We start from the raw sequence: 55,836 nt of genomic DNA on the forward strand, positions 1-55,836 counted from the left end.
CGCCAGGAAGAGCAGGACGCGTTTCATGTTTTATGTGAGGAAGTGATCAATGCCATGTTGAAAACGGAGGGCGCGCATCGCTAGCACGCGCGCGCGTGCTGGAGATTAACGACAGGAAAGCCGGGAGCTACAACGAGGGCGCACGAGGTGCAACCGCGCGCGCGGAGCAGACTCAGGCGCTGGGAGGGCGCTGCTGAAGTGGGAGGTCGGGGTCCGGCATGGCGCCCGCGCGGTGCGTGGGTGCGCCACTGCAGGCAAGCCCCGCAGTAAAACGCAGGGGCGAGGCCGGCAACAGGGATTCGGCGAGGTCGGCGCCGGGCTGCGAAGGATCTTTTGCGTCGCCGGCATCAACGGCATCAACGGCATCAACGGCACCCGGAGCGCCGCTGGCATCGATGGCGGCGGCATGATCCACATCGGCAGCCGTGGCGAAAGCGGCCTGGTCTTGTGCCACCTGGGGCGCCGTGCTGCACGCGTCCGCCAGCACCGCGTTGCCCACTGCGCACGCGCGTGCGCCTGCCCAGCTTTGGAAGGGCATAACGGCAAGCATCAGGAGCAGCAGCAGGAAGCGGATTGCGCGCACAAAAAAATCGAAGTCGGGATTGCGTGTCAGCGGGTTCGACACGAAATCGCGCAAAGAATTCTACAGGATGCCGCGCCGCGGCATGTTATGGCGAGAGAAGCACTTGACGGCGCACAGCCGAGGATCCTCCGCGCGGCGCGCGTGCCCCACCACGCTGCCTCCTCGAACACCGACACGCCAGACAGGTCCGCATGGGCGAACAGGATGCGGCCGTCGGCGGCGCGCAGGGCAGCGGCACCGGCGTTGCCCAGGAAGCCCGTGCGCGGCGAGGCCATGGCGTGCCCGCGCACGGTGATCTCCACCGCATCCGCGTGGCGCCAGAAGGCGCGGCCGTAGACCGTGCGCAGATCGGTGGTGGCGTAGTCCATCAGTTCGGCGGGGCTGGCCCCGGCCAGCCAGCGGCGGGTGTCGGCGAGCGAGCGCAGTGCGCTACCGGCATCGGTGCCGGTAGCGGCCGCAGCGTCGAGCGGGCAATACGCCGTGAAGACCGTGGCCGCCGGCCTGGCCTGCCGGATCAGCTGATGGGTGCTGACCACATAACCCAGCCCGCGTCCGCCGTGCACCACGTTGTCCCACGCCAGCGGCACGCCGGGCGCTTCCGGCGGGAAGCCACGCAGGCGGAAGCTGGACACCATCCACGACGCGGTGGGCGGCAGGTGGCGCGCCGGGTCGAAACCGAATTCGCGCAGCGGCGCCACGCGGGCAGCCACATGCAGGGGCATGGCGCAGATCACGCGCCGCGCGCGGATGCGGTACCGCTTGGGCGGCCCGGCGCCGACGCCATCCGGCCACCAGGCGCATAGCACCGACACTTCACGGCCTTGCTCCTGCACTTGCAGCGCCATGCCGGGGCGGCGCCAGGGCGGGGCGCCAGGCTTGACGCCGCGATGCGCATCGATCCGCGCCGAGAGCCGCGTCACCAGCGCATGCAATCCATCCGGCCAGGTCAGCACCGCGCCATCGGCCGCATCGCGCGCATGGCCCGCGCGGCTGGCGAAGTAATACAGCCCCGCCCACGCCGAGATCAGGTCGTGCCCCGCGCCGTAGTCGTCGCGGCAGCAGTAGTCGACATAGGTGTGCAGCGTCGGCGCGGTAAAGCCCTCGGCCAGCATCCACTGCCGCATGCTTTGCTGGTCAAGCCCGGTCCAGGCCGGGTCTTGCGAGGCCAGCGCCAGCGGGATGGCAAAGGCCTTGCGGCCGTCGCTGCCGCGCGCGCTCTTGAGTTGCTCGACGCGCGCGAGAAAGCGCGTGTGCTGCGCCGCCACTTCGTCCGGCGCGGCGTCGCTGGGCAGCAGGCCGTCGTGCCATTTGCCCTCGAAGAACAGGCGCTCGTCCGGCGCATGCACCAGCGCGCGCTCGTCGAACTCGGGCCGCGCGGCAAACGGGTCGCGCCGGATCACGCCGGTGTCGGCCAGCATCTCGCGGATATGCGTGGATTCGGGCGAGGGCAGCGGCAGATAGTGCGCGCCGCGCGGGAAAGCCAGGTCGCCGCCGAAGCTTCCGGCCGCCGCGTTGCCGCCGAACTCCGGCCCGTCCACCAGCAGGAAGTCCGTGAGGCCGCCACGCGCCAGTTGCCACGCGGCGCTGAGCCCGGCCACGCCGCCGCCCAGGATGGCAACATCGGTGACGATCTCGTCCTGCGCGGCAACGGCCGACGGCCAGCTGGCGGCATCGCGCAGCGCGTGGCCCTCGGCCATGCCGGGGCGCAGCACGACGGGCATGGGCTCGCGCAGGCCGACGCCGGCCAGGAAGCGATTGGCATCGTCGCCCAGGCGATCGCAGCCGGACAGCAAGCCCAGGCCGGCCGCGCCGGCGCCGGCGCCGGCGATCAGGAAGCGGCGGCGATCCATGCCGGCTCCGATTGCGGGAGGTACCGATGGTGCGGGTGATGCGGGTGATGTGGATCAGCGGATGACATTGCGCCAGTCCTGCTCGAAATCATGCACCAGCGACTGCTCGTTGAGCCGGTTCGCGCGCGCCTCGCGCGGCGCCATGTCGGCGGGGAAGCGGAACATCAGCGCGGTGCTGTCGGCGTCGAGGAACTTGAGCGGCACGGTGTAGCGCGTGGGCGGCGTGTAGTCGCCGCGCTTGCCCGCGAGGATGAAGCCCCATTCGCCGAAGGACGGCACGTAGGCATGGTAGGGCCAGGTATGCAGGCCGGCCTCGCGCAGCGTGGCGTCGATATCCCAGAACGAGCGCGGCGCAAAGTACGGCGAGGTGGACTGCACCACCGCATAGCCTTTCTCGGCGAGATGGTGCGACATCAGCTTGTACATCGGCACCGAGTACAACTTGCCGAGACCGAAGTTGGACGGGTCGGGCAGGTCGACGATGATGGCGTCGAACATCTCGTTGTGCTGCTCCATCCATTGCGCGGCGTCGGCGTTGACCACCTGCACGCGCGCATCCTTGAGCGAGCCCTGGTTGAGCGCCACCAATGGCTCGCTGCGCGAGAACAGCGTGGTCATGGCCGGGTCGAGGTCGACCAGCGTGACGTGCTCGATATTCTTGTGCTTGAGGATCTCGCGCACCGCCAGCCCGTCGCCGCCGCCGATCACCAGCACGCGGCGTGCCCACGGCAGCGCCTGCAGCACCGGATGCACCAGCGCCTCGTGGTAGCGGTGTTCGTCGCGCGAGGAGAACTGCAGGTTGCCGTTGATATAGAGGCGCATGTCGTCCTTCCAGCGCGTGATCACCAGGCGCTGGTACGGCGTGCTTTCGCTATGGATGATCTCGTCGCCGAACATGCCGCGCTCGGCCCAGTGGGTGAGCCGCCCGGAGGCCAGGAAGCCGCCCGCCAGCAGCACCAGCACCAGCGACGCGCGCAGCATGCGCGACATTACCGGCTTGAGCTCATCGCGGAAGATATGGATGGTGACCAGCGCCACGCCGGCATTGAGCATGCCGAACAAAAAGCCGGTGCGCGACAGCCCCAGGCGCGGCGCCAGCACCAGCGGGAACACCAGCGAGACAGCCAGCGCGCCAAGGTAGTCGAACGTCAGCACCCGGCTGACCAGTTCGCTAAAGGCGGTGCGGCGCGTGTTGAGCACCCGCATGACCAGCGGGATCTCCATGCCCACCAGCACGCCGAGCACGAACACCATGGCGTAGAGCGCGGTGCGAAAGGGCGCCGACAGCCAGGCGAACACCACGAACAGCAGCGCTGCCGAGATGCCGCCGAGCAGGCCGATCAGGATCTCGATATCGATGAAGCGCGCCAGCACGTCCTCGTCCTTCACATAGCGCGACAGCCAGGAGCCCACGCCCATGGCGAACAGGTAGCAGCCGATGATGGAAGAAAACTGGAGGATGGAGTCGCCCAGCAGGTAGCTGGACAGGGCGCCGGCAATCAGCTCGTAGCCGAGCCCGCAGGACGCCACGATCAACACCGAAAGAACAAGGGTACGGTCGCGCATCAGGGTAGGAATCGGATAGGGAGCCGGGCAGGCAGGCGTGACGCTCAGGCGAGCCGCCGCGCGATGCGCGCTCGCCTGGCAGACCGCAAAAAGTTGTGATGAACCGAAATGGACAACGGATATACTTGGGCGCTAACTGCCAACAATGCTGATATCGCCAATATGGCTTCACGATTCACAGCTTGCTCACCGTTGCCGCAGCCCGGGACACCGTTGTAGAACCAGCCGGAGAACAACCAAGATGCAAGCCATCTACGCCTACGTGCTGCACCTGCTGGCCGGCCTCGCCCTGCTGGCGGTGTTCGTCGGAGTCTACACCAGGATCACGCCGTTTCGCGAGTTCTCGCTGATCCGCCAGGGCAACCTCGCGGCGGCGCTTTCGCTGTCGGGGGCGATGATCGGTTTTTGCTTTACGCTGTCGTCCAGCATCCAGCACAACGACACCTTCCTGATGTTCCTGGTGTGGTCGGTGGGGGCGATGCTGGTACAAGCTCTGGCCTATGCGGGCCTGGCGCGCGCGCTGCCCGACATGGACGCCGCGATCGAATCGAACAATATCGGCATGGGCGGCCTGATGGGCGCTATTTCAGTGACGGTCGGCCTGATCAATGCCGCCTGCCTGTCGTGACTTCGTGACTTCGTGACTTCCTGAACCTGCTGGAACATTGCTGAGAACCCTGGGGATTGCCATGAGCATCGGATCGTTCATCAAGAAGCAGTTTATCGACATCCTCCAATGGACGGAGGACACGGACGGCGTACTGGCCTGGCGCTATCCGATGGAGGATATGGAAATCCAGTACGGTGGCAGCCTGACCGTGCGCGAGTCACAGATGGCGGTGTTCGTCAACGAAGGCAAGATCGCCGACGTGTTCGGGCCCGGCATGCACAAGCTCACCACGCAAACGCTGCCGGTGCTGACCTACATGTGTACTTCTTCAGCACGCGCCTGCAGATCGGGCGCAAGTGGGGCACTGCCCAGCCGATCACCATCCGTGACGCCGATTTCGGCATGGTGCGGCTGCGCGCCTTTGGCCTGTACTCGTACAAGGTGGCCGACGCCGCCAAGTTCTATACCGAGATCAGCGGCACGCGCGCCGAGTACACCCGCGACGAGGTGGAAGAGCAACTGCGCAACCTGCTGATCGCCACCATGACCGCCACGCTGGGCGGCGCCTCGGTGCCCTTCCTGGACATGGCCGCCAACCAGGCGCTGATGTCGCAGACCATCCGCGACAAGCTGGCGCCCGAGTTCGAGCGCTATGGCGTGGCGCTGGACAACTTCGCGGTGACCAATGTGTCGTTGCCGGAAGAACTGCAAAAGGCCATCGACACCCGTATCTCCATGGGCATGATGGGCGATATGGCGAAGTTCACGCAGTACCAGGTCGCCACCTCGATCCCGCTGGCCGCGCAGAACGAGGGCGGCGTGGCCGGCCTTGGCGCCAGCCTGGCGGCCGGCGCGGTGATGGGCCAGGCCATGGCGGGCGGGCTTGGCGCCGCCGCGGGCGTCCAGCCTGCCGCGTCCGCCGCGGCAGCGGCGCCGGCTGCAGTGGCAGCGCCCGCCGACGATCCCGCCGCGCGCCTGCAAAAGCTCAAGGACCTGCTCGACAAGAGCCTGATCTCCCAGGCTGAGTTCGACACCGCCAAGGCCGAGATCCTCAAGAAACTGGTCGGCTGAGCGCACCCCTATCCCTTAAGCATGCAAGAAATCAACTGCCCAAGCTGCGGTGCGCCGGCGGCCTTCCGCTCGTCCGCCGCGGTGATGGTGGTGTGCGAGTTCTGCCACAGCACGCTGCTCAAGGACGCCGACACGGTCAAGGACATCGGCAAGATGTCCACCGTGCTGGAGGACTACACGCCGCTGCAGATCCACACCTCGGGCCAGTGGGACGGGCAGGGCTTCACCCTGGTCGGCCGCATCCAGCTGCGCTACGACTCCGGCCTGTGGAACGAGTGGTACCTGCTGTTCGACGATGGCAGCGACGGCTGGCTGGCGGATGCCTCCGGCCAGTACATGCTGACCCGGCGCGTCACCGCCGGGCAATCCGCCGCCCAGCTTAACGGCGTGGCGCTGCCGCGCTATGACCAGCTCACGCCCGGCACGCCCCTGTACTTCGACAAGCATCGCTACCTGGCCAGCGACGTGCGCAGCGCGCGCTGCACCGGCGGCCAGGGCGAACTGCCGTTCACGGTAGGCGCCGGATGGACCGCGCAGGTCGCGGACTTCCGCGACGAGGGCCGTTTCCTCACGCTCGACTACGCCGACGGCGATCCGCCCGCCATCTATACCGGCCAGGCGGTCACGCTCGACCAGCTCAAATGCCAGTTGCTGCGCGAGGCCGACCAGATCGCCGGCACCGCCGAGCGCTACCGCGGCAAGGCCGTGCCGCTGGCCTGCCCGGGCTGCGGCGGCCCGATCGCTTACCGCGCGGGCGTGGCCAGCTTCGTGGTCTGCCCGAGTTGCCATAGCGAGATCGACTGCTCCACTTCAACGGCGCTGGTGCTGGAAAAGCAGCGTGAGCTCGATGCGCTCAAGACCAGCCTGGCGCCGGGCGACATCGGCAACATCGACGGCAAGCCGTATACGGTGCTGGGCCTGATGCAGTGCACCGACAACGACGAGGAAGAAGCCTCGACCTGGGTCGAGTACCTGCTGTTCAACGAACAGCAGGGCCTGATGTGGCTGGTGGAGCAGGACAGCGGCTGGGACCGGGTCGAGGTGCTGGATACCTGGCCGCGCATGGTCTCCGGCACGGCCGCAAGCTACCAGGGCCAGACCTTCCAGCAAGGCTACGACTACGAGAGCGAGGTGCTGTACGCGGCCGGCACCTTCAACTGGCGCGTCAAGGTGGGCGACACCACGCGCCTGACCGAATTCGGCAAGCCGGCGCGCCGGCTCACGCGCGAGACCTCCGACACGGAGATCGTCTGGACGTTGTCCACCACCGTGGCACGCGCGCAGCTGGCGCAGTGGTTCAAGTCCAGCCCGGGGCTGGCCGAGGCCGCCCGCGCGCCGCAGGCAGCGCGCGCATCGGCCTCGGGCAATAGCGCCGACCTCGCCTTTTGCCGCAAGAGCGCCCAGGTCTACGCCATCCTCCTCGCCATCCTCAATGTCCCGGTGGCCCTCGTCACCGATCGGGGCTGGTTCACTATCGTCATCGGCTTCCTGCTGCTATGGGTGCCGATCTGGCTGGTCCAACGCTGGGCCGGAAAGGATTGAGTCAGCGTGCGCCTGCTTTATCTCGTCTACGGCATCATCGTGCTGTTCGGCACGACCTTCTTCAACATCGGCGAATCCACCGGCTCCGGCTCGTCCGGCTATGCGAGCTCGCGTGGCTGGAGCGGCGGCTCTTCCGGCTCCAGCGGCTGGTCCTCCGGCGGCGGCCACAAATGAGCAGGCGGCCATGAACGCGCCGGCCCTGCCTTGCCCGGCCGTGCTCGGCCATCACCTGCTTGCCGACCTGCAAGGCGTGGCGAGCGATCTGCTGGCCGATGCCGCCCTCGTCGAGCGCGTGCTCTACCAGGCGGCGCAGGCCGCCGGCGCCACCGTGGTCGACGCGCGCTTCCGTCATTTTGGCCCCGGGCTGGGCGTGACCGGGGTGCTGCTGCTCAAGGAATCGCACATCAGCATCCATACCTGGCCCGAGTACGGCTTTGCCGCCGTGGATGTGTTCATGTGTGGCGCAGCCCGGCCCGAACTGGCGGTGGAAGTCATGCGCGCGGCCTTCGCGCCGCGCACGCTCACGTTGCGCGACCAGGCGCGAGGCCCGGCGCCGGCCTGAGGGCGCGGCTGGCAAGGCTTGCCACGATGGTCTACACTACAATGTAACCCCGTAATTACTACAGGGTATTTTGCTGAAGTGAGAGCAAGGGTAAAGGTAGGGGCAAGAGTGACCTGGAGTCGGCATGCGTATCGGTGAGCTTGCAAAGCACAGCAGTTGCGACGTGGAGACCATCCGCTACTACGAGCGCGAAGGGCTGCTTGACGCGCCCCAGCGCGAGGAAAACGGCTATCGCCGCTACGGCGACGGCCATTTGCTGCAACTGAACTTCGTGCGGCACTGCCGCTCCCTTGGCATGAGCCTGTCCGACGTGCGCCGGCTGCGGGACTTCGAGCGCGATCCGACACTTGCCTGCGACGATATCAACAAGCTGCTGGATCGTCAGATCGAGCAGATCCACGCCCAGCGCATGGCGCTGGAGGCGCTGGAAGGGCAGTTGCGGGCACTTCGCCACACTTGCGACCAGCCCCATCCCGCCAGCGAATGCGGCATCCTGCAGAACCTGCAGCAGGCCGCCGCGGGCGCCGGTTGCGAATGCCACCCGCATCCGGCGGCCCACGGCTAAGGGTTGCGGCCCGCTGCCGGAAAGGTGCCGGCTATGCTACGATCCCTTTACCTGCCGCGCACCAAGCTGGTGAACAAGCAGCGGGTCAAGCCCGTAATGAAACCCTTGAGTGAGCCATTGCTCTCGCCAGTTTCGCCGCGTGGCGCGCTTTCCCGATTTTCCATTTCAAATTGCTGCCGCACCCAATGACGCCTTGCCGCCTGTCGCCGATTGCTGTCGAGCTCGCCCCTAACGGGCAGGCCGGCGCGACCGCGCGCGCAGTCCAGGCGCCGCGCGCACAAGCCAAACAGGCGATTGCCTGCCGCCGGATCAGCGTACCGCTTGATCCTGCCCGGTTCCCAGCCTGACGTTCCCCCCAACGCAGGCAGACGCTGAACCGGGCCGAGTCACTCCCTGTTCGCGGTTTTCCCGCCGGTACTGACCGCCGGTAACGGCCCACCTTATTTCATGACCTGGTTACGCCAGAAGCCGATCCCCGACGGATCGCTCCGGCCTGTTCCGGGTCGCCGCATCGCCACTTAGCGAGGATTCATCATGACGGCATCGTCCAAACAACAACCGACCCTTTACCTGACCGAGCTCGACGTGACCCGTCTGGAGCGCATCGCGGGCCGCGCCGGCGCCGCGCCGCTGGCCGAAATGCTCGACAGCATCCTCGAGCGCGCGGCCATCGTGCCGGCCGAGGCCATTCCCAAGGATGTGGTCACCATGAACTCCAGCCTGTTGTGTGCGCTGGAGGGTGAAGCCACGCCGCGCCGCTGGACCCTGGTCTATCCGGACACCGCCGATTTCGAGGAAGGCCGCTTGTCGGTACTGTCGCCGATTGGCCGTGTGCTGCTTGGCGCGCGTGCCGGGCAGACCGTGAGTTACCGCCTGCCGGATGGACGTGAGCAAAGCGTCACGGTGGTGGAGCTGTCTTACCAGCCCGAGGCCAACGGCCAGTACACTATCTAAGGCCAGGCCGAAAGCTTATTCGTCACTTTTAGGCGTTTTCAAGCGGCGCCAGGGCGTCAGCCGCGGCGCCCTGGCGCGCGCTAATCAGCACCGCCCGCGCCGCAAACCACTGGCTCGCCAAGCAAGCGCTTCACCGGCGGGGCCGCCTCTGGTAAGGGCTGGCGGGCCATCAGGCATCGCTTCGGCCACCTGCGGCGCGCCCTGGCACCTCCCCCCGCCACGCCATTCAACGGCCAATCCGCGCCGTTCGTCAGACTTTCCAGCGTTTCACGACTCGCAACGCACCATTCGTCGCAGTGGTATTTCTCCTTGCCCGCCCAGCCACTAATCTTCAGTCCGTGCTCGCAGCGCAACATAGATTTGCCGGGGCAGCTAGTAACCGAAATTAAAAACAAGAATTACACAATCAGTTGAAGGAGTCCCAAATGAATGCCAAACGCATCCTTGGCAGCGCTCTCGCCGTGCTGATGGTGGCCTCGTCGGCCGTCGCACTGGCGGCCCCCGCCAATAGCAAGGTCGGCAAGTTCGACGTCTACGCCGACGCGTTGCGCGCCGGCAAATTCGATACGTTCACCGATGGCGCCCGCCAAGGCAGGTACGATCCGTACACCGACGGCGCCAAGGCCGGCAAGTTCGATACGTTCACCGACGGCGCCCGCGGCGCTTTCCGTGGCGAGATCGCTGCCAGCTCGCTGGACAACTCGCGCACCGGCGACGGCTCGCTGTACGGCTACAGGGTCTGATGCCGACCCGGTGTTACCTGACGGCCACTTCGGTGGCCGCTTGGGTGGCACTTTTGTTTTCCCGTTTTATCTCCCACCTGCCCGGCTGACCTCCTCCTCCTTCTCTCTCCCGCCGGGTGGGTGATTTTTACCCGCCGCTCCCCGCACCCGCTGCCCTTCGTCTTTCCTCCGGCAGTTTCGCAACGCCCCCTCGATCATCCTGAATGCCACTTGCCGGCATGCGCCTTGTCATTCCCGTTCGCGTCCGGCACGCCTGCGCCCGATCCATGCATAGAGCAGCGGCACCGCCAGCGAGCCGATCACGGTGGCGCCCAGCATGCCGCCGAGCACACCGGTGCCGACTGCGCGCTGTGCGGCCGCGCCCGGGCCGGTGCTGATCGCCAGCGGCACCACGCCGAGGATAAAGGCCAGCGAGGTCATCACCACCGGCCGCAGGCGCTGGCGGGCCGCCTGGGCAGCAGCGTCCAGCAGGTCCATGCCGCCGCGGCGTAACTGCTCGGCGTACTCCACCACCAGGATGGCGTTCTTGGCCGCTAGCCCCATGATCACCACCGCGCCCACCTTGAAGTAGACGTCGTTCGGCATGCCGCGCAGCCAGATCGCCACCAGCGCGCCGACGAGGCCCGCCGGCACGATCAGCAGCACCGCCAGCGGCAGGGTCCAGTTTTCGTAGAGCGCTACCAGGCACAGGAAGATGAACAGCATCGACAGGGCAAACAGCCATGGCGCCTGCGCGCCGCTTTGCTGCTGCTCGAAGGCGCGTCCCGTCCAGCGCACGTCGTAGGCGCCGCCCAGGTCGCGCACCATGGCAGTGAGCCGTTCCATGGCCACACCCGTGCTACGGCCGGGCGCCACTTCGGCGTTGATGCGCACCGAGGTAAGCCCGTTGAACCGCTCCAGCGTGGCCTCGCCCTTGCCCCAGACCAGTTCGGCAAAGGCGCCCAGCGAGACCATGCCGCCTTGCGCATTGCGCACATGGACCCGGGACAGCTGGGCCGGGTCCATCCGGTAAGGCGCGTCCGCTTGCAGGATCACCCGGCGGATGCGGCCTTCACGCGCCACTTCGTCGATGTAGCGCGAGCCCAGCGTGGCCGACAGCGCATGGTGGATGGCCTCCGGCTCCACGCCGAAGCTGCGCGCGCGCTCGTAGTCGATGTGCAAGTCCAGCGCCGGCGCCGGCTGGGCGGTGGTGGCGCGCACCTCACCCAGCGACGGCTCATCCTTGGCGGCGGCAAGCAGCTTGTCGCGCGCGGCAAACAGCGCTTCGCGCCCGGTGCCGGGCTGCGCCACCAGCCGCATGTCGAGCCCGCCGGTGCTGCCCAGCTCGGGAAGGGCCGCGCCGTTATAGGCGTACAGCTGCGCCTGTCCGCGGCCAGGCCACGCTTCCAGCCCGGCCTGGAGCCTGGCCAGCACGGCGTCTGCGCGTTCTCCGGCACCGCGCTCGGACCAGTCCCGCAGCGCCAGGTACATGCTGGCGCGCTGCTCGCCGCTGCCGGAGTTGCTCCAGCCCAACACGGCAAAGGTCGAGCGCACCGGATACTTGCCTGCTTCCAGCCATTTCTCCAGCGCCGCCACGGTCGAGCGCGTCTGTTCCTGCGTGGCACCGGCGGGCAGCTCCATGTCGATCACCAGCTCGCCGGTGTCCTCCTCCGGCAGGAAGCCGGCGGGGATCTGCCACATCAGCACGCCGCCGGCCACCGCCAGCGCCAGGTAGGTGCCCAGCCAGCGCAGGCGGCGGCGCTGCAGCGCCAGCACCCAGCCGGCATAGCGCGCTGTGAACGCCGTGAAGCCGCGCTCGAACCAGGCCAGCGGGCCACGCTGCGGATGCGGCGCATGGCGCAGCAGGCTGGCGCACATGGCCGGCGCCAGCGACAGCGCAAAGAACAGCGAGAAGGCGATGGAGATCGCCAGCGTGATGGCGAAGTGCCGGTAGATCACGCCCACCGCGCTGCCCAGGAACGCCATCGGCACGAACACCGCGCACAGCACCAGCGTGACCGCCACCAGCGCGCCGGACACCTCCCGCATCGAGCGGGCCGCAGCTTCCACGGCGTCCACGCCATCCTCGCGCATGATGCGTTCGACGTTTTCCACGACCACGATGGCGTCGTCGACCAGGATGCCGATTGCCAGCACCACGCCGAACAGCGTGATCACGTTGAGCGACAGGCCGAGCGCGTACAGGCAGGCCACCGTGCCAAGCAGCGAGACCGGCACCACGATCACGGGGATCAGCGTGGCGCGCAGGTTGCCAAGGAACAGGTAGAGGATCAGGAAGACCAGCGCCGTGGCTTCGCCCAGCGTGGTCAGCACACGCCAGATCGAGCGCTCGACGAACAGCGCGCTATCGGACGAGATCTCGTAGCGCATGCCGGCGGGAAAGCTGCGCGCGGCATCGTCGAGCGCGGCGCGCACCGCGCGCGAGGTGGCCAGCACATTGGCGCCATCAGCCAGCTTGAGGCCGATCGAGGCTGCCACCTGGCCATCGTGGCGCGAGCTGTAGCGGTAGTCGCTGGCGCCCAGTTCCACCCGCGCCACATCGCGCAGCCGGACCAGCGAGGCGTCGCCGCCGGCGCGCACCACGATCTGGCCGAAGGCCTCCGGCTCGGCGAGCGGCCGAGGCGGGCGCACCAGCGCCTGGTAGGACTGGCCCGGCATCGCCGGCGCGCCGCCGAGCTGGCCCGGCGTGACGTCCCCGTTGCGCGCCCTGATGGCCTGCTCGACATCCGCCGCCGTGAGGCCGTAGGCGTTGAGCTTGTCGGGGTCGAACCAGATGCGCAGGGCGTACTCGGACCCATACGGCTCGGCCTTGCCGATGCCCGGCAGGCGGCGCAGCATCGGCAGCACCGAAGCGGCGGCAAAATCGCCGAGCGCGGTTTCATCGAGCTGGCTGTTATCCGACACCAGCGAGACATAGATGAAGGGGCTGCTGCCGGCCTGGTCCACAAAGATGCCGCCGCGGCGCACCGCCTCCGGCAGCAGCGGCTCGGCCTGCATGACGCGGTTGCGCACGTTGACCTGCGCCAGTTGCGCATCGGTGCCCTGGCGAAAGCCGAGCGTGATGGTGGCGGCGCCGCCCTCGCTGCTGGCATCCAGGTAGAGCAGGCCGGGAATGCCATGCATCTGCTGCTCTAGCACGGCGGTCACCGCATCTTCCACGGTGCGCGCCGACGCACCGGCATAGTCCGCGTAGACGATCACGGTGGGCGGCGCCACCGCCGGATACTGGGCGATGGGAATGCGGGTGAGGGCGATCAGGCCCGCCACCATGGTGAGGATGGCAATAACCCACGCGAACGCGGGCCGGCGAAGAAAAAAGGACGCCATGGCAAATTGAATTTTCTGGTGCCCGGGCGGCCGCTAGCCGCCCGGGCACGGTGGAACGGATCCGGCGCACAGGCAATGCGAAATGCGAAACACGAAACGCGAAACGCGAAACGCGAAAGACGCCGGCAGCGTGGCAGAACGCCGTGGGGGAAGTGGGTCTGGCCGTCGCTCTAGCGGGACGGTCGGGAGAAGCCGCGCAGCAGCGCCGCAAGCAGCACCTGCTGGCGATGCGCCAGCGGCTGCCAGTCCTCGCGCGGCAGGTGCTCGAACGTGATATCGAGCGCGGCCAGCCCGTGCACGGCAGTCCACAGCGCGTCGGTGACATCGCCGGGGTCGTGCAGGGCATCGATCAGCGCGGCAGCTTGCTGGTCATGCACGCACGCCAGCAGCACGGCGCTGACCGGGTCTTCCGGAAAACGCTCGCTCCAGCGCAGGTCGATCGCGCGCTCGGCGTCGGCCGGCAGGCCCATCATCATCATCAGGTGATAGCTGTGGCGGTTGGCCAGGGCCCATGCCACATAGGCATCGAGCACCGCCGGCAGCGCCATGGCGGGCGTGCCGGCGGCGGCGCGCGCGCCGGCCAGCGCAGCGGCCAGGCGTACCCAGTCCTGCGCGCACAGCTCGAACAGCAACGCGGTCTTGTCCTCGAAATGCCGGTAGATGGCGGCCGCGCTATAGCCGCAGCGCTCGCCGATGCGGCGCAGCGTGACGCCGCTGAAACCCGCCTCGGCAAACAACGCGCGGGCCGCATTGAAAAAGGCTTCGCGCACGCTTTCGCGCCGCAGCGCGGCACCGCTGGCGCGCGCGACGGGCGCGCCAGCACGTCCGGCAGCCGGCGTGACAGGTGCGCTCGCGGGTGCATTCACAGGTGCATTCGCGGGCAGGGCCGACAGGCTGGATTGCGTTGGGCGGGTGGCGGGCATGGCCGCGATTATAAACACCGCTCACTTCGTGAACAACGTTTACATGGCGAATTCAGCACAAACACCAGCCCCACGCGCGAGGGGCTTGCTGCCCAGTGCCCCGGCACGGCGCAGCCATGCCGGGGGATGGATCAGAGTTGCTTGGCCGCGAAGGTGTCGCACTTGCGGATATCGCCGCTGGCCAGGCCCTGGCGCAGCCAGCGCGTGCGCTGCTCGCTGGTGCCGTGGGTGAACGCCTCCGGCACGACATAGCCCTGGGCTTGCTTTTGCAGGCGGTCGTCGCCGATGGCGGCGGCGGCCTTGAGGCCTTGCTCGATATCGCCGGGTTCCAGCAACTGCTGGTTCATGCGCTGCGCGGTGGCGGCCCACACGCCGGCCAGGCAATCGGCCTGCAGTTCCACGCGCACCGACAACTGGTTGGCCTGCGCCTCGCCCATGCGGCGGCGCGCGGCGTCAACCTTGCCGGACACGCCGAGCAGGTTCTGCACGTGGTGGCCGATCTCGTGGGCAATCACGTAGGCCTGCGCAAAATCGCCACCGGCCCCGAAGCGCTGGCGCAACTCATCGTAGAAGGCCAGGTCGATATAGACCTTCTGGTCGCCCGGGCAATAGAACGGCCCCATGGCCGACTGGCCGGTGCCGCAGGCGGTGGGCGTTGCGCCGGAGAAGATCACGAGTGTGGGCGGCGCGTAGCGGCGGTTGAGGTCGCTCTCGAAAATATGCGACCAGGTGCGCTCGGTATTGCCGAGCACCTTGCGCACGAAGACCGTCATCTGGTCGGTGGCGGGGGGATGGCTGGGCACATGCTGTTGCTGCGGCGCCTGCTGCTGCGAGCCCTGCAGCACCGAGGCACCCTGCATGATCACGGAAGGATCGATGCCAAAGAAATAAGACGCCGCCAGCGCCACCAGGATGGTGCCGATGCCGAGCGTCTTGGGTCCCGCGCCGAAGCCGCCGAAACCGCCGGAGCCTTCACCCCGGCGGTCTTCTACATTCTGGCTTTCGGCTTCGTCGTCGAGACGCATGGTGGCTCCGCTTTACTGGTTGATCGCTGCGGCAAAAAGGTGGCCGCAGCGTGTCGATCAGTATAGCAACGGCAATGCCGCCAGCGCATGCGTGCGGTGTATCAGGCGGTAACCGCCGGCGCCGTGCTCGCAGCCGCTTGCCCTTGCGCCTTGCCCGCCTCCGCGCCGCCGATCTCCGCTACGCGCAGCAGGTTGGTGGTGCCGCCCTGGCCAAACGGCATGCCTGCCGCGATGGTGATCTGGTCGCCGGGTTCGGCATAGCCCTCCGCCAGCGCCGCGCGGGTTGCCGCATTCACCATTTCATCCACGCTTTGCACGTCCGGGCTGACGGTCGAATGCACGCCCCACGCAAGCGCCAGCCGCCGCGCGATTTCCAGGTTCGGCGTGATGCTGACGATGGGCGCGCACGGCCGCTCGCGCGCAGCGCGCAGCGCGGTGGAGCCCGACGAGGTGTAGGTGACGGTAGCCACCGCGCCGATGATCTGCGTGACCTCGCGCAGCGCCGCGCAGATCGCATCCTGGCGGGTGGACAGCGGCGCCTCATGCCCAGCATCCAGCAGCTTGCGGTACAGCGGATCGCGCTCCACCTCGGTGATGATGCGGTTCATGATGGCCACCGCCGGCACCGGGTGGCGGCCGTTGGCCGACTCGGCCGACAGCATGACCGCGTCGGCGCCGTCATAGATGGCGCTGGCCACATCGGACGCTTCAGCGCGCGTGGGCACCGGCGAATCGATCATCGATTCCAGCATCTGCGTGGCGATGACGATGGGTTTGCCATGCTGGCGGCAGATGCGCAAGATGCGCTTTTGCACACCGGGCACCCGCTCCGGCGGCAGTTCCACGCCCAGGTCGCCGCGCGCCACCATCACCGCGTCGGACACGCGCACGATCTCCTCGAGCTGCTGCAGCGCGGCGGGCTTCTCGATCTTGGACAGCACGCCGGCACGGGTGCCAATGATCTCGCGTGCTTCCACGATGTCGGCCGGGCGCTGCACGAAGGACAGCGCGATCCAGTCGGCGCCCAGCGCCAGCGCGAAGTCGAGGTCCTTGCGGTCCTTCTCGGTCAGGGCGGGGATCGGGATCACCGCGTCGGGCACGTTCACGCCCTTGCGGTCGGACAGCGTGCCGTGGTTGACCACGCGCGTGGCGATGCTGCCGCTGGTCACCGCTTCGATCCTCAATTGCACCTTGCCATCGTCGATCAGCAGCGACTGACCCGGCGCGGCCACGCGGAACAGCTCCGGATGCGGCAGGTGCACGCGGGTGGCGTCGCCCGGGCTGGGATCGCTGTCGAGCACGAAGGCGTCGCCGGCCTTGACCGCCACCTTGCCCGCGGCAAAGGTGCCGATGCGCAGCTTGGGCCCTTGCAGGTCGGCCAGCACGGCGATGGGGCGGCCGGTCTCGGCTTCGACCTGGCGCACGGCATCGTAGCGGCGCTTGTGGTCGTCGTGCGTGCCATGGCTGAAGTTCAGGCGGAATACATCCGCCCCGGCTTCGAACAACTGACGAATCACTTCAATGTCGGTGCTAGCCGGTCCGAGCGTGGCAACGATCTTGGCTTTGCGCTGGCGTCTCATTTTGTCTCCTCTTCCAATCTCGGGCGGCGCGCCCAGGGCGCGCCCTTGTTCAAACACGTGGCTTACACAATCAGGATGGCGCGGAAATCGTTCACGTTGGTACGGGTCGGGCCGGTGACGATGAGGTCGTCCAGGCCGGCGAAGAAACCGTAGCCGTCGTTGTTGCCCAGGTGCGCGCGCGCCGACAGTCCGCGTGCCGCGGCACGGGTCAGCGTATCGGGGGCGAGCAACGCACCGGCGTTGTCTTCGGAGCCATCGATGCCGTCGGTGTCGCAGGCAATGGCATGCACGCCCGGCAGGCCATCCAGCGCGACCGCGAGCGCCAGCAGGAATTCCGCATTGCGCCCGCCGCGGCCGCTGCCGCGCACGGTCACCGTGGTCTCGCCACCGGACAGGATCACGCAGGGCTTCCTGAACGGCTGGCCATGCTGCGCAACCTGGCGCGCGATGGCGGCATGCACTAGCGCCACATCGCGCGACTCGCCTTCGATGCTGTCGGACAGGATATGGGCTTCGAATCCGAGTTCGCGCGCACGCGCGGCCGCGGCCTCCAGCGATTGCTGCGCGGTGGCCAGCGTGACGCTGCGATGGCCGTCGAAGCGCGCATCGCCGGGCTTGGGCGTTTCACCCGCGCCGCTCTCCAGGTGGGCACGCACATTGGCGGGCACTTCGATGCCGTACTTGGCGATCACCGCCAGCGCGTCAGCACAGGTGGTAGCGTCGGGCAGGGTCGGGCCGCTGGCGATCAGCGTGGGATCGTCACCGGGAATATCGGAAATCAACAGGGTCTCGACGCGTGCGGGCGCACAGCGCAACGCCAGCCGGCCGCCCTTGAGCGCCGACAGGTGCTTGCGCACGCAATTCATCTCGCCGATATTGGCGCCGCTCTTGAGCAGCGCCTTGTTCACCGCCTGCTTGTCGGCAAGCGTAATGCCTTCGGCCGGGGCGGCCAGCAGCGCGGAGCCGCCGCCGGAGATCAGGCACAGCACCAGGTCGTCGGCGGTGAGGCCCTCGACCAGTGCCACCATGCGCTGCGCCGCGCGCTGGCCGGCTTCGTCGGGCACCGGGTGCGCGGCTTCCACCACCTCGATGCGGTTGCACGGCGCGCCGTGGCCGTAGCGCGTCACCACCAGCCCGGAAATCTCGCCTTGCCAGTGCGCCTCCACAGCCTGCGCCATCGCGGCGGCGGCCTTGCCGGCGCCGATCACCACCGTGCGGCCCTTGGGCGGCGTGGGCAGTTGCGGCGGCAGGCAATGGCTGGCGCTGACAGCGGCAACCGCGGTATCGAACAGGTCGCGCAGCAGGGCGCGCGGATCGGTGAGTCCGGCGGGGTGCTGGGGCGCCAGCAGGGTAGGGTGGGAATCGGTGGCGAGCATGACGGGATCCGGAAGTGCTGCGTTCCCGGCCGCGAGCGGCCGGGAGTGATGCTGGCCTGCCAAGGCAGGCCGTGATGGAGCTGCTGGCTTACTTGGCGCCGCCCTTGGCGATCTCATGGTTGGACATGATCTCGATGGCGCGGCACAGCGCCGAGTGATCCTGCTTGCCAAGGCCGTTGGCGGCGCAGGTGTTGAACAGCTCCTGCGCGGTGGCGGTGTTCGGCAGGGCCACGCCCAGCGCCTTGGCGCCTTGCAGCGCAAGGTTCAGGTCCTTCTGGTGCAGCTCGATGCGGAAGCCCGGCTCGAAGGTGCGCTTGACCATGCGTTCGCCGTGCACTTCCAGGATGCGCGAAGCCGCGAAGCCGCCCATCAGCGCCTGGCGCACGCGCGCCGGATCGGCGCCCGCCTTGGAGGCGAACAACAGCGCTTCGGACACGGCCTGGATGTTCAGCGCCACGATGATCTGGTTGGCCACCTTGGTGGTCTGGCCGTCGCCGTTGCCGCCGACCAGCGTCACGTTCTTGCCCAGCAGGTCGAACAGCGGCTTGACCTCGTCGAACGATTCTTGCGGGCCGCCGACCATGATGGTCAGCGAGGCGGCCTTCGCGCCCACTTCGCCGCCGGACACCGGTGCATCCAGGTAAGCCGCGCCGAGCTTGTTGACGCGCGCGGCGAAGTCCTTGGTGGCGATCGGCGAGATCGAGCTCATGTCGACCACGATCTTGCCGTGCGCGGCGTCCTTGCCGGCGGCCTTGAGCGCGGCGGCCACGCCCTTCTCGGCGAACAGCACGGCTTCCACGTGCGGGGTGTCCGGCACCATGATCACGATGATGTCCGCGCGCTTGGCGACTTCCTCGGCGCTGGTGCAGACCGTGACGCCGGCATCGACCAGCACTTGCGGTGCGGGGTTCACGTCATGCACGAACAGCGTGTGGCCGGCCGCGCGCAGGTGGCCCGCCATCGGTGCGCCCATGATGCCCAGGCCGATAAAGCCGACGTTGCGTTGGTTTGCCATGTGATGTCTCCTTGGTGCGATGGTTGAATATCTGAATATCTGAATATCTGTTTGCTGATGACTTGTGGCTTGTGGCTTTGCGGCTGCGTGCTTACTGCACGCCGTGCGCGGCGCGCCAGCCCAGGCCTTCGGTCGTCGTCGTGCGCGGCTTGTACTCGCAGCCGATCCAGCCGTCGTAGCCGATCTGGTCGAGCCACTGGAACAGGAAGTGGTAGTTCAGCTCGCCGGTGCCCGGCTCATTGCGGCCCGGGTTGTCAGCCAGCTGCACGTGCTTGATCTTCGGCAGGTGCGTTTTCAGCGTGGCGGCGATTTCGCCTTCCATGCGCTGCATGTGATAGATGTCGTACTGCACGTAGAGGTTGGGCGCGTTGACCTGTGCGATCAGGTCCAGCGCCTGCTGCGTGCGCGACAGGAAGAAGCCGGGAATGTCGAAGGTGTTGATCGGCTCGACCAGCAGATCGATCTGCTCGGCGGCGAGCGCCTGCGAGGCGAAGCGCAGGTTTTCCACCAGCGTTTCCTGTGCCTGCTCATGCTTGACGTTCTGCGGCTGGATGCCGACCAGGCAATTCAGCTGGCGCACGCCAAGCACCTTGGCGTACTTGATCGCCTCGCCGACGCCGTCCTGGAATTCGCTCACACGGTCCGGGTGGCAGGCAATGCCGCGCTCGCCCGCTTCCCATTTGCCGGCCGGCAGGTTGTGCAGCACCAGGTCGAGCTGGAAGCGGTTGAGCCGGTCGGCGATCTGGTCGGCGTGAAAGGCGTAGGGGAAGAGGAACTCCACGCCGCGGAAGCCCGCGCGCGCGGCGGCTTCAAAGCGCTCGAGGAAGGCCACTTCGTTGAACAGCATGGTCAGGTTGGCGGCAAGTTTTGGCATGGATGTCTCCGGATGACTTGTCTTGTGATTCCGCTCGCGCGGATGTGGTGTCGGGGGGGCGCGGTAAGAGGTGCAGCGAAGCGCGCGGGCTCATGGCCCGCGCTTGTCAGCCTGCGTTTGCTTACGCCGTTTCCGTTTCTTCCTTGAGGATGGCTTCCTCGATGTCCTCGATCGGCTCGAACTCGTTGATGTTGTCGATCTCGGTACCCATCGCGATATTGGTCACGCGCTCCAGGATCACCTCGACCACCACTGGCACCGAGAACTCGGCCATCAGGTCGCGCGCTTCGGCAAAGGCCGGCGCGATGTCTTCCGGCTTGAACACGCGGATCGCCTTGCAACCCAGGCCTTCCACCACCTTCACGTGGTCCACGCCGTAGCCGTTGAGCTCGGGCGAGTTGACGTTGTCGAAGGCCAGCTGCACGCAGTAGTCCATCTCGAAATTGCGCTGCGCCTGGCGGATCAGCCGATTCCGGCGAGGCCACCTTCACGCCGATCGCGGCGGGAATGGTCCAGCCCGCGGTTCGTTGACCGACAGGAACTGCGCGGCCGCGATCTGCGACAGGCCGATGGTGGAGACGTAACGCACATCGCGCGGGAAGTACTGGTTCATCTCGCGGTACACGCGTTGCGGCTTGACCGGCACGTTGTCGAAATCGCTCTTGCGCTGCATGGTGCGGCGGCGCTTTTGCACGTCCGCCACCCAGCTCTTGCGGCACGGCAGGCGGCCAGCCATCTTCATTTCACGCGCCACTTCCACGAACTGCTCCAGCGCGGCCTTGGCGTCGGAGACGATGCCCAGGTCCGGGCCGAACACGCGGCCGATCTGGGTGGGCTCGATATCCACGTGCACGAACTTGCGGCCCTTGGTGTAGACCTCGACGCTGCCGGTGTGGCGGTTGGCCCAGCGGTTGCCGATGCCGAGCACGAAGTCCGAGGCCAGCATCGTGGCGTTGCCATAGCGGTGCGACGTCTGCAGGCCCACCATGCCGGCTTGCAGCGGGTGGTCGTCGGCCAGCACGCCCCAGCCCATCAGCGTGGGGACCACCGGCACGTTGACCAGCTCGGCGAATTCCACCAGCAGCTCGGCCGCGTCGGCGTTGATCACGCCGCCGCCGCACACGATCAGCGGGCGCTCGGCCGCGTTGAGCATGGCGATGGCCTTCTCGATCTGCGGGCGCGAGGCAACCGGCTTGTACGGGGCGAGCGGCTGGTAGGTTTCGGGATCGAACTCGATCTCGGCCACTTGCACGTCGAACGGCAGGTCGATCAGCACCGGACCCGGGCGGCCCGAGCGCATCAGGTGGAAGGCTTGCTGGAACACTTGCGGGACCAGCGCCGGCTCGCGCACGGTCACGGCCCACTTGGTCACCGGCTTGGCGATCGATTCAATGTCGACGGCCTGGAAGTCTTCCTTGTACAGGCGCGCACGCGGCGCCTGGCCGGTGATGCAGAGAATGGGGATGGAGTCGGCCCAGGCCGAGTACAGGCCGGTGATCATGTCGGTGCCGGCCGGGCCCGAGGTGCCGATGCACACGCCGATGTTGCCTGCCTCGGCACGGGTGTAGCCTTCGGCCATGTGCGAGGCGCCTTCCACGTGGCGGGCCAGGAAGTGGTCGATGGTGCCGGCCCGACGCATGGCCGAGTAGAACGGGTTGATGGCGGCGCCGGGCACGCCGAACGCGGTGGTGATACCTTCTTTTTCCAGCACGGCGATGGCCGCGTCAACTGCTCTCATCTTCGGCATGTCTGTCTCCAATCGTTGATGCGATGTTTTGTGAATGGCTATGGATGGCTGCGAATCACTGTTGGAGCCCATGCTATTCCCGCAAGCGGGTTGGGATAAAGAGAAGGGAGATCAGTTGATTCGATACCTGCGATATCGAATAAGGGCGGCCGAGGTCGAAAACACGGTCGTCCGACACGGTCCCGCGAGCGTCATTGAACTACGTTGTGTGACGGCAACGATACGTGGGAAATTGCAGGAAAAGCCCGCCCGGCGGCCCCGGTGCGCACCCTGCGGCCCGCTAAATGGCGACAATGCAGGGGTATTGCGCTAGTGCCCGGACACGGCGCAGGAACCACCCATTGCCAACCGAACCGCCATGCTTACCAGGCTCCCCCCCACCCGCGAACTGCTCGACGCGCTCAAGCGGAAGCCGCCCGCCGTATCCGATACCGCCGGTTCGCCAGCGCCCGCCATGAACCTGATGCGGCTGCAGCGGGGCCTGCTGGCGCTGTTCTGGGCTAGTTCGGTGGCCGCGCTGCTGGTGACCGGGGCGGTGCTGTACACCAAGTACCAAATCAAGCAGACGCCGGCGCCATGGCTGGCGCGGCTGGTCTATAGCCTGCTGAGCGGCAGCGTGGCGGGGCTGGCGGCGCTGCTGCTCACGCACCTGCCGGCGCTCGCGCGCCGGCTGCGCGATCCGCTCGGGGCCTTGGCCGAGCAGGTCGACCGGCACGATGAGGCGGAGAACGCGCTGCTGCGCTTGCTGGCGCGCGTCCCCGCCCAGGCGCTGCGCGCCAGGGCGCGGCGGGTGGACGCGCAGTTACGGATGTGGGAGGGCATGGCAAAGACGATCGGTTTGCTGATCGCGGTGAGCCCGGCCGCGCTGGTGCTGGTCACGGGCCTGTTCGAGTTGCCGCGCAAGGGCGGCAGCCTGCTGCCGCTGCTGTTGCTATACGGCCTTGTCTTCGTCTCGGGCGCGGCGCTGGCGGTGTTCGTGCAATTGCAGGTCAGCCGGCCGTTGCGCCGGCTTGCCTATGTGCTGGGCGAAGCGGCGGAAATCAGCGCGCAGTTGGGGAAAGCGCCCGCAGCCGCGGTGCCATCGCCGGCGCCGGTTCCGCCAGAAGTTCGCCAGCCAGGCACGCTCGGGGAGGCACCGCAAGCAGATGACGCCGCGCATGCGGACCACGCAGCGGCGGGTCCGCCCACGCTGTCTCAGCCCGCCAGGTAGGTCTGGGCCAGCCGGACCCAGCAGGCCGCGCCCAGCGGCAGCACCTGATCGTTGAAGTCGTAGCCCGGGTTGTGCACCATGCAGCCGCCGAACTCGCCTTCGCCGTTGCCCAGGATCAGGTAGCAGCCCGGCACCTCGTTGAGCATCCACGCAAAGTCCTCGCTGCCGTTCAGGCCCTTGGGGGCTTGCGTCACGACCTGGTCGGCGCCGACCAGGTCAGCGCAAACCTGCTGCGCCAGCGTGGTTTCGGCCTGCGTGTTGACCATCGGCGGCGTCAGCTGGCGATAGTCGATGTGGGCCTCGACGCCGTGCGCCTGCGCGGTCAGGCTGACGATCTCGCGAATGCGCTGCTCCACCAGCGCACGCGTCTCCGGGCGCGCCGCGCGCACATTCAGGCCCAGCGTGACCGATTCCGGAATCACGTTGTGCGTGGCGCCACCCCGGATAAACCCCACCGATAGCACGGCCGTATCGTCCGGCGCCACATTGCGCGCCACCACCGTTTGCAGCGCTGTGACGATAGCCGCGGACGCCGCGATCGGATCGCGCGCGCGATGCGGCATGGCGCCATGCCCGCCCACGCCCTTGATGGTCACGTCGGCCACGTCGGACGATAAGCTCACCGGGCCGGGCAGCACGCGGAAGGTGCCGGCGGGCACCCCCGGCATGTTGTGCAGGGCGAACACGGCATCGCACGGGAAACGCTCGAACAGGCCATCCTCGATCATCGCGCGCGCGCCACAGAGGTTTTCCTCGTCGGGCTGGAAGATCAGGTTGAGGGTGCCATCGAAATCGCGGCTATCCGCCAGCGCCTTGGCGGCGGCCAGCAGGATGGCGGTGTGGCCGTCATGGCCGCACGCGTGCATCTTCCCCGGAATCTTGCTGGCATACGGCAGGCCCGTAGCCTCGACGACCGGCAACGCATCCATGTCGGCGCGAATGCCCAGGCGGCGCTGGCCGTTGCCCAGCTTCAGCTGTCCCACCACGCCGCTCTTGCCGATGCCCGTGTGCACCTCGTAGCCCCAGCTTTCCAGCAGGGTGGCCACCAGCTTGCTGGTGGCGCCGACCTCGAAGCCAAGTTCTGGCTGGGCGTGAATCTGGCGGCGGATGCCGATAAAGGTCTCGGCATCGATCTGGATCGCCGGCAGCAGGTGCGGCAGCAACTGGAAGGGCGTCAGGGTCGGTTCGCGGGTCATGTGGTTATCCTTTGCTGCAAGTTGGCCAGCCTGGCCAGGTGGAGGAGGGGAGCGTGAGGGGGCGACGGATGGTCAGCACCGCGAGGATGGTCACTGCGCCGCAGGCCATCATGTAGAAGGCGGGCGCCATCGGGTTGCCGGTCTTGGCCAGCATCCAGGTGACGATGAACTGGCAGGAGCCGCCGAACACCGTCACGCCCACCGCGTAGATCACCGACAGGCCGCTGGCACGCACGTTGGCCGGCAGGAGCTCCATCATCATCAGCAGCATCGGCGTGGAGCCCAGGTAGACGCTGGCGGTCAGCAGCGCGGACAGCGACAGCACCAGCGGCACGCTCGGGTAATGGGTCATGAGCCAGAACGCGGGATAGAGGCACACCAGCGTAAAGGCCATCGAGCCCAGCACCAGCGGCTTGCGGCGCGGCATGCGGTCGGCCAGCGTGCCGGCCACCAGCGACATCACCAGACACACCACACCCGTCGCGCAGCCCGACAGCAGCGACAGCGATGGCGGCAGATGCAGCTCGCGGATCATGTAGGTGGGCATGAAATACACCACCAGATAGGTGGCGACCGTGCCGCCGATGATGGTCAGGATGCCCTTGACCACGGTGCCGCCATGCTCGCGGAACAGCGTGCCGAGCGGGCTAGGCGCGTGCGCCTCGGCCGTGTGCGTCTCGTCCAGGTGAGCGCGGATATACAGTCCCACAGGCGCAATCAGCAGGCCCAGCACGAAAGGCACGCGCCAGCCCCAGCTCTCCAGCGAAGCCTGTGGCAGCACGCCATAAAGAATGGCGGCCGTGAGCGCGCCCAGCGTCGCCGCGATGCCCTGGCTGCCGAGTTGCCAGCTGACGCGAAAGCCGCGGCCCTTGACGCCGCCGGACTCCATCAGCATGGCGGTGGAGGCGCCAATCTCGCCGCCCAGCGAAAAGCCCTGCAGCAGGCGTCCGGCTACGATCATCACCGGCCCGAACAAGCCAGCGAACGCGTAGGTCGGGGCGAAGGCCAGGCACATCGTGCCAATCACCATCAGCCCGATGGTCAGCGTCATCGCTGCCTTGCGGCCATGGCGGTCGGCGTAGTTGCCGATCACGAAGCCGCCCAGCGGCCGCATCACGAAGCCGATGCCGAAGGTCGCCACCGCCAGCAGCAGCGAGCCGTATGCGCTGTCGGACGGAAAGAACAGCTTGCCGATCAGCAGCGCGAAGAAGCTGTAGACGGTGAAGTCGTACATCTCCAGCGCATTGCCGATCGAGCATGCGGCGATCAGGCGGGACTGGCTCTGGCGCGCCGGGCTTGCGGGCATGGCCAGGGAAGGGGCCAGCGAGGGCGCCGCAGGCAGGGTGGCATCGTTCATGTCGGTGTCTCCACGAACTGGTTGAGGGGGTGGGGGCCGTGGAGGCCGGCGTTGCCGGGCATCCATCGCGGGAAAGTGGGAACTCCCTGGCGATGAAGTATTGAGGCAAACACGGCAAGCCAAAAATCATATATTTTCATCCTGATAACCAAATGGCATCGCCGTCATAACCACCGTTGCGCCGCTATCGGTACAAGTACCGAGAAGCCTTGTGCCGTGGGCATTCGCGGCGCAGCGCCGGGTACGCGCGGCAGTGCGGCCAACGGCGCTCGCGCACGGCGCCGGGGCCGGGTGCACCGTTGCGGGGCGCCTGGGAATACACAAAAAGGGGAAAAGCCAAGATGAAGCTGCAGCAACTACGCATCCTGCTGGCGGTGGCCCAGCACGGCAGCATCCACGAAGCCTCGCGCAGCCTCCATGTGTCGCAGCCGGCGCTGTCCAAGGCCATCGCCGAACTGGAACGCGAACTTGGCGTCACCCTGATGTCGCGCTCCGTGCGCGGCGTCAGCCTGACCGCCTATGGCGTGGCGCTGGTCAAGCGCGCCAGCCTGGTGGAGCAGGAGCTGCGGCATGCGCTGGAAGATATCGAAGCCATCCGCGGCCACGCCGACGCGCAGCTCAACATCGGCTTCACCGCCGTGGCCTCCAGCGGCCCGCTGCCCGACGCCATGGCCGCCTTCCGCAAGCGCTTTCCCAACGTTGCCCTGCGTGGCTTCGAGCTGCGCCCGCAACAGATCCTCGAAGGCCTGCGCGAAGGCCGGCTCGACCTTGGGCTGATCTCCACCAACAGCGGCCCCGGCACCGGCGCCTTCCAGTGGGAACCGCTGTTCTCCACCGGGATGTCGCTGGCCGTGCGCGCCGGCCATCCGCTGCGGCGCGTGCGCCGGCTGCGGCCGCTGCTCGACGCCGACTGGCTCGTCCTCGACCCGCTCGACGACCCCGGCAGCCCGCTCGCCAGCGTGATGCGGCTGCACCGTCTCGACATGCCCAAGCGCGTGGTGCAGAGCGCCTCCAACCTGCTCGGCCTGCAGCTGGCCACGCGCACCGACCTGATCAGCATGTGGTCCGACTTCGTCTTCGACGGCACCGGCCCGCTGCGGCTCGATCCCTCGTCATTGGCGCGCCTGCCGATCAGCGACGAACTACCCGAGTTCCGCGTGTTCCTCGTCTACCGCTCGGAAGACCTGATGACCCATGCCTGCGCCGAGTTCAGCAAGGAGGTACGGCACTGCGCGCAAACGATGCCGCGAGGGCGGCCCGCGGCGCGTGTGGGCAGATGAGCGCGGCGATGCCTCGTCCGGGCGCGTGGCCGGATACCGATCGCCCGCTGGCGCACGCCTGGCGGGGTGAACCCGGAAGAAGCAAGAACCAGCGTGCTTCGGCATGGGAATGCCTGCAAGGCGTCACCTGAAGACCCCCACTCATAGCCCCGCCCAAATCGCCCCCATAGCCCCCGGCACATGCCCGGCGCCGCCAAATGCGCCACAATGACGCCCAGGAGACACACAGCATGGACAAGCTAAAACAGATCGAAGCCTTTATCGCCGTCGTCGAACACGGCAGCATGGCTGCGGCCGCGCTGACGCAGGGGGTGACGCCGGTGATGATCGGGCGCCGCATCAATGCGCTGGAGGCGCGCATCGGCGTGAAGCTGCTGCACCGCTCGACACGGCGCATCGTGGTGACGGAGCAGGGCGCGGCGTTCATGGAGCAGTGCAAGAAGGCCTTGGCGGACCTGGACCGGGCCGAGATGCTGATCGCCGAGGGCAAGCACAAGGCGACCGGCCACCTGATCGTGTCGGCCCCGGCGGCGTTCGGGCGCAAGCATGTGGCACCGCATGCGCCGGCGTTCCTGGCGGCGAATCCCGAGGTGCAGATTTCCTTCAACCTGACCGACCGCGTGGTGGACCTCGTGCGCGAGGGCTATGACGTGGGCATCCGCATCGGCGGGGCCATCGATCCGAATTTTGTTGCGATCAAGCTGGCCACCAACAAGCGTGTGGTGTGCGGCACGCCGGCTTACTTCGCGCGCAACGGCGTGCCGCAGACGCTGGACGACCTGGCGCAGCACAACTGCCTGGCGTTCAACCTGCAGGGGGGCCAGCAGCGCGGCTGGTATTTCCAGCAGGACGGCAAGACGGTGACGGTGCGCGTCAATGGCAACCTGGACTGCAACGACGGTGAGTTGCTGCATCGCTGGACCGGCGAGAGCCTGGGGCTGGGCTGGCGCTCCACCTGGGAAATCCTGCCGCAGCTGGAGAGCGGGGAGCTGATCACGGTGCTGGATGAGTACGCGCTGCCGGATTACGACATCCTGGCGGTGTACCCGCAGCAGCGTCCGGTGCCGGCAAAAATCCGTTTTTTCATCGAGCACCTGAAGGCGGCGTTCGCGGTGCCGGGCTACTGGACCGGACGGCAAGGACGATGATGGCGGCGTGGCTCGCGGACGCGCTCGTCCTCCTTCACCTCGCCTTTATCGTCTTCGTCATGCTGGGCGGCTTGCTGGTACTGCGCTGGCCGCGCATGGCCTGGCTGCACCTGCCGGCAGCGGCCTGGGGCGTCGTGGTGGAATGGAGCGGGTGGATCTGCCCGCTCACGCCGCTGGAAAATGCGCTGCGCCTGCGCGCGGGGCAGCAAGCCTATGGCGGGGATTTTGTGCAGCACTACGTGCTGGCGCTGATCTATCCCGAGGGCCTCACGCGCGAGATCCAGATGGTACTTGGCGCCGTGGTGCTGGCGCTGAACCTGGCGGTCTACGTGGCGCTCTATCGCCGGATGCGGCGCCAGCGAACGCGTCAGCACGCCTGAGCGCGCCCGAACGCGCCCGAACGCGCACTAGGCAAACGCTACCCACCTCAGCCGGCGCCACGCCACACTACGATGCCGGCTTGAACGCCGCTGCCCGCTTTTCCATATTGGCGATCACCGCTTCGCGCTGGTTGGCACCGCCGATCAGCCGGTCCTGCTCGACCGATTCGGCCAGCAGGATGGCGGCACCGTCGCCGTCCTCGCACACCTGCATCAAGCGCTTGGCGGCGCGGATCGCGTCCGGGCTGCGGCCTGCGATGTCGCGCGCGCTGGCCAGCGCGGCAGCGCGCGGGTCCGCCACCACGGCAGTGGCCAGGCCCAGCGCGCAGGCTTCCTCGCCGGTGACGATGCGGCCGCTGTAGATCAGTTCGCGCAGCCGGTCGGGGCGTACCAGGCCGCGCATCAGCAGCATGCCGGCCATGTCCGGCACCAGTCCCCACTTGATCTCCATCACCGACATGCGCGTGTCCGCGGTGACGTAACGCAGGTCCGCGCCCAGCGCGACCTGCAAGCCGCCGCCGAACGCCACGCCGTGCACCGCGGCAATCACCGGCACCGGCAGCTCGCGCCACACCATGCAGGCGAACTGCGGGCGGTTGGAGATGCCATGGGTGCGCGCCGCGAGGCGGCCGGCGGCGATGGCATCGCCCTGGCCGTCACCCAGCCCGGCCATGCTCTGCATATCGAGCCCGGCGCAAAACGCGCGGCCTTCGCCCGACAGCACGACCGCGCGCACGTCCGGCTCGCACGCGAGACGCTGGCCGGTTTCGATCAGCGCGTCGAACATGGCGGGGTCGAGCGCGTTCATCTTGTCGGGGCGGTTGAGCCTGACCTCGGCCACGCCGTCTTCGATGGTCAGGATGATGCGTTCGCTGCTGGTGCTCATCTTGCATTGCTCCTTGCTTGAATCGGGGCCTGCGCCGTGGGCAGGACATAGTCTTTGAATTGTTCGCGCAGCTTCACCTTGAGCAGCTTGCCCGTGGCCGTGTGCGGCAGCGAGTCGACAAAGGCGACGTCGTCTGGCACCCACCATCTGGCGACGCGCGCGGCGAGAAACTCGAGCAGCTCGGCGGCGCTGACGTCCTTGCCGGCGCGGCGCACCACCACCAGCAGCGGGCGCTCCTGCCACTTGGGATGCGGCACGCCCACCACGGCCGCTTCCGCCACGGCGGGATGCCCCATGGTGGCGTTTTCCAGGTCGATCGAGGAAATCCATTCGCCGCCGGACTTGATCACGTCCTTGGCGCGGTCGACCAGTTGTACATAGCCGTCGGCATCGATGTTGGCGACGTCGCCGGTGTCGAACCAGCCATCGGCGTCGAGCGCGTCATGCTCCGCCTTGAAGTACGCCGAGGCGATCCACGGCCCGCGTACCTTGAGCCGGCCGAAGGCCTGGCCGTCGTGCGGCAGCGCCTTGCCCTGGTCGTCCTCGATGCGCAGGTCCACGCCCCACAACGCGCGGCCTTGCTTGAGCTTGATCTTCAATCGCTCCTGCGCGCCCAGCGCTTGATGCTTGGGCAACAGCGTGCTGATCACGCCGATCGGGCTGGTCTCCGTCATGCCCCAGCCCTGGACGAAGCGCGCGCCGAACTGCTGCTCGAAGCGCTCGATCATCGCCGCCGGCGCGGCGGATCCGCCCACGCCGGCCAGCTTCAGCCCGAGCGAGCGCGGATCGATCTCGGGATGCGCATCGAGGTACTGGAACAGCATCAGCCACACCGTGGGCACCGCGGTGGAAAATGTCACGCGCTCGTCGCGCAGCATGCGGTAGACGTTTTCGCCGTCCAGGTGCTGAGCGGGCAACACCATCTTGGCGCCGGTCATGGCGCAGGCGTAAGGCATGCCCCAGGCATTGGCATGGAATAGCGGCACGACCAGCAGGATCGAGCTGTCCGCGCTCACGCCGAAGGTGTCGAACGCACAGGCCTTGAGGCTGTGCAGCACGGTGGAGCGATGCGAATACAGCACGCCCTTAGGGTTGCCGGTGGTGCCCGACGTATAGCAAAGCGACGACGCGGTGCGCTCGTCGAATTGCGGCCACGCATCGTCTTCGCTGCCGGCCTCCACCAGGTCTTCGTAGCACAGCAGGCTGGGCAGCTTGCCGGCAAGGCCGAGCGCGTCGGTGCCGGCGCGATCGGTCATTGCCACGTAGTGCGTGACGCTGGACAGTCGCGGCGCAAGCTGCGCCACCAGCGGCGCGAAGCAGGGGTCGAAGAAGAGCACGCGGTCTTCCGCGTGATTGATGATGTAGTCGATCTGCTCCGGGAACAGGCGCGGATTCACGGTATGCAGCACCACGCCCGCGCCCGACACGCCAAAGTACAGTTCCAGGTGGCGGTGCGTGTTCCACGCCAGCGTGCCGACGCGCTCGCCTTGCTTAACGTCGAGCCCGCCGAGCCCGGTGAGCGCGCTGGCAACCCGCTTTGCGCGGCGGTGCACCTGCGCGTAGTTGGAGCGCACCGTGCCGCCATCGATCGTGCGCGACACGATCTCCTGCAGCGGGTGGTACTGCGCGGCGTACTCGATCAGTGAGGAAATCAGCAACGGACGGTCTTGCATGAGGCCTAGCATGATGCGCGTCTCCTGGTGTCGGAATGATGGTGCGATGCGTAATCAGCGGTGGTCTGCGGCGGATCGATGCTGTGAGCGCCGGCCCTCTCCCCCGGCCCCTGTCGCGCCAGCGGGAGAGGGGGGCAAGGCGGTCAGCGGCCCTTGAATGCAGGCTTGCGCTTTTCCAGGAACGCCGCCACGCCTTCCTTGAAGTCCTCGCTGCGCGATGCGCGCGACTGCAGCGTGGCTTCGCGTTCGAGCTGCGCCGGCAGGTCGCTCCCCAGGCTGGCGTTGAGCGCTTCCTTGATCAGGCCGTAGGCAAAGGTGGGCATCTGCGCCAGATGGGCGGCCAGCTTGGCGGTCTCGGCGGGCAGGGCTTCGTCCTCATGCACCTTCCAGACCAGGCCGATGCGATGCGCTTCTTCGGCATCGATCTTCTCGGCCAGGATGGCCAGCGCGCGCGCCCGCATCTCGCCCGCGTAGCGCGGCAGGAAGTAGGTGCTGCCGGCATCCGGCACCAGGCCGATCTTGGAGAACGCCTGCAGGAACGACGCCGAGCGCGCGGCCAGTACCACGTCGCCGGCCAGCGCCAGGCTCATGCCGGCGCCAGCGGCCACGCCGTTGACCGAGGTGATGACGGGCTTGGGCATATTGCGCAGCGCCAGGACGATCGGGTGATAGCGCTCGCGCAGCAGCGTGCCTGAATCCTGCAGCCCGGGCTCACGCCCGGCCAGGTCGGCGCCCGCGCAAAAGCCGCGGCCATTGGCGGTCAGCACCACCGCGCGCACGGCCTCGTCCTGCGCGGCGCGCTCGACGGCGGCGCGCAGCTCGAGCATCAGCGCGGTGTTGAGCGCGTTGAGCACGTCGGGGCGGTTCAGGGTGATGGTGGCCACGCCCTCGGCGGCGTGATAGAGCACGGGTGATGTCATGGGTGTCTCCTTGTCGTAGGTGTTCTGATGCACAAAGGCTTGCTTGCTTGCGTGGAGTGCCGTGCGGCTCAGGCCGCCTGGCCCGGTGCCTTGGGCGGATGCAGCGCATCCGCCGACGCGTCGCCGAGCTTGCTGCCACCATCGCAGTCGACGATGGTGCCGGTGATATAACGGGCGTTGCCGGTGGACAGGAACAGCGCGGTATTGGCGATATCGTCCTTGTCGCCGTAGTCGCGCAGCGCCAAGCGTGCCTTGAAGCGCGCCTCCATTTCCGGCGTGGGCGCGAGCCGCGCCATGCCCTCGGTGCCGGCGATGGGGCCTGGCGAGATGCCGTTGACGCGCACGCCGGCCGGACCCCATTCCATGGCCAGGCATTTCACCAGCATGTTGATGCCGGCCTTGGCGGCGCAAACGTGGGCCTGGAACATCATGGCGTTGACCGCCTGCGGCGCGGTGATGGCGATCAGCGAGGCGCCCGGCGCATTGAGGAAGGCGAAGCAGGCGCGGAACACATTGAAGGTGCCGATCAGGTCGATATCCACCACGGTCTTGAAACCGTTGGCGGACATGCCGAGCGCCGGCGCCACAAAATTGCCGGCCGCGCCCGAGATCACGATGTCGATCGGGCCGAGCTCGTCGCGCGTGCGCGCGAGCGCCGCTTCCACCGCGGCGTAGTCGCGCACATCGGCTGCCATGCCGATGGCGCTGCCGCCGGCATCGTTGATGCTGGCCGCCGCCGCGGCGATGCGCTCGGGGTCGCGGCTGACCAGCGCCAGCCTGGCACCCGCCTTGGCAAAGTGCCGGGCGATGCCCAGGTTGATGCCGGACGAAGCGCCGGCGATAAACACGACCTTGCCGGCCAGGACATCGTCTTTGAACGCGTTGGACATGGGTTTCCCTCCCAGGGATGGGTTGGATGATGAAAGCGGATGGCCCGGCACGGGAGTCGGGCGGGAAGATCAGTCGCGCCCGCGCAGGCGGACGGATGGCGGGGCCGCCTGCGACGGCAAATCGGGGAGCAGGATGGCGCGGGCGGGTTCTGGCGATACCTCGAACGTCGCCACCGGACGGCTGGAACGGGTCATGTCTGTCTCCTGGCTTTTATCTTTTGCCATTTGTCTTTTAAGCGGCCTCTGACTTGGGCCTCCGACATCCTACTCCGAAGCCGTGATTCGATCACGCGCGGATCTGGCAATGGCGGCGCGCGGCGCGCAAAAAGAAAAAGCCCGCACCCAGGCCGGCGTGCGGGCTGCCAATCCGTGAAGGACAGGCCAGCGTGTCATGAAGCGCGCCCCCGCAGCTTCATGACGAGGTCGATGATGGTGCAAAGGCGTGTGGCGCGCCTTGACCTGGGTCAAGCAACAGGGCTGGCGACAGGGCTGGCGGCAGGCCAGGCGCGCAGCGGCAGGTCCGGCTCAGGCCAGCAGCGCCGTCACCAGGTCCTTGCTGCGCGCGGCGGGCACCTGCTCGAAATGCAGCGCCGCCTCGACGTGGTTCAGGTGCTCCACCATCAGCGTCACCGCGCGCTCGGTGTCGCCGGCGCGGGCGGCCTCGACGAAATCGCGATGCTCGTCCGAGGAGCAGGCGGCATCGCGGCGGGACTGGTAGAGCATGGTGATCACCGCGCTGCGCAACGACAGCTCCTGCAGCATGCCGGTCAGCACGCCATTGCCCACCACGTCCGCCAGCATGATGTGGAAATCGCTGAGCAGGCGGGTGCGCACATGCGCATCGCTGCCGCTCAGGGCTTTCTTCTCGGCGACGAGGTGCCGGTCGATGCGCTTGTAGTCGGCGGCGGTGGCGCACGTCACGAATTCACGAGCCAGGGCCGCCTCCAGGATGCGGCGCACCGCGAACACTTCGCGTGCCTCCTCGGCGCTGGGCTTGGCCACGAAGGCGCCCTTGTCCGGCACGATCTGGATGAGCTTGTCCTTGGACAGCATCAGCAGCGCGGCGCGCACCTTGGTGCGGCTGACGCGGTAGACGCTGGCCAGGGCCTCTTCGCGCAGCTTGGTGCCGGGCGGCAGGCGGTGCGAGACGATCGCCGCGACGATGTCTTCGGCGATCGCTTCGGCGGTCATGGCAGGGTCGATATGCTCAGGCATGGTCGCGCACTTGCGCAGCGTCTCGGTAGGAGGAATCCCGAGATTCTAGCGCCCCGCGGCCGCGCCGGGCAGCGGGGATGCCCCGGGGGTAGCCAGGGCGGCCTCGTGCGGCGCCGGGGCGAAGCCCGCTTCGAGGTCGCTGGCGTCGATCCTGCCGTTGAACACGTCGTGGGCGCGGGCCCGGTCGATATCCTTCTCCCAGGCGGCGACCACGACAGTGGCTACGCAGTTGCCGATCAGGTTGCCGACCGCGCGGGCAATGCCGATGAACCAGTCCACCGACAGCACCAGCACCAGGCCGATGGCGGGAATGGCCGGGTGCGCCGACAGCGTTGCCGCCAGGATCACGATGGCCGAGCCGGGGATGCCGTGCGCGCCCTTGGAGGTGACCAGCGCCACCGCCAGGATGCCGAGCAGATCGCCCAGCGCCAGCGGCGTATTGGTGGCCTGGGCGATGAAGACCGCGGCCAGCGTCAGGTAGATCGAAAAGGCATCCAGGTTGAAGGAGTAGCCCGTGGGGATCACCAGGCCCACCACCGATTTCTTTATGCCGAGGAATTCCAGTTTCTTCATCACCTGCGGCAGCACGCTGTCGGACGAGGCGGTGCCCAGCACCACCAGCAGCTCGGCGCGCAGGTAGCGGATCAGCTTGAAGACGGAGAAGCCGCACAGGCGCATCACCGTGCCCAGCACCACCATCACGAACAAGGCCACCGCGCCGTAGAACACCAGCACCAGGTAGCCCAGTTGCTTGAGCGAGCCGATGCCGTACTTGCCCACGGTGAAGGCCACGGCGCCCAGCACGCCCAGCGGCGCCAGCTTGATGATGAAGCCCATCATCTTGAACAGCGTATGCGAGAAGGTGTCGATGATCGTCACCAGCGGCTGTCCGCGCTCACCCACCAGCGACAGCGCGCAGCCGAACAGGATCGAAACCAGCAGCACCTGCAGCACGTCGCCGCTGGCGAACGCGCCCATGATGGTGCTGGGAATCAGCTTGAGCAGGAAATCCACCATGCCCGCGCTCTTGACCTTCGCGGCGGTGTCCACGTACGCGGACATGGCCGAGGCGTCGAGCGAGGCCGGGTTCACGTTCATGCCGGTGCCGGGGTGGAAGATATAGGCCAGCGCGATGCCCAGCGCCAGCGCGATGGTGGTGACCACCTCAAAGTAGAACACGGCCTTGATGCCGACCCGGCCCACCTTCTTGAGCTCGCCGGCGCCGCAGATGCCGGCCACCACCACGCAGAACACGATCGGGCCGATCAGCATCTTGATCAGCTTGATAAAGCCGTCGCCAAGCGGCTTGAGCTTGGCGGCGAACTCGGGGAAAAACAGCCCGAGTGCGGTCCCAAGCACCAGGGCGACAAGAACCTGGCCAAACAGGGATCGGAAAAAGCGGGTGAAGGCCGTTTGCGGGCGGCCGGAAGCGGGCCGTTGCTGGACTGCTGGGTGCATCGTTGTCTCCATGCGGGCGCGTCCATGCGTGGCTGGCGCGCCCTGTCATTGCTGCAGGAATTACCGGTTGTCCGCGGGCGGGACGGCCGGCCTGACGTGCCGCGCGCGCTGCCGGGTGAGGGCTGCGGCGCTTCATGGACCGGCCCTCTTGTTGGAGCGGAATCCACGCAATGTGCTGTCCGGATCGGATTGTCCGCGGCACATTGTCGGAACGTGGAAGCCAATATAGTGCATATCATTTTTGTATGCAATTTTTGAATTCACTGTGCTACCATGAATCGCACAGAATAGAGCTCTCGGCACGAGAGACAAAGGCGCCCCGGGAGCGTCCCGGCAGGACCGGCGCGGCGCCGTCAAGGCCCCGCTGGCGCGGGGCTTGCATGATCCGGCGCCACCCGCATTCGCGCACTTCAAGCAGGAGACACGCATGGCAGCAACCCTCACGCCCGCTACCGAAACCGGTGCGCGCATCATGGCCTGGGCCGATACACTGGCCGTCCACACCGAGCAGCCCGGCATGCTCACCCGTACCTATCTCACCGAGGCTCACCACGGCGCCGCCGCGCAGCTCACCGAGTGGATGCAGGCTGCCGGCATGACGGTGCGCCGCGACGCGGCCGGCAACGTGATCGGCCGTTACGAGGGCACCGCGCCCGATGCGCCCGCGCTGCTCACCGGCTCGCACTTCGACACCGTGCGCGATGGCGGCCGCTATGACGGCAACCTCGGCGTGATCCTCCCGGTCGCCTGCGTGGCGCAGTGGAACCGCCAGGGTAAGCGCTTCCCGTTCGCCATCGAGGTGGTGGGCTTCGCCGAGGAAGAAGGCGTGCGCTTCAAGGCCACGCTGCTGGGCAGCCGCGCCATCGCCGGCACCTTCGACACCAATGTGCTCGACAACGTGGACGACTCGGGCAAGACCATGCGCGAGGTGATGCGCGCGGCGGGTTTCGATCCCGCCGGCCTGCCCGCCGCCGCGCATGCGCGCGAGCAGGTGCTGGCTTTCGTGGAAGTCCATATCGAGCAAGGCCCCTCGGCGTGATCCTCCCGGTCGCCTGCGTGGCGCAGTGGAACCGCCAGGGTAAGCGCTTCCCGTTCGCCATCGAGGTGGTGGGCTTCGCCGAGGAAGAAGGCGTGCGCTTCAAGGCCACGCTGCTGGGCAGCCGCGCCATCGCCGGCACCTTCGACACCAATGTGCTCGACAACGTGGACGACTCGGGCAAGACCATGCGCGAGGTGATGCGCGCGGCGGGTTTCGATCCCGCCGGCCTGCCCGCCGCCGCGCATGCGCGCGAGCAGGTGCTGGCTTTCGTGGAAGTCCATATCGAGCAAGGCCCGGTACTGCTCAATGAAGGGCTGCCGCTGGGTGTCGTGACCGCGATCTCCGGCGCTACCCGCTTTATCGTGGAACTCGAAGGGCTGGCCGGCCACGCCGGCACCGTGCCGATGGACATGCGCCGCGACGCCGCCATGGCTGGCGCCGAGATCGGCCTGTTTATCGAGCGCCGTTGCGGTGGCCTGCCGGGCCTGGTCGGCACGGTCGGCCAGTTCAACGTGCCGAACGGTGCCGCCAATGTGGTGCCGGGCCGCGCGGTCTTCTCCATCGATATCCGAGCTGGCGAAAACGCCGTCCGCCAGGCGGCCGCGAACGACGTGCTGGCGGAAATCGAGCGCGTGTGCGCCCGCCGCAATGTGCGCGTGCAGATCCGCAAGACCCACGAGGCGGTCAGTGTGCCGTGCGCACCCTGGCTGCAACAGCAATGGGCGGATGCCATCGCCCGCCAGGGGCTGCCGGTGCGGCACCTGCCTTCCGGCGCCGGCCACGACGCCATGGCCATCGCGGCCATTGCCGATGTCGCGATGCTGTTTGTGCGCTGCGGCAACGGTGGCATCAGCCATCACCCCACCGAGATCATGACCGCGGAAGACGCCGCCAGCGCGGCTGCCGTGTTCAGCGATTTCGTCGAGCATTTTGCGCGGCAGCAGTAAAGCGCCCGCATCCGATCCGTCATCCTGAGAGACTTTTTCGAGAATAAACATGACCGCAAGAGACAACGTGAACCCGCTGCAGACCACGCTCACCAACTACATCGACGCGCAACGCCCCGCGCAGGAAGCCTTCCTGGCCGAACTGGTCAAGGTGCCGTCCGACAACCCGCCGGGCGACTGCGACGCGCACGGCGCGCGCGCCAAGGCGCTGCTCGAAGGCCTGGGCTTCAAGGTGGAAGCCCACAAGGTGCCGGACGCACTGGTCAAGGCTGCCGGCATGATCAGCGCCACCAACCTGCTGGTGCGCAAGACCTTCGGCACGGGCGGCCCCACCATCGCCATGAACGCCCACGGCGACGTGGTGCCGCCGGGCCTGGGCTGGACCAAGGACCCGTACGGCGGCGAGATCGCCGACAGCGAGCACGGCCCGGTCATGTACGGCCGCGGCGTGGCCGTGTCCAAGTCGGACTTCGCCACTTATACGTACGCCGTGCTGGCGCTGATGGAAGCCGAGAAGCAAGGCGCCAAGCTTAACGGCACGCTGGAACTGCAATTCACGTATGACGAGGAAACCGGTGGCGACATCGGTCCCAAGTTCCTGCTCGACCAGGGCCTGAGCAAGCCCGACTACGCCATCTCGGCGGGCTTCTCCTACGGCATCACCTCGGCCCACAACGGCTGCCTGCACGTGGAAGTGACGGTCAAGGGCAAGCAAGGCCACGCCGCCATGCCGCACACCGGCGTCGACGCCATCGAAGCCGGCACCCACATCCTGCAAGCCATCTACGGCCTGCGCGCCGAACTGGCCACGCGCAAGTCGAAGACGCTGGGCATCGATACCGCCACGCTGAACGTCGGCCTGATCAAGGGCGGCATCAACACCAACGTGGTGCCTGACCTGGTGACCTTCCGCGTCGACCGCCGCATGATCCCCGAGGAAATCGGTTTTGACGCCGAAGGCGAGCTGCGCGCCGTGGTCGAGAAGGCTGCCAAGGACCGTCCGGGCATCGAGGTCAAGGTCGAGCGCATCATCCTGGCCGAGCCGCTGTCGGAACTGCCGGGCGTGGAAAAGCTGATCAGCGCCCTGAAGGGCCGTGCCGAGGAAGTGTTCGGCGTGGATATCCCGGTGCAAGGCGTGCCGCTCTACACCGATGCCCGCCACTACACCAAGTACGGCATCCCCACCGTGCTGTACGGTGCCGGCCCGCGCACGCTGATGGAAGCGCGCGGCCACAACTCGGACGAGAATCTGCGCCTGAACGACCTGAACCGTGCCACCAAGGTGGTGGCGCTGGCGCTGTCGGACCTGATCGGTTGATGAACATGTGACGGTTCCAGGGCGAATTCAGGCCTTGGAACAGGAGCAGCAAGAGGGGGGGCAGCGGCTGGCGTTCGCCGCTCCCCCTCGTCGGCCTTGATCGCCATATCATGCGCTGGATGAATATTTATACTAAATACCATTTGCCTATAATTCTTTCCCAGAATTAATTACGGCAAATCGGCTTCGCCCTTCGTTTTCCCACTCCCAAATCTGGATCACCGCGGCTGACCAGGGTCCCCCGCCCCCTTCGCCGCTGGCGGTGCAGGCCACCACGGCCACCATCTGCCGCCACGGGCCGCTCTCGCAGCGCGATACCAGTGCGGCAAGCAGCGCCAGGCCGAGGCCCTGGCCGCGGTAGCGCGCATCGATATAGACCGAATCCTCGATGGCAAAACGGTAAGCACTGCGCGTGCGGTAGGCGCCGGCGTAGGCGTAGCCCAGCACCTCGCCGCCACGCTCGGCTACCAGGTAGGGCAGACCCTGGCGCTTCACCTCGGCGTGGCGCAAGCGGATATCGTCCACGCCCGGCTCGACCTCCTCGAACGACGCGCGGCCGTGGCGCACGTGGTGCGCGTAGATGGCCTGGATGGCGGGGATGTCCGCGGCGGTGGCGTCGCGGATCGACGGGCTGGCGCAGGCCTGGACGGCGGCGGTGGCATTGGCCACGGCCATCGGCGTGGCGCAGGCGGCGCTGAGTGTGGCGAGAGGGGCTTTCATGAGGCTGGCGCGGCGAGCAGTGTGGACAGGTGAGCCGGTTCGAGCGTAGCCGATACCGGAGGAAAAGCGATACGTGGTTGAAAGCCGTGTTGCAGCAAGCTGCCCCGCAGTGGCAAGGGCCGGGGCACGCTGCTACCTTAACGTGTGCCGATGCTATAAAGGAAGCTTCGCTGACTTATGCGGCGCATAAGAAATTCTTTGGCATGCGGCATCTCAACCCCGACTTCCTGCAAGCCTTTTCGCTGGTTTGCGATCTTGGCAGCTTCTCGGCGGCAGCCGAGCGGCTCGGCTTGAGCCAGCCGGCCGTCAGCCTGCAGGTCCGCCAGCTTGAGCAGCGCTATGGCCTGCGCCTGCTCGAACGGGTGGGGCGCCATGTGCTGCCCACCGCCGCCGGCGAGGACCTGCTGGCGCATGCGCGCGGCGTGGCCGGGGCGCTGGCCGCCGCCGACGACAGCATGGCCCGCCACGCTGGTGGGGTGGTCGGCCGGGTGCGGCTGGGCACCGGCGCCACCGCCTGCATCTACCTGTTGCCCGCGGTGCTGCGCGACCTGCGCCGCGCCATGCCGGCGCTGGAGATCGTGGTCAGCACGGAAAACACGGGCGAGGCGCTCAAGGGGGTGGAGGACAACGCCCTCGACCTGGCCTTCGTGACGCTGCCAGCCACTGGCCGCATGTTCGACATCACGCCCGTGCTGGAAGACCCGTTCGTGGCCATCGGCCCCGCCGACGGCGAGCCGTTGCCCGCTATCGTGACGCCGGCCGATCTCGCCGGCCGGCCGCTGGTGCTGTTCTCGCCCGGCGGCAATACGCGCCGGCTGGTGGACGAATGGTTCTTGCGCGCCGGCATCAGCGTGCGCCCTGTGATGGAGCTCGACAGTGTCGAGGCGATCAAGGAGCTGGTGGGCGCCGGGCTGGGCTATTCGGTGCTGCCGGGCATGGCCTTGCCCCCGGGCCAGCCGCGCGCGCGCATCGCCGTGCGAGCGCTGGCCCCGCCGCTCGCGCGCACGCTGGCGCTGGTGCTGCGCCACGACAAGCCGCTGCGCGCCGGGCTGCGCGCCACCGTGGCGGCCCTGCTGCGGCTGGCGCCGGAAAACGAAAGCCAGCCCTGAGCGGAGATGCCACCTCTCGGGGGCATGCGGTTGGGCAGCGCCGCTTGTATAGTGCGGCTTTCAGCCCCGGTGCCGGGGCATCGGTCGAACCAGGAGTACCGCCATGATTACCATTTACCACAACCCCCGTTGCTCGAAGTCGCGCGAAACCCTCGCGCTGGTCGAGGCAGCCGCCGGCCGGCTGGGCGAGCCCGTGGAGATCGTGGAATACCTGAAGACGCCGCCCACGCTGTCCACGCTCAAGCAGCTCCACACCATGCTGGGCGTGCCGGTGCGCGCGATGGTGCGCGACAACGAAGCCCCCTACAAGGAGCTGGGCCTGGCCGATCCGGGCCTGACCGATGCCGAGGTGCTGGGCGCGGTCGCCGACCATCCCATCCTGCTGCAACGCCCGCTGGTCGTGCGCAACCGCCGCGCCGCCATCGGCCGTCCGCCCGAGAACGTCGCCTCCTTGCTGGCCTGAGCCGGCGCCGGCAAACCTCGGCCCCGAAATAAAACCGGCCCCCACCTAGGTGGGGGCCGGCCCGGTCAGGGAGGCTGAACTGCTTCAGGCGGGTCGTCTAATGAACACCCAGCCAGTGCATGGCCTCCTGGCCGAAAGCGATTGCCGCCAGGACCACCAGCAGGATCACCAGCGTCACCGCGCTCACGTAGACCGTGGCCTTGGCGACTTCGGCGTCTTCCTCCAGGGAATGCGGGCGGGTGGACTCGCGCGAGGATGAGGTCACGTGCGGCCAGTGCAACCGGCCGGCCATATGGCGCAAATGCAGGTCGGGATGGAAACGCATGGGCGACACCTCCTGGGCGTGGCTCGCGAGGCCGTGCAAGCCGTATATGGCGTGGCACCGCGGCAGCCCTGAGACGGGGTGGGTTCGATTGCCATATACGTCTTAACTATAGTTGGCGTGGCCCAGGATGCGAGGCCGTCGCACAGCAAGCCTGCTCAGGCCGCGGGAGCCGGCGGCACGCCATCGTTTCCGGCCAACGCTTGCGCGGCGGCTAGCGTGGCCTCGCGCGCGCGCAGCTCGGCGAGCATGTTGCAGAACAGCGCGCCTTGCTCCAGCGCATCGTCCAGCGCCACGTGGGTGTGCGGCAGCGGGTCCTTCCACTCGGCCGGCAGCGCCGGCTTGACGGTCTTGCGGTAGGGCAGCCCGGTCATGGCGAACCCCAGCGTCTTGATATCAAGCGCGGCCCAGCCAAACGGCGAGCGGCCGGCAAAACGCATCATGTACCAGAACATCCAGGTGAAATCGAAGCCAGCCGGAAAGGCCACGAAGACCGGCTTGCCTGGCAGGCTCTCCACCCACTCCACGTAGCGCACCATGGCCCGCTCGGGCGGCTCCAGGTCTCGCCGGCAGGCGGCCCAGGCTTCCGGCTGGGTTTGCCACCACTGCATCTGTGCCGGATGCCCGGCCGCGCCCGGCAGCGTTTCCAGGTTGGCCGAGAAGGTGCTCAGCACGGTCTTGTCCGCCAGCATCGCGGCAGAGCCGAACGACAGCATGGAGTGCGGCCCGGGGATGGGGCCATCGGCCTCCACGTCGGTGCTCACATAGATTTCGGGACGGGTGTCGGGTGCCTGTTGCTTGGCCATGGCCTGCCTTGGGAATGAGGATCGAAAAGAGCGGGGTGGCGGGCTTTAGCCCACATCCATCAGGTGGTCCGCCACATAGGGGTTGTTCTTGCGCTCTTCGCCAAAGGTGGAGACCGGGCCGTGGCCGGGCACGAAGGTGACGTCCTCGCCCAGCGGCCACAGATGGGTGCGGATCGAGCGGATCAGGTCGGCGTGGTTGCCGCGCGGAAAGTCGGTGCGCCCGATCGAGCCCGCGAACAACACATCGCCCACGATGGCAAGCCGGTTGGCGCGCGAGAAGAACACCACGTGGCCGGGCGTGTGGCCCGGGCAGTGGTAGACCTCCAGCGTCTCGCTGCCGAACTGCACGGTGTCGCCCGTGTCCAGCCAGCGCTGCGGCTCGAAGATCTCGGCGTGGCCAAAGCCGAAGCGGCGGGTCTGCTCCGGCAATTGCTCGATCCAGAAACGCTCCGCCTCGTGCGGCCCCTCGATCGGGATCTGAAGCTCGCGCGCGAGCGACGCGGCGCCCGCGCAATGGTCCACGTGGCCGTGCGTGAGGAAGATCTTCTCCAGCGTCACGCCATGCTCCTTGACCGCGGCATGGATGCGGTCAAGGTCGCCGCCGGGATCGGTCACCGCGGCGCGGCCGGTGGTCTCGTCGATCAGCAGCGCACAGTTCTGCTGGAAGGGCGTCACGGGAATCAGTAGGACTTGCATGGAGCGGAATTCAGGAGGGGAAACACGAAATGCCACGGAGCCGATGGGCGCCTGATGCGCCACAATGGATGCAACCGCCGGGTGGCCTCGCGATTGGAATAGTCTTGGCATTGTAGCGTCGGGCACACTGGAACGTGCTGCGCCCGGCAGCGCGGCCCGGGTATGGAGCCATGCGGGCATCACACCGTGAAAGCCTTGCCAGGACTGGCATTGCGCCCGGCCGCCGCCGAATCGGGTACGGTTTTTACGGCGCGTTACAGACAATTCGTAACATAATCAAGGCCATAGGTGTAACTGCGTGATGCTAGACTCCCGCGATGCCTTGGTTCCCCCCTCATTTTTCCCGCCCCGGGCGGATCGTTCGCCTGTGCCTGCACGCCTCGTGCGCGCTGGCGCTGGCCGCCTGTGCGATCCCGCCGGCGGATGAGTCGCAGGAGGGCGCGCCCACCGCCGCCACCCCCGGAAGTGCCAAGGCTGCCAAGCCGGGCAAGACGGCAAAGGGCGACAAAAACAGCGGCAAGAATGGCAAGGCCGCAGACGTCGCCAAGGGCGAGGCGGCCGATCATGCCCAGAAAGACAACAGCAACAGCAACGGCTGGGGCCTGTTCCGCTGGGGCGGTGGCAACGACGCGCTGGGCGAAGGCGCCGGCCAGGGTTCGCTGGAGGGCTTGCGGCCCGACCTCGGTTCCTTCGAGCAGCGCGGCATGGCGTCCTGGTATGGCAAGGGCTTCCATGGCCGCAAGACCGCCAATGGCGAGCGCTTCGACATGCGCGCAATGACCGCCGCGCATCCCTCGCTGCCGCTCGACAGCTGGGTGATGGTGCGCAACCTGCGCAACGGCAAGGTCGCCGTGGTTCGCATCAACGATCGCGGGCCGTATCACGGCAACCGCGTGCTCGATGTCTCCTACGGTGCGGCCAAGCGCCTCGGCTTCACCGAACACGGCTCCACGCAGGTTGAAATCCGGCGCCTGTCGCGCTCCGAGGTAGCGGCGCTGGGGCCGCAGCTCGCGCCAGGCGACGACGATGCGGGCGATGGCGGCGACGATGCCTCCAGCGGTACCGAGATGGCCGACAATCCCGCCAAGCCGGCGCGCACGGCCCGCAAGGCGCGCAAGCCGGCGGCCACCAAGCGCAAGAGCCGCTGAGCCGGGGCGCGGACCATGCAGCCCTGCCAGGTCCGCGACGCCGACTGCGCCAGCGCCGCCCTCGCCGCCCTCGCCGCCGGCTTACTCCGTGGCTTGGTCGTCCGCGCCACCCTCGGCGCGCTGCGCCAGCGCCAGCCGATACAGCGCATCCGTCGGCGCGCCGGTGATGGCGGCGGCCAGCTTGGCGGCCCCGCTTGGCCGGCAACTCGGCCAGCAGCAGCCCCAGCACCTGCTGGGCGCGGGCATCGGGCAGGCCAGCGTCCGCCGCCGCGGGCGATGCCCCTTCCACCACCAGCACGAACTCGCCCTTGGCGCGCGATGGATCGGCGGCCAGCCAGGCCGGCGCCTCGCTCACGGGCAGCACCTTGATTTCCTCGAACAGCTTGGTCAGCTCACGGCCGATCAGCAGCCGCCGGCCGGCCGGCAGCGCGGCGGCCAGCGCCGCCAGCGTGTCGGCGATGCGGTGTGGCGCCTCATACACCACCCAGGCATGGTCCAGCGTGGCCAGCGCGGCGATGGCATCGGCGCGCGCACGCGCCTTGGGCGGCAGGAAGCCGGCAAAGGTGAAGCGGCCGTCACCGCTGTCGAGCATCGCGCCCGCCACCGACAAGGCCGCCACCGTCGCGCTCGGGCCGGGCAGCGGCACCACCGCGTGGCCGGCGGCGCGCGCCGCTTCCACCAGCCGCGCCCCCGGGTCGGAGATACCGGGCGTGCCGGCATCGGACACATAGGCAACGCGCTCGCCGGCCGCCAGCCGCGCGTTGATGCGCTCGGCCGCTTCGCGCTCGTTGTGCTCGTGCACCGCCAGCAGCGGGCGGTGCAGGCCCACGCGCGTGAGCAACTGCCCGGTGTTGCGGGTGTCCTCGCAGGCCACGGCGTCGACCAGGCCGAGCACGTGCAGCGCCCGCAGCGAGAGATCGGCCAGGTTGCCGATCGGGGTGGCAACCACATACAGGGTGCCGGACGGGTAGGACTGGCCGGCCGCCAGGGAGATCCAGTCAGTCATGCTTGAGAACTTCCGGTGAATCCATCATTCAAATCCACGATGTCGCCGACGCAGGCGCGGGGAGCCCGGGCCGAGTCGCGCGCGCTGGACTACTTGCAAAGGCAGGGCCTGGCGCTCGTGGTGCGCAATTATCGCTGCAAAGGCGGCGAGATCGATCTGATCATGCGCGAGGCCGACGGCACGCTGGTGTTTGTCGAGGTGCGCCAGCGCGCCAGCCGCGTCTTTGGCGGCGCGGCGGCCAGCGTCACGCCGGCCAAGCAGCGGCGCATCCTGCTGGCGGCGCAGCACTACCTGGCCGCGCAAGCGGGGCCGGGCGGCGGGCCGCGCTGCCGGCTGGACGTGGTTGCGCTGGAGCCAGGCCGGCTCGAATGGATCCGCGATGCGTTCGATGCCGGCGCGGGGCAATGAAGCGGCAGGCAGCCCGGGCGCCTGCGTCATAATGCGCGGTATCTTGCGGCGCATGCCGTATTTGAAGAGCATCTGAAAACAAGAAGGCCGATCGAGCCATGCATATCGATAGCATCCAGCAGCATTTCTTTGACAGCGCGGAAACCAAGCGCCAGGCCGCCGCCGTGATGGCACCGCATATCGCCGCGGCAATCGAGCGCCTGGTGGGCGCGCTCACCAGCGGCAACAAGATCCTGGCCTGCGGCAACGGCGGCTCAGCCGCCGTTGCCCAGCACTTCGCTGCCGACCTGATCGGCCGCTTCGAGCGCGAGCGCCCGGGCCTGGCGGCGATCGCGCTGACTACCGACAGCTCCATCCTTACCGCCATCGGCAACGACTACGATTTCAGCTTGGTGTTTTCCAAGCAGGTCGAAGCACTCGGCCAGCCGGGCGACGTACTGCTCGCCATATCCGCTTCCGGCAACGCCGCCAACGTGAGCGCAGCGGTGCTGGCGGCCAAGCAGCGCGACATGAGCGTGGTGGCGCTGACCGGCCAGGGCGGCGGCGAGCTCGCCGGCCTGCTCGGCGAGTTCGACGTCCACCTGTGCGCGCCCAGCGAGCGCGCGGCGCGTATCCAGGAAGTGCACCTGTTGACACTGCATTGCCTGTGCGACGGCATCGACGAAGCGCTGCTGGGCGAGGGGTGAGGCCTGTGCCCCCCCTCCAGCCTGCCGCGCGGTGCCGCCGCCTTTTGCTACCTCAGCCCATTATTGCCTCACCGCTTTCAGCAAGGACCGCATGACGACTCTGCCCAATTCGCGTGAATCCCGCGCCGCCCGGCTGACCGGGCACCTGCCACGCCTGGCCCGCACCGCTACCATGGTGGCGGCCCTGACCGTGGCGGCCACCCAACTCGCCGGCTGCTTCCCGGTCATCGCCGCCGGGATGGCCGGCGGCGTGACCATGGCCACCGACCGCCGGCCCACCGCCACCCAGACCATCGACCGCGGCCTGCAACTCGAGGCCGAGAACACGCTGAACTCGCGCTACAACGGCCAGGCCCGCGTCAGCGTGTCGGTCTTCAACCGCAAGGTGTTGCTGACCGGTGAAGCCAAGGACAGCACGGTCAAGCAGCAGATCGAGCAATACGTGAAGGGCCTGCCCAATGCGCGCGAGGTGGTCGACGAGCTCGAGATCGTCTCGTCGCCGTCGTTCGTCACCCAGAGCCAGGACACCTTCATCACCAGCAAGGTCAAGACCATGCTGGTCACCGCCGATGGCGTGCCCTCGAACTCGATCAAGATCGTCACCGAGAAGGGCGTCGTCTACCTGCTCGGCGTGGTCACACCGCCAGAGGGCGAGCGCGCCACCGATGTGGCGCGCAACGCCAGTGGCGTGGTCAAGGTGGTCAAGGCATTCGACTATGTGACCGAAGCCGAGGCCGCCAGGCTCGACGCCGCCGCCACCGGGCGGACCACGCCGCCAGATGCAACGTCCGGCACGCCCGCGCCGGTGCAGACGGCGCCTTCGCAGACGGCGCCGGCCGCGCCCAACGCAGCCGCGGGCGCCACGGCCAGCCCGGTGACGTCGCCCGTTACTTCGCCCGTGGCATTGCCGCCCGGCCGCAACCTGCCCTGAGCGCTCCGGCGCGCAAGGCGGACCGTCAGGTTCCGGCTTGCGCGCCGCCCCCTGCGACAGCCGGCGCAGTTCGATCTGCGGATTTCGCGTCACATGCGCGCGCTGCGCTGTGTTAGGGTTGGCACGCCCTCGCGGCGCGACCCCGGAGCGAACACCATGAACCAGACCCCCACACCGGCTGCCCTGACGGCGCTAATGGCGCTAATGGCGCTAATGGCCCTGGCGCTGCTGGCCTTGCCGGGCGGCGCGCGCGCGCAGGCGCCCGACCCCGGCACGCTGCAGGCGCGCAACTGGGCCGCGGCCTGCGCCGGCTGCCACGGCCCGGCAGGCCGCGCGCCCGCGGGCAGCGCAGTGCCGGCACTCGCCGGGCGCGATGCAGGACTTCAAGCAAGGCAAGCGCTGCAACGACGTGAATTTCTCGGCGCGCTGGCCGGCACGGCCATGTTCGGCACGCTTGGCGCGCAGGCCGCGGCGCGCAAGGCAAAAGTGGTGGTGGTAGGCGGCGGCTTTGGCGGCGCCACCGCGGCGCGGTACCTGCGCGAATGGAGCGGCCAAGGCATCGAGGTCACGCTGGTCGAGCCCAACGCGAGCTTCGTCTCCTGCCCGCTGTCCAACCTGGTGCTCGCCGGCAGCAAGCGCATCGGCGACATCACCTTGTCGTACGATGCCCTGGCCAAACGCCACGGCGTCAAACTCGTGCGCGACCATGTCAGCGCGATCGACGCCGCGCGCCGCGAGGTGCGCCTGGCGGGTGGCGGCACGCTCGCCTATGACAGGCTGGTGCTCTCGCCTGGCGTGGACGTGCTCAGCGGCGAGATCCCCGGCCTCGCCCAGCCCGGCGGCGAGCAGATCCTGCACGCCTGGAAGGCCGGCCCGCAAACGGTGGGCCTGCGCCGCCAGCTCGAAGCCATGCGCGACGGCGGCACCTTCGCCATCACCATTCCGCTGGCACCGTATCGCTGCCCGCCCGGCCCCTATGAGCGCGCCTGCCTGGTCGCGGACTATTTCAGCCGGGCCAAGCCGCGCAGCAAGGTGCTGATCCTCGACGCCAATCCCGACGTCACCTCCAAGGGCGCGCTGTTCAAGCAGGTCTGGGCCACGCGCTACAAGGACAGGGTCGAGTACCGGCCGCAGTACAACACCGTCGATGTGGACCCTGCCACCCACACGCTCAAGTTCGAGGTGCAGGACGACGAACGCGCCGACGTGCTCAACGTGCTGCCGCCGCAGCGGGCCGGGGCCATCGCCGTTGCAAGCGGGCTGGCCACCGCCAACGGCCGCTGGTGCGAGGTCGATTTCCTCACCTTCGAATCCAAGGCCGCGCCCAATATCCACGTGCTGGGCGATGCCATCCAGATCGCGCCGCTGATGCCCAAGTCGGGCCATATGGCCAACCAGCATGGCAAGGTGGCCGCCGCCGCCATCGTGTCGCTGCTAGCCGGCCACGCGCCCAACCCCGAGCCGCTGTACAACAACACCTGCTACAGCTTCACCTCCGCGCGCGAGGCCATCCATATCGCCAGCGTGCATCGCTACGATGCCGCGCAGAGGACCATGGTCACGGTGCCCGGATCGGGCGGCCTGTCAGCGGCGCCGAACGCGCTGGAAGGCACTTACGCGCAATCGTGGGCGGATGCGATCTGGACCGACATGCTGGGCTGAAAGCAGCACGCGGCCGTCCAAGGCAGTCACGGCGCGCACCGGCAACGGTGCGCTTTGCTTATGTCCCCGAGGTTGCAGCGCAGCCTGAATCTGGAAGCACTGCACAAAGGGGTAAACACTATATGCGCAATTACGCATATACGAATATATTGAACGGCATGGATGAGATGGATCGCGTGTTCGAGAAAGTGTCGGGGTATTTCAGCCTGCTGGCGGAGCCCACCAGGCTGAAGATCCTGCACGCCCTGTGCGATGGCGAGAAGCCGGTGGGCACCGTGGTGGAAACGGTGGGATCGTCGCAGACCAATGTGTCGCGCCATCTCACCGCGATGTACCGCGCGGGCGTGCTGTCGCGCCGCAAGGAGGCCAACCTCGTGTTCTACGCCATCGAGGACGAGAGCGTGATCGAGCTGTGCCGCACGGTTTGCGTGCAGGTCGCCAGCCGGCTGGAAGACAACGCCTTGCCGGCGAGCATGGTCGATCGCTTCATGCCGGCCACGCCGGCACCGCGTCGGCGCAGCCGCTAAGGCAGCAGCGCTCGCACCAGGGTTTGACGGCAGCCGTCCGCTTGCGCGGGCGCTGACCCACAACAGGTTTGCCGGCGGCGCCTTTGCGCCGCACGCGCGAGCCGGAGGAGACCGCAGTGCCGGAACAGAGCCGCCCCGGGCGCATCGTGCGTGCGCCGGAGCATTTCGTCAGCGCCTCGCTGCAGCAAGACATCACGCAACACGGCGTAGGCGCGTCCGACAGCCCGCGCCGGGATTTCCTGCGCAAGAGCTTCCTGGGCGCGGCCGCGGCGCTGGCCGCCGGCGTCGCGGGCCGGGCACGCGCAGCGGATGACGCTGCCGGCGACGCCGCCATCCTCACCCCACAGCCCTGGGCTACCTCGCTCGGCCAGCCGGTCGCCGCGCGTCCCTACGGCCAGCCGTCATTGTTCGAGAAAAACCTGGTGCGCCGCGAGTCGCCCGGCCTCACGCGGGTGTCGGCGGCCTCGGTGTCCTTTGCCCCGCTGCAAGGCTTCTTCGGCATCATCACGCCCAACGGCCTGCACTTCGAGCGCCATCACCAGGGCTGGCAGGACATCGATCCGGCCCGCCACCGCCTGATGATCAATGGCCTGGTGAAAGCGCCACGCGTCTACACCATGGACGACCTGATGCGCCTGCCCGCGGTGTCGCGCATGCACTTCATCGAGTGCGGCGCCAATACCGGCATGGAATGGGGCAACGTGGCGGTGCCCACGGTGCAATACACCCACGGCATGCTGTCGTGCTGCGAGTTCACCGGCGTGCCGCTCAAGGTCCTGCTCGACGATGCCGGCGCGGATTTCAAGCGCGGGCGCTACCTGCTGGCCGAGGGCGGCGACGGTTCGGGCATGACCCGCACCATCCCGATGGAGCTGGCCGACGAGATCATCGTCGCCTGGGGCATGAACGGCGAGATGCTGCGCCCCGAGAACGGCTACCCGCTACGCCTGGTGGTGCCCGGCGTGCAGGGCGTGTCATGGGTCAAGTGGTTGCGTCGGCTGGAGCTCGGCGACCAGCCGTGGAACACCAAGGACGAGACCGTGCACTACGTGGACATGATGCCCGACGGCATGCTGCGCCAGTACACCTCGATCCAGGAATGCAAGTCCGTCATCACCACGCCCTCCGGCGGGCAGCATCTGGTGGGGCGCGGCTTCTACAACATCAGCGGCCTGGCGTGGTCCGGGCGCGGGCGCGTGAAGCGCGTCGATGTCTCCGTCGACGGCGGGCGCAACTGGCGCACCGCGAGGCTGGAAACGCCGGTGCTGTCCAAATGCCTGACGCGCTTCAACCTGGACTGGGTGTGGGACGGCTCCCCGGCCATCCTGCAGAGCCGCGCCATCGACGAGACCGGTTATGTGCAGCCCCGCCTGGCGCAACTGCGTGCGGTGCGCGGCGCGCGCTCGATCTATCACAACAACGCCATCCAGAGCTGGCAGGTGGCCGATGGCGGCGAGGTCTCCAATGTCCATGTTGACTAACGCCGGGCGCGCGGCACTGATGGCCTGCGCCGCCGCGCTGTGCGGGCATGCGGCAATGGCCGCCGCGCCGGAGGGCAGCGCGCGCGCGGCGCTCGGCCGCACCGCTACGCCGGCCGAGGTCAAGGCCTGGGATATCGATGTGCGCCCCGACTTCCAGGGCCTGCCCAGGGGCAGCGGCACGGTGTCGCGCGGCCAGGCCGTCTGGGACGGTAAATGCGCTTCGTGCCATGGCGATTTCGGCGAATCCAACGAAGTGTTCTCGCCCATCGTCGGCGGCACCACCGCCGAGGATATCAAGCGGGGGCGGGTAGCCTCGCTGACCGGCAACCAGCCTTACCGCACCACGCTGATGAAGGTCAGCACGGTCAGCACCCTGTGGGACTACATCCACCGCGCGATGCCGTGGAACGCACCCCGGAGCCTGTCCGCCGACGACGTCTACGCGGTTACGGCCTACCTGCTCAACCTGGGCGATATCGTGCCGGCGGACTTCACGCTGTCGGATCGCAATATCGCTGAGGTGCAGCAGAAAATGCCAAACCGCAATGGCATGACCCTGCAGCACGGCCTGTGGCCCGGGCGGGGCCAGGCGGATACGCACAATACGGCGTGCATGAAGGATTGCACGGCCACGGCCACGGTCAAGGTCGTGTCCACCATGCCGGCCTACGCCCGCGATGCCCACGGCGAGCTGGCCGCGCAGCAGCGCACTGTCGGCCCCACGCGCGGCTGGGCTGCCGGCGCCAGCGCGCCCGCAGCGCCGGCAGGCGTCACGGCGCAAGTGCCCGGCGCGCAGCTGGCTAGCCAGTACCAGTGCATGGCCTGCCACGCCACCGATCGCAAGCTGGTTGGCCCGAGCTTTGCCGAGGTCGCGCGCAAGTACAAAGGGCAGGATGCGCAGGACGCGCTCGCGCGCAAGATCCGGGCAGGCGGGCAAGGCGCCTGGGGCAGCATGCCGATGCCGCCGCAAGCGCAGATTCCCGATTCCGACCTGCGCACCGTGGTGGGGTGGATTCTTGAGGCAAAATAGCGGGCTGGCCGCCCCATGCCCGTGGCGTGGCCAGCGCGCCGCCGCGCCGGCCGTGCCGACAGGCAACACCGGCAGCGAGCGGGCTTTTCGCCGTCCCCACGGCTCTTCAAAGTTCGGAGCATATCCATGAAGCAGTTTGTCATCGCAACGCTGATGCTGGCTTGCGCCGCCTCGGCCAACGCTGCGGTCGATGCCGCCAAGGCCCAGGAAATCGCCAACAAGAACGCCTGCATGGGCTGCCACCAGGTCGACAAGAAGCTGGTTGGCCCGGCCTACAAGGACGTGGCGGCCAAGTACAAGGGCGACAAGAACGCGCTGGCAACGCTGACCAAGAAGGTCAAGGGTGGTGGTGCTGGCGTGTGGGGCCCGGTGCCGATGCCCGCCAATGCCGCCCTGAGCGATGCCGACCTGAAGACGGTCGTGGAGTGGGTGCTGGCAGGCGCCCCGGCCAAGTAAGCACAGCCAGGGCAAGCCCTGCCCGGACCGGTTACGGCTTCGGGACCAAGGGGCGCCGCTGGCGCCCCTGTGCGAGGGCGGCAATGCACCGCCCGCTGCCGCGCGAACAAGGCGCGGCAGGCCAACAGAAAACCAAGCCGGAACGGAAAACGCAGGAGAAAAGGAAACAATGCATTCAAAACGACGAGACGTATTGCGGGTCACCTCCGTGCTCGCACTGATGGCCGCCACCGGCCTGATCAGCAAGGCGCAGGCCGCGGAGTGGAACAAGACCGCCTTTGACGGCAAGAGCGTGGCCGATGTCATCAAGGCCTTTGGCGGCAGCGGAACCGAGAAGAGCACCGCCATCGTCTTTACCGCCCCAGACATCGCCGAGAACGGCGCCGTGGTGCCGGTCGCCGTGACCAGCAACATCCCTGGCACCGAGCAGATCGCCATCCTGGTGGAAAAGAACCCCAACACGCTGGCAGCGGATTTCATCATCCCGGCCGGCACCGAGCCCTTCGTCTCCACGCGGGTGAAGATGGGCCAGACCTCGATGGTGTACGCCGCCGTCAAGGCCGGCGGCAAATGGTACGTGGCGTCCAAGGAAATCAAGGTGACGCTGGGCGGCTGCGGCGGCTAAGGCCACGCTCCCATCCACCCAGGCGGGTTTCCCGCCCCACCACTACCTGAAAGAGGAAAGAACATGGCAGACCCGATGCGCGTACGTGCCGCCGAGAACGGCGGTGTGGTCGACGTCAAGATCCTGATGAAGCACGATATGGAAACCGGCCAGCGCAAGGACGCGTCCGGCAAGACCATTCCCGCCTGGCATATCCAGAGCGTGACGGCACAGTGCAAAGGCAAAGACGTATTCCAGGCCCAGTTCGGCCCGGCGGTGTCCAAGGACCCCTTCCTGAACTTCAAGTTCAAGGGCGGCGCCAAGGGCGACAAGGTCACGGTGACGTGGGTCGACAACCGCGGCGACAAGCGGACCGACGAAGCCACCATTTCCTGATCCGGCCAGACCGAGCGGGCGGCGGCATCCTCTGCTATGGTTCAGGTCGAATGTCGGGCCCGGGCCGGCGCATGTTGCGCGCGGGGGTACGACCGGAAGGATAGCAATCATGCGGCGAGCATTTATTCGAGCAACGGCGGCACTGGCGGCGATCGGCCTGACCGCCAAGGCAGCGGCGCAAGCGGCGCCGGCGGCTGCCGGCAAGGGCGGGCGCGTCAAGGTGGTCTATCAGTTGTCCGAAGGCACGGACCAGGCGGTGCGCGCCATGGCCAACCTGCGCAACCACCTGAACGCCGCGCCGGATACCAAGATCGTGGTGGTGGCGTTTGGCTACGGCGTGGACTTCATTGTGGAAGGCGCACGTGATGCGCGCGGCAATACCTTTGAGGCCGCCGTCGGTGCGCTGGCTGCGTCCGGCGTCGAGTTCCGCGTTTGCCGCAACACGCTCACGGCGCGCAAGATTCCTGAATCCAGCCTGCTGATGGAAGCCAAGGTGGTGCCGGCGGGCGTGGTCGAGGTGGCCAAGCTGCAATTCGATGAGGGCTACGCCTACCTCAAGCCGTAAGTAAGACCGGGCACAAGGCGGCGCACACCGGGCGCCACGCAACGGGAAGACAAGCAATAAGACCGGCCCGCGCGGCCTGGCGCCATTTGGCGGCAGGCTCCCGAGGCCCCGAGGAGAAGCCCCATGAAAACGATCAGACGCCGCCGCACCGGCGCCGCGCTGGCACTGGCCGGCACCGTGGCGCTTGCCGCCGCGGCGGTGCACGCCCAAGGCAGCACCGCCGAGGAAATCGCCAAGTACCGGCAGATGCTCGCCGAGGGCAACCCGGCGGAGCTGTGGGAAGCCGCGGGCGAAGAACTCTGGAAAAAGCCTGCCGGCCCCAAGAATGCCTCGCTCGAGCAATGCGACCTGGGCAAGGGCCCCGGCGTGACCAAGGGCGCCTAGATGAACGTGGAGCTGAACCATCCCGAAGAAAAGCGCGTGTACGCCCTTGGCCAGAAGATGTTCTTCTACCGTGGCGGTGCCTACGACTTCGCCTGCGCCACCTGCCACGCCGTGGACGGCCAGCGCATCCGGCTGCAAGAGCTGCCCAACCTGCTGACCAAGCAAGGCGCGCAAGCCGCCTACACCACGTGGCCCGCCTATCGCGTCTCGCAGGGCGAGGTCCGCTCGATGCAGCACCGCCTCTATGATTGCCTGCGCCAGCAGCGCTTTCCCGAGCCTGCCTACGGGTCCGACGTGATCACCGCGCTGAGCCTGTTCCTCGCCAGGAACGCGAACGGCGGCACGTATGACGGTCCGGCCATGAAGCGCTGAGGGAAGGGAGAGCAGAGATGAGACAAGCGCATAAATACGCACACGGCACGCTGGCCATGTTCGCCATGCTGGCCTGCCTGGGTGGCATGGCTCACGCAGACGATGGCGCCAAGCCGGCCAAGGCCACAAAGCCCGCCAACGTCACCACCAAGGTCGCCGCTGTCAGCGACGCCGACATGAAGAAGCTGATCGAAGGCTCCTTCACCTCCAAGGGCCCCGCCACGGTCGAAGGCGTGCTCGATCGCGATGCCATGCAGAAGGCTTGCAGCGACTACCCCGACCGCTCCAAGGTGCCGGCCGCGGTGGCCAGGAAGATCGAGGCCGCCGAGTTCAAGCAGATCAAGTACCCCACCGACAAGCAATGGCTGGGCGACTGGAAGGAGGGCGAGAAGACCGCCCAGAACGGCCGCGGCATGCAGTTCTCCGACACGGTCGGCAGCCCCAACGGCGCCAACTGCTACGCCTGCCACCAGATGACCAAGGCCGAGATCTCGTTTGGCAATATCGGCCCGTCGCTGTACCAGTACGGCAAGCTGCGCGGCGACTCCGAGGCGGTGCTCAAGTACACCTGGGGCAAGATCTGGGATTCCAGCGCGTTCTCGGCCTGCTCCAACATGCCGCGCTTCGGGCACAAGGGCATCCTCACCGAGCAGCAGATCCGCGACGTGATGGCGCTGCTGCTGGACCCGGCCTCGCCGGTCAACCAGTAAGGCGGCGCGATGACGCCTAGCCGCCTGGCCGGCTCCCTTTGGCACGCCCACGCGCGCGTGCTGCTGTTTGCCGCACTGGCCTGGAGCGGCGCGGCCGCCGCGCTGGAGGTGGGCGACACCGTGCGCCTGCCGCCGGTGCAGTTGCTCGACGGCCGGGTTGTCACCTCCGCCGACCTGGCCGGCAGGCCGCTGGTGGTGGAAGTCTGGGCATCGTGGTGCCCCTTCTGCGCGCTGCAGAACCCGCGCCTGCAAAAGCTCTACGACAGCACCGGGGGCGCGCGTGGCGGGTTGCAGGTGCTGGCACTCAGCATCGACAAGGATCCCAAGGACGCCGCCACCTACATGGCCAAACACGGCTACACCTTTGCGGCCGCGATGGACACGCCCGCCCTGCGCGCCGTGCTCGGCAAGCGCCGCGGCCTGCCCGAGCTGTACGTGATCGACGGCCACGGCAAGGTCGTGCAGAAGGAAGTCGGCGAGATGCTGGAAGAAGAAGTCGCTGCGCTGGCCAGGTACGCCACGCC

The 55,836-nt window shown here is 67.8% G+C and carries 53 protein-coding genes and 5 pseudogenes (2 of these 58 running past the window's edge); 32 read left to right on the plus strand and 26 right to left on the minus strand.

The features are described 5' to 3' along the window. The 4 genes from htpX to OR16_RS07240 all read right to left on the minus strand — a co-directional run. A protein-coding gene (htpX, locus tag OR16_RS07225) for a protease HtpX (RefSeq protein ID WP_006157305.1) crosses the window boundary here: on the minus strand, window positions 1-27 show its start. The gene continues 852 nt to the left of window position 1, outside the view; 27 of the gene's 879 nt are visible here — the first part of the coding sequence; its start codon is at window positions 25-27; its stop codon lies off the left edge, out of view. 145 nt (window positions 28-172) lie between these two features. Beyond that, window positions 173-625 carry a hypothetical protein gene (locus OR16_RS07230; protein WP_237716972.1) on the minus strand — a complete coding sequence of 151 codons (453 nt, stop codon included), beginning with the start codon at window positions 623-625 and terminating at the stop codon, window positions 173-175. Continuing rightward, entirely contained in the window at window positions 610-2,433 is a 1,824-nt protein-coding gene (locus OR16_RS07235; protein WP_006157307.1) for an NAD(P)/FAD-dependent oxidoreductase, read from the minus strand. Before OR16_RS07235 ends, OR16_RS07230 begins: the two co-directional genes overlap by 16 nt. 54 nt (window positions 2,434-2,487) lie before the next feature. Beyond that, entirely contained in the window at window positions 2,488-3,999 is a 1,512-nt protein-coding gene (locus tag OR16_RS07240; protein WP_006157308.1) for a polyamine aminopropyltransferase, read from the minus strand. A gap of 241 nt (window positions 4,000-4,240) precedes the next feature. Between OR16_RS07240 and OR16_RS07245 the strand changes: the two genes are divergently transcribed. From OR16_RS07245 to OR16_RS07275, 8 genes and pseudogenes are all read left to right on the plus strand, one after another. Further along, window positions 4,241-4,627 carry a DUF350 domain-containing protein gene (locus tag OR16_RS07245; protein ID WP_006157309.1) on the plus strand — a complete coding sequence of 129 codons (387 nt, stop codon included), beginning with the start codon at window positions 4,241-4,243 and terminating at the stop codon, window positions 4,625-4,627. A gap of 61 nt (window positions 4,628-4,688) precedes the next feature. Beyond that, window positions 4,689-5,680 (plus strand): annotated as a pseudogene (locus OR16_RS07250) (SPFH domain-containing protein). A 21-nt stretch (window positions 5,681-5,701) separates the two neighbouring features. Next, complete coding sequence (locus OR16_RS07255) at window positions 5,702-7,222, plus strand: DUF4178 domain-containing protein (RefSeq protein ID WP_006157311.1); 1,521 nt, start codon at window positions 5,702-5,704, stop codon at window positions 7,220-7,222. Window positions 7,223-7,228: 6 nt separating this feature from the next. Further along, window positions 7,229-7,396 carry a hypothetical protein gene (locus OR16_RS43970; protein ID WP_158001334.1) on the plus strand — a complete coding sequence of 56 codons (168 nt, stop codon included), beginning with the start codon at window positions 7,229-7,231 and terminating at the stop codon, window positions 7,394-7,396. A gap of 10 nt (window positions 7,397-7,406) precedes the next feature. Further along, a complete protein-coding gene (gene speD, locus OR16_RS07260; RefSeq protein WP_006157312.1) occupies window positions 7,407-7,784 on the plus strand; it encodes an adenosylmethionine decarboxylase in 378 nt (125 codons plus the stop codon). A gap of 124 nt (window positions 7,785-7,908) precedes the next feature. Next, the gene (locus tag OR16_RS07265; protein WP_006157313.1) at window positions 7,909-8,349 is read left to right on the plus strand and encodes a Cd(II)/Pb(II)-responsive transcriptional regulator; all 441 of its coding nucleotides are present in this window, start codon (window positions 7,909-7,911) and stop codon (window positions 8,347-8,349) included. A 534-nt stretch (window positions 8,350-8,883) separates the two neighbouring features. Then, the gene (gene rnk, locus OR16_RS07270) at window positions 8,884-9,303 is read left to right on the plus strand and encodes a nucleoside diphosphate kinase regulator (RefSeq protein ID WP_006157314.1); all 420 of its coding nucleotides are present in this window, start codon (window positions 8,884-8,886) and stop codon (window positions 9,301-9,303) included. A gap of 425 nt (window positions 9,304-9,728) precedes the next feature. Then, complete coding sequence (locus tag OR16_RS07275; protein WP_006157315.1) at window positions 9,729-10,046, plus strand: hypothetical protein; 318 nt, start codon at window positions 9,729-9,731, stop codon at window positions 10,044-10,046. A 228-nt stretch (window positions 10,047-10,274) separates the two neighbouring features. On the opposite strand, the gene OR16_RS07280 is transcribed toward OR16_RS07275, so the two are convergent. From OR16_RS07280 to gcl, 8 genes and pseudogenes are all read right to left on the minus strand, one after another. Beyond that, a complete protein-coding gene (locus OR16_RS07280) occupies window positions 10,275-13,373 on the minus strand; it encodes an efflux RND transporter permease subunit (RefSeq protein ID WP_006157316.1) in 3,099 nt (1,032 codons plus the stop codon). Window positions 13,374-13,543: 170 nt separating this feature from the next. Continuing rightward, the gene (locus OR16_RS07285) at window positions 13,544-14,239 is read right to left on the minus strand and encodes a TetR/AcrR family transcriptional regulator (RefSeq protein ID WP_237716973.1); all 696 of its coding nucleotides are present in this window, start codon (window positions 14,237-14,239) and stop codon (window positions 13,544-13,546) included. A 188-nt stretch (window positions 14,240-14,427) separates the two neighbouring features. After that, on the minus strand, window positions 14,428-15,321 hold the full coding sequence (ypfJ, locus tag OR16_RS07290; protein WP_006157318.1) for a KPN_02809 family neutral zinc metallopeptidase: 894 nt from the start codon (window positions 15,319-15,321) through the stop codon (window positions 14,428-14,430). Window positions 15,322-15,422: 101 nt separating this feature from the next. Further along, window positions 15,423-16,901, minus strand: a complete 1,479-nt coding sequence (pyk, locus tag OR16_RS07295) for a pyruvate kinase (RefSeq protein WP_006157319.1) — start codon at window positions 16,899-16,901, stop codon at window positions 15,423-15,425. 62 nt (window positions 16,902-16,963) lie between these two features. Next, window positions 16,964-18,277 (minus strand): glycerate kinase type-2 family protein, encoded by a 1,314-nt coding sequence (locus OR16_RS07300; protein ID WP_006157320.1) that lies wholly within the window; start codon window positions 18,275-18,277, stop codon window positions 16,964-16,966. A gap of 88 nt (window positions 18,278-18,365) precedes the next feature. After that, a complete protein-coding gene (glxR, locus tag OR16_RS07305; RefSeq protein ID WP_272942834.1) occupies window positions 18,366-19,313 on the minus strand; it encodes a 2-hydroxy-3-oxopropionate reductase in 948 nt (315 codons plus the stop codon). Window positions 19,314-19,383: 70 nt separating this feature from the next. Then, entirely contained in the window at window positions 19,384-20,166 is a 783-nt protein-coding gene (gene hyi / locus OR16_RS07310) for a hydroxypyruvate isomerase (RefSeq protein WP_006157322.1), read from the minus strand. Between the two features lie 121 nt (window positions 20,167-20,287). Further along, a pseudogene (gene gcl / locus OR16_RS07315) lies at window positions 20,288-21,913 on the minus strand (glyoxylate carboligase). 358 nt (window positions 21,914-22,271) lie between these two features. Here gcl and OR16_RS07320 point away from each other — a divergent pair. Continuing rightward, complete coding sequence (locus OR16_RS07320; RefSeq protein WP_006157323.1) at window positions 22,272-23,123, plus strand: hypothetical protein; 852 nt, start codon at window positions 22,272-22,274, stop codon at window positions 23,121-23,123. Here the strand turns inward: OR16_RS07320 and OR16_RS07325 are convergent. Both OR16_RS07325 and OR16_RS07330 read right to left on the minus strand, forming a co-directional pair. Then, window positions 23,108-24,319 carry a M20 aminoacylase family protein gene (locus tag OR16_RS07325; protein ID WP_006157324.1) on the minus strand — a complete coding sequence of 404 codons (1,212 nt, stop codon included), beginning with the start codon at window positions 24,317-24,319 and terminating at the stop codon, window positions 23,108-23,110. The two genes, OR16_RS07320 and OR16_RS07325, sit on opposite strands and share 16 nt — an antisense overlap. A 4-nt stretch (window positions 24,320-24,323) precedes the next feature. Continuing rightward, the gene (locus tag OR16_RS07330) at window positions 24,324-25,676 is read right to left on the minus strand and encodes an MFS transporter (protein WP_006157325.1); all 1,353 of its coding nucleotides are present in this window, start codon (window positions 25,674-25,676) and stop codon (window positions 24,324-24,326) included. Between the two features lie 341 nt (window positions 25,677-26,017). Here OR16_RS07330 and OR16_RS07335 point away from each other — a divergent pair, with 341 nt between their 5' ends. The 3 genes from OR16_RS07335 to OR16_RS07345 all read left to right on the plus strand — a co-directional run bounded on the left by OR16_RS07335 (window position 26,018) and on the right by OR16_RS07345 (window position 28,484). After that, window positions 26,018-26,956: a LysR family transcriptional regulator gene (locus OR16_RS07335; protein WP_006157326.1), complete on the plus strand. Its 939-nt coding sequence runs from the start codon at window positions 26,018-26,020 to the stop codon at window positions 26,954-26,956. Between the two features lie 230 nt (window positions 26,957-27,186). Continuing rightward, window positions 27,187-28,104: a LysR family transcriptional regulator gene (locus OR16_RS07340; RefSeq protein WP_006157327.1), complete on the plus strand. Its 918-nt coding sequence runs from the start codon at window positions 27,187-27,189 to the stop codon at window positions 28,102-28,104. Beyond that, window positions 28,101-28,484, plus strand: a complete 384-nt coding sequence (locus OR16_RS07345; protein WP_006157328.1) for a DUF2784 domain-containing protein — start codon at window positions 28,101-28,103, stop codon at window positions 28,482-28,484. The genes OR16_RS07340 and OR16_RS07345 overlap by 4 nt, the downstream gene beginning before the upstream one ends. A 67-nt stretch (window positions 28,485-28,551) precedes the next feature. On the opposite strand, the gene OR16_RS07350 is transcribed toward OR16_RS07345, so the two are convergent. The 7 genes from OR16_RS07350 to OR16_RS07375 form a co-directional block, all read right to left on the minus strand. Then, a complete protein-coding gene (locus OR16_RS07350; RefSeq protein ID WP_006157329.1) occupies window positions 28,552-29,370 on the minus strand; it encodes a crotonase/enoyl-CoA hydratase family protein in 819 nt (272 codons plus the stop codon). Further along, window positions 29,367-31,055 carry a long-chain-fatty-acid--CoA ligase gene (locus tag OR16_RS07355; protein ID WP_006157330.1) on the minus strand — a complete coding sequence of 563 codons (1,689 nt, stop codon included), beginning with the start codon at window positions 31,053-31,055 and terminating at the stop codon, window positions 29,367-29,369. The genes OR16_RS07350 and OR16_RS07355 overlap by 4 nt, the downstream gene beginning before the upstream one ends. 131 nt (window positions 31,056-31,186) lie before the next feature. Then, a complete protein-coding gene (locus OR16_RS07360) occupies window positions 31,187-31,963 on the minus strand; it encodes an enoyl-CoA hydratase-related protein (RefSeq protein ID WP_006157331.1) in 777 nt (258 codons plus the stop codon). Window positions 31,964-32,031: 68 nt separating this feature from the next. Then, window positions 32,032-32,853: an SDR family oxidoreductase gene (locus OR16_RS07365; RefSeq protein WP_006157332.1), complete on the minus strand. Its 822-nt coding sequence runs from the start codon at window positions 32,851-32,853 to the stop codon at window positions 32,032-32,034. 69 nt (window positions 32,854-32,922) lie between these two features. Further along, window positions 32,923-33,048, minus strand: a complete 126-nt coding sequence (locus OR16_RS47225; RefSeq protein ID WP_272942833.1) for a hypothetical protein — start codon at window positions 33,046-33,048, stop codon at window positions 32,923-32,925. 330 nt (window positions 33,049-33,378) lie between these two features. Further along, a complete protein-coding gene (locus tag OR16_RS07370) occupies window positions 33,379-34,068 on the minus strand; it encodes a GntR family transcriptional regulator (RefSeq protein ID WP_006157333.1) in 690 nt (229 codons plus the stop codon). Window positions 34,069-34,113: 45 nt separating this feature from the next. After that, entirely contained in the window at window positions 34,114-35,526 is a 1,413-nt protein-coding gene (locus OR16_RS07375) for a C4-dicarboxylate transporter DctA (protein ID WP_006157334.1), read from the minus strand. Between the two features lie 517 nt (window positions 35,527-36,043). Between OR16_RS07375 and OR16_RS07380 the strand changes: the two genes are divergently transcribed. From OR16_RS07380 to OR16_RS07390, 3 genes and pseudogenes are all read left to right on the plus strand, one after another. Next, window positions 36,044-36,565, plus strand: coding sequence for a M20/M25/M40 family metallo-hydrolase (locus OR16_RS07380; protein WP_423739638.1), 522 nt, complete (start codon window positions 36,044-36,046; stop codon window positions 36,563-36,565). Further along, window positions 36,556-37,512 (plus strand): annotated as a pseudogene (locus OR16_RS07385) (hydantoinase/carbamoylase family amidase); the annotation flags it as partial. The gene OR16_RS07380 and the pseudogene OR16_RS07385, both read left to right, overlap by 10 nt. Window positions 37,513-37,561: 49 nt before the next feature. Further along, window positions 37,562-38,830, plus strand: coding sequence for a M20/M25/M40 family metallo-hydrolase (locus OR16_RS07390; protein ID WP_006157335.1), 1,269 nt, complete (start codon window positions 37,562-37,564; stop codon window positions 38,828-38,830). A 147-nt stretch (window positions 38,831-38,977) separates the two neighbouring features. On the opposite strand, the gene OR16_RS07395 is transcribed toward OR16_RS07390, so the two are convergent. Beyond that, on the minus strand, window positions 38,978-39,505 hold the full coding sequence (locus OR16_RS07395) for a GNAT family N-acetyltransferase (RefSeq protein ID WP_006157336.1): 528 nt from the start codon (window positions 39,503-39,505) through the stop codon (window positions 38,978-38,980). Window positions 39,506-39,753: 248 nt separating this feature from the next. Between OR16_RS07395 and OR16_RS07400 the strand changes: the two genes are divergently transcribed. Both OR16_RS07400 and arsC read left to right on the plus strand, forming a co-directional pair. After that, on the plus strand, window positions 39,754-40,659 hold the full coding sequence (locus OR16_RS07400; RefSeq protein WP_006157337.1) for a LysR family transcriptional regulator: 906 nt from the start codon (window positions 39,754-39,756) through the stop codon (window positions 40,657-40,659). Window positions 40,660-40,762: 103 nt separating this feature from the next. Then, window positions 40,763-41,122 (plus strand): arsenate reductase (glutaredoxin), encoded by a 360-nt coding sequence (gene arsC / locus OR16_RS07405; protein WP_006157338.1) that lies wholly within the window; start codon window positions 40,763-40,765, stop codon window positions 41,120-41,122. Between the two features lie 97 nt (window positions 41,123-41,219). Here arsC and OR16_RS07410 read toward each other — a convergent pair whose 3' ends face one another. From OR16_RS07410 to OR16_RS07420, 3 genes are all read right to left on the minus strand, one after another. Next, entirely contained in the window at window positions 41,220-41,447 is a 228-nt protein-coding gene (locus OR16_RS07410) for a hypothetical protein (protein WP_006157339.1), read from the minus strand. Between the two features lie 155 nt (window positions 41,448-41,602). Beyond that, the gene (locus OR16_RS07415) at window positions 41,603-42,250 is read right to left on the minus strand and encodes a hypothetical protein (protein ID WP_006157340.1); all 648 of its coding nucleotides are present in this window, start codon (window positions 42,248-42,250) and stop codon (window positions 41,603-41,605) included. Between the two features lie 45 nt (window positions 42,251-42,295). Then, the gene (locus OR16_RS07420; RefSeq protein ID WP_006157341.1) at window positions 42,296-42,946 is read right to left on the minus strand and encodes an MBL fold metallo-hydrolase; all 651 of its coding nucleotides are present in this window, start codon (window positions 42,944-42,946) and stop codon (window positions 42,296-42,298) included. 317 nt (window positions 42,947-43,263) lie between these two features. Between OR16_RS07420 and OR16_RS07425 the strand changes: the two genes are divergently transcribed. After that, on the plus strand, window positions 43,264-44,094 hold the full coding sequence (locus OR16_RS07425; RefSeq protein ID WP_006157342.1) for a septal ring lytic transglycosylase RlpA family protein: 831 nt from the start codon (window positions 43,264-43,266) through the stop codon (window positions 44,092-44,094). An 81-nt stretch (window positions 44,095-44,175) separates the two neighbouring features. On the opposite strand, the pseudogene rsmI reads toward OR16_RS07425, so the two are convergent. Beyond that, window positions 44,176-45,100 (minus strand): annotated as a pseudogene (rsmI, locus tag OR16_RS41025) (16S rRNA (cytidine(1402)-2'-O)-methyltransferase). 39 nt (window positions 45,101-45,139) lie between these two features. Between rsmI and OR16_RS07435 the strand changes: the two are divergent. From OR16_RS07435 to OR16_RS07500, 14 genes and pseudogenes are all read left to right on the plus strand, one after another. Continuing rightward, window positions 45,140-45,508, plus strand: a complete 369-nt coding sequence (locus tag OR16_RS07435; RefSeq protein WP_006157344.1) for a YraN family protein — start codon at window positions 45,140-45,142, stop codon at window positions 45,506-45,508. A gap of 98 nt (window positions 45,509-45,606) precedes the next feature. Continuing rightward, a complete protein-coding gene (locus tag OR16_RS07440; protein WP_006157345.1) occupies window positions 45,607-46,194 on the plus strand; it encodes a phosphoheptose isomerase in 588 nt (195 codons plus the stop codon). 91 nt (window positions 46,195-46,285) lie between these two features. Beyond that, window positions 46,286-47,125 carry a BON domain-containing protein gene (locus tag OR16_RS07445; protein WP_006157346.1) on the plus strand — a complete coding sequence of 280 codons (840 nt, stop codon included), beginning with the start codon at window positions 46,286-46,288 and terminating at the stop codon, window positions 47,123-47,125. Between the two features lie 441 nt (window positions 47,126-47,566). Continuing rightward, entirely contained in the window at window positions 47,567-48,787 is a 1,221-nt protein-coding gene (locus tag OR16_RS07450; RefSeq protein WP_085961277.1) for an NAD(P)/FAD-dependent oxidoreductase, read from the plus strand. A 122-nt stretch (window positions 48,788-48,909) separates the two neighbouring features. Further along, the gene (locus OR16_RS07455) at window positions 48,910-49,314 is read left to right on the plus strand and encodes an ArsR/SmtB family transcription factor (protein WP_006157348.1); all 405 of its coding nucleotides are present in this window, start codon (window positions 48,910-48,912) and stop codon (window positions 49,312-49,314) included. Window positions 49,315-49,430: 116 nt separating this feature from the next. Further along, on the plus strand, window positions 49,431-50,795 hold the full coding sequence (soxC, locus tag OR16_RS07460) for a sulfite dehydrogenase (protein WP_043418870.1): 1,365 nt from the start codon (window positions 49,431-49,433) through the stop codon (window positions 50,793-50,795). After that, window positions 50,779-51,825 (plus strand): c-type cytochrome, encoded by a 1,047-nt coding sequence (locus tag OR16_RS07465; RefSeq protein ID WP_043418871.1) that lies wholly within the window; start codon window positions 50,779-50,781, stop codon window positions 51,823-51,825. Before soxC ends, OR16_RS07465 begins: the two co-directional genes overlap by 17 nt. 126 nt (window positions 51,826-51,951) lie before the next feature. After that, a complete protein-coding gene (locus OR16_RS07470) occupies window positions 51,952-52,281 on the plus strand; it encodes a c-type cytochrome (RefSeq protein WP_006157351.1) in 330 nt (109 codons plus the stop codon). A 169-nt stretch (window positions 52,282-52,450) separates the two neighbouring features. After that, complete coding sequence (gene soxY / locus OR16_RS07475; protein WP_043350495.1) at window positions 52,451-52,906, plus strand: thiosulfate oxidation carrier protein SoxY; 456 nt, start codon at window positions 52,451-52,453, stop codon at window positions 52,904-52,906. A 63-nt stretch (window positions 52,907-52,969) separates the two neighbouring features. Then, window positions 52,970-53,281 (plus strand): thiosulfate oxidation carrier complex protein SoxZ, encoded by a 312-nt coding sequence (gene soxZ, locus OR16_RS07480; protein ID WP_006157353.1) that lies wholly within the window; start codon window positions 52,970-52,972, stop codon window positions 53,279-53,281. Window positions 53,282-53,390: 109 nt separating this feature from the next. After that, the gene (locus OR16_RS07485) at window positions 53,391-53,846 is read left to right on the plus strand and encodes a DsrE family protein (RefSeq protein WP_006157354.1); all 456 of its coding nucleotides are present in this window, start codon (window positions 53,391-53,393) and stop codon (window positions 53,844-53,846) included. Between the two features lie 123 nt (window positions 53,847-53,969). Next, a pseudogene (soxA, locus tag OR16_RS07490) lies at window positions 53,970-54,602 on the plus strand (sulfur oxidation c-type cytochrome SoxA). 17 nt (window positions 54,603-54,619) lie between these two features. After that, a complete protein-coding gene (gene soxX, locus OR16_RS07495; protein WP_006157355.1) occupies window positions 54,620-55,312 on the plus strand; it encodes a sulfur oxidation c-type cytochrome SoxX in 693 nt (230 codons plus the stop codon). A gap of 9 nt (window positions 55,313-55,321) precedes the next feature. Continuing rightward, window positions 55,322-55,836: the 5' portion of a TlpA family protein disulfide reductase gene (locus OR16_RS07500; RefSeq protein ID WP_006157356.1), read on the plus strand. The gene runs 13 nt beyond the window's last position; only the first 515 of its 528 coding nucleotides appear in the window; its start codon is at window positions 55,322-55,324; its stop codon lies beyond the right edge, outside the window.

This window comes from Cupriavidus basilensis OR16 (genome assembly GCF_000243095.1).
Classification (GTDB): Bacteria; Pseudomonadota; Gammaproteobacteria; order Burkholderiales; family Burkholderiaceae; genus Cupriavidus; species Cupriavidus basilensis_D.

Excerpts from the sequence above, each read along its gene's own strand:
- OR16_RS07400 (WP_006157337.1), top strand. The coding sequence starts at position 39,754 with ATGCGGCATCTCAACCCCGACTTCCTGCAAGCCTTTTCGCTGGTTTGC.
- hyi (WP_006157322.1), bottom strand. The coding sequence starts at position 20,166 with ATGCCAAAACTTGCCGCCAACCTGACCATGCTGTTCAACGAAGTGGCC.
- OR16_RS07445 (WP_006157346.1), top strand. The coding sequence starts at position 46,286 with ATGACGACTCTGCCCAATTCGCGTGAATCCCGCGCCGCCCGGCTGACC.
- OR16_RS07320 (WP_006157323.1), top strand. The coding sequence starts at position 22,272 with ATGCTTACCAGGCTCCCCCCCACCCGCGAACTGCTCGACGCGCTCAAG.
- OR16_RS07345 (WP_006157328.1), top strand. The coding sequence starts at position 28,101 with ATGATGGCGGCGTGGCTCGCGGACGCGCTCGTCCTCCTTCACCTCGCC.
- OR16_RS07350 (WP_006157329.1), bottom strand. The coding sequence starts at position 29,370 with ATGAGCACCAGCAGCGAACGCATCATCCTGACCATCGAAGACGGCGTG.
- OR16_RS07325 (WP_006157324.1), bottom strand. The coding sequence starts at position 24,319 with ATGACCCGCGAACCGACCCTGACGCCCTTCCAGTTGCTGCCGCACCTG.
- OR16_RS07360 (WP_006157331.1), bottom strand. The coding sequence starts at position 31,963 with ATGACATCACCCGTGCTCTATCACGCCGCCGAGGGCGTGGCCACCATC.
- OR16_RS07375 (WP_006157334.1), bottom strand. The coding sequence starts at position 35,526 with ATGCACCCAGCAGTCCAGCAACGGCCCGCTTCCGGCCGCCCGCAAACG.
- OR16_RS07450 (WP_085961277.1), top strand. The coding sequence starts at position 47,567 with ATGTTCGGCACGCTTGGCGCGCAGGCCGCGGCGCGCAAGGCAAAAGTG.
- OR16_RS07300 (WP_006157320.1), bottom strand. The coding sequence starts at position 18,277 with ATGCTCGCCACCGATTCCCACCCTACCCTGCTGGCGCCCCAGCACCCC.
- soxZ (WP_006157353.1), top strand. The coding sequence starts at position 52,970 with ATGGCAGACCCGATGCGCGTACGTGCCGCCGAGAACGGCGGTGTGGTC.
- speD (WP_006157312.1), top strand. The coding sequence starts at position 7,407 with ATGAACGCGCCGGCCCTGCCTTGCCCGGCCGTGCTCGGCCATCACCTG.
- OR16_RS07410 (WP_006157339.1), bottom strand. The coding sequence starts at position 41,447 with ATGCGTTTCCATCCCGACCTGCATTTGCGCCATATGGCCGGCCGGTTG.
- OR16_RS07395 (WP_006157336.1), bottom strand. The coding sequence starts at position 39,505 with ATGGCCGTGGCCAATGCCACCGCCGCCGTCCAGGCCTGCGCCAGCCCG.
- soxY (WP_043350495.1), top strand. The coding sequence starts at position 52,451 with ATGCATTCAAAACGACGAGACGTATTGCGGGTCACCTCCGTGCTCGCA.
- OR16_RS07340 (WP_006157327.1), top strand. The coding sequence starts at position 27,187 with ATGGACAAGCTAAAACAGATCGAAGCCTTTATCGCCGTCGTCGAACAC.
- OR16_RS07235 (WP_006157307.1), bottom strand. The coding sequence starts at position 2,433 with ATGGATCGCCGCCGCTTCCTGATCGCCGGCGCCGGCGCCGGCGCGGCC.
- ypfJ (WP_006157318.1), bottom strand. The coding sequence starts at position 15,321 with ATGCGTCTCGACGACGAAGCCGAAAGCCAGAATGTAGAAGACCGCCGG.
- OR16_RS07370 (WP_006157333.1), bottom strand. The coding sequence starts at position 34,068 with ATGCCTGAGCATATCGACCCTGCCATGACCGCCGAAGCGATCGCCGAA.
- OR16_RS07435 (WP_006157344.1), top strand. The coding sequence starts at position 45,140 with ATGTCGCCGACGCAGGCGCGGGGAGCCCGGGCCGAGTCGCGCGCGCTG.
- OR16_RS07485 (WP_006157354.1), top strand. The coding sequence starts at position 53,391 with ATGCGGCGAGCATTTATTCGAGCAACGGCGGCACTGGCGGCGATCGGC.
- arsC (WP_006157338.1), top strand. The coding sequence starts at position 40,763 with ATGATTACCATTTACCACAACCCCCGTTGCTCGAAGTCGCGCGAAACC.
- OR16_RS07355 (WP_006157330.1), bottom strand. The coding sequence starts at position 31,055 with ATGCTAGGCCTCATGCAAGACCGTCCGTTGCTGATTTCCTCACTGATC.
- OR16_RS07255 (WP_006157311.1), top strand. The coding sequence starts at position 5,702 with ATGCAAGAAATCAACTGCCCAAGCTGCGGTGCGCCGGCGGCCTTCCGC.
- OR16_RS07440 (WP_006157345.1), top strand. The coding sequence starts at position 45,607 with ATGCATATCGATAGCATCCAGCAGCATTTCTTTGACAGCGCGGAAACC.
- OR16_RS07455 (WP_006157348.1), top strand. The coding sequence starts at position 48,910 with ATGCGCAATTACGCATATACGAATATATTGAACGGCATGGATGAGATG.
- OR16_RS07415 (WP_006157340.1), bottom strand. The coding sequence starts at position 42,250 with ATGGCCAAGCAACAGGCACCCGACACCCGTCCCGAAATCTATGTGAGC.
- OR16_RS07380 (WP_423739638.1), top strand. The coding sequence starts at position 36,044 with ATGCTCACCCGTACCTATCTCACCGAGGCTCACCACGGCGCCGCCGCG.
- OR16_RS07420 (WP_006157341.1), bottom strand. The coding sequence starts at position 42,946 with ATGCAAGTCCTACTGATTCCCGTGACGCCCTTCCAGCAGAACTGTGCG.
- OR16_RS07335 (WP_006157326.1), top strand. The coding sequence starts at position 26,018 with ATGAAGCTGCAGCAACTACGCATCCTGCTGGCGGTGGCCCAGCACGGC.
- soxX (WP_006157355.1), top strand. The coding sequence starts at position 54,620 with ATGAGACAAGCGCATAAATACGCACACGGCACGCTGGCCATGTTCGCC.
- OR16_RS07275 (WP_006157315.1), top strand. The coding sequence starts at position 9,729 with ATGAATGCCAAACGCATCCTTGGCAGCGCTCTCGCCGTGCTGATGGTG.
- OR16_RS47225 (WP_272942833.1), bottom strand. The coding sequence starts at position 33,048 with ATGACCCGTTCCAGCCGTCCGGTGGCGACGTTCGAGGTATCGCCAGAA.
- pyk (WP_006157319.1), bottom strand. The coding sequence starts at position 16,901 with ATGAGACGCCAGCGCAAAGCCAAGATCGTTGCCACGCTCGGACCGGCT.
- OR16_RS07330 (WP_006157325.1), bottom strand. The coding sequence starts at position 25,676 with ATGAACGATGCCACCCTGCCTGCGGCGCCCTCGCTGGCCCCTTCCCTG.
- OR16_RS07470 (WP_006157351.1), top strand. The coding sequence starts at position 51,952 with ATGAAGCAGTTTGTCATCGCAACGCTGATGCTGGCTTGCGCCGCCTCG.
- OR16_RS07390 (WP_006157335.1), top strand. The coding sequence starts at position 37,562 with ATGACCGCAAGAGACAACGTGAACCCGCTGCAGACCACGCTCACCAAC.
- rnk (WP_006157314.1), top strand. The coding sequence starts at position 8,884 with ATGACGGCATCGTCCAAACAACAACCGACCCTTTACCTGACCGAGCTC.
- OR16_RS07425 (WP_006157342.1), top strand. The coding sequence starts at position 43,264 with ATGCCTTGGTTCCCCCCTCATTTTTCCCGCCCCGGGCGGATCGTTCGC.
- OR16_RS07280 (WP_006157316.1), bottom strand. The coding sequence starts at position 13,373 with ATGGCGTCCTTTTTTCTTCGCCGGCCCGCGTTCGCGTGGGTTATTGCC.
- OR16_RS07365 (WP_006157332.1), bottom strand. The coding sequence starts at position 32,853 with ATGTCCAACGCGTTCAAAGACGATGTCCTGGCCGGCAAGGTCGTGTTT.
- OR16_RS07465 (WP_043418871.1), top strand. The coding sequence starts at position 50,779 with ATGTCCATGTTGACTAACGCCGGGCGCGCGGCACTGATGGCCTGCGCC.
- OR16_RS07245 (WP_006157309.1), top strand. The coding sequence starts at position 4,241 with ATGCAAGCCATCTACGCCTACGTGCTGCACCTGCTGGCCGGCCTCGCC.
- OR16_RS07265 (WP_006157313.1), top strand. The coding sequence starts at position 7,909 with ATGCGTATCGGTGAGCTTGCAAAGCACAGCAGTTGCGACGTGGAGACC.
- OR16_RS07240 (WP_006157308.1), bottom strand. The coding sequence starts at position 3,999 with ATGCGCGACCGTACCCTTGTTCTTTCGGTGTTGATCGTGGCGTCCTGC.